A 57,671-nucleotide genomic window follows, 5' to 3' on the forward strand; every position below is an offset into this window, starting at 1 on the left:
CTCGTCGGGCTCATAACCCGAAGGTCGTAGGTTCAAATCCTGCTCCCGCAACCACATAAGAAACCAGAAAAGTCTTGCTTAGCAAGCTTACCGTACAGACGCGGGATGGAGCAGTCTGGTAGCTCGTCGGGCTCATAACCCGAAGGTCGTAGGTTCAAATCCTGCTCCCGCAACCACATAAGAAACCCAGCATTCGCTGGGTTTTTTTATTTCTACTGTTGACTGACTTTTGTCTACATTACAAACAGTAAATTAACGACTACACTACGACGGTGTATGATTATGATCTGAACACGCCAATTAAATAATTGCATATAAGGTAGTTTGGCCGCGTTATGATTTCCCGCTTTTTTACTTTTGACGAGCACGCTACCTTACTTGAAGGTGCGTATCACTTTCCCTTGGTTGTCTTATCACTCTTAGTTGCCATGTTTGCATCGTTTATGGCGTTTAACGTTGCTGAACAAGCGGCTATTACAAAAGACAATCTACGTCGGAATATTCTTTTAGGGACTGGAAGTGTCGCGCTAGGCGGCGGGATCTGGTCTATGCATTTTTTAGGTATGACAGCCTTTGAATTGTGCACACCTGTAAGTTACAGCGCTACGCTAACGGGGTTGTCGGCATTACCGGGCGTAGCCGCCGCGTGGGTAGCGCTTTACCTTTTAACTAAGTCGCGTATTAGCGCAGGTGAGATTTTACTAGGCGGTGTACTGGTTGGTTCAGGTATTGGGACAATGCATTACAGCGGCATGGCAGCAATGGAAATGGCGCCATTGTTGCGATATGACCTTCCTATGTTTGCCTTGTCTATCGTGGTGGCAGTGCTACTCGCTATGCTCGCACTTTGGATAAAATTCGGTATTAAAAAAGCAACAAGGTCGAATAACTTCCTTGGAAAGCACTTAGTATTGGCAAGTGTGGTTATGGGGGGCGCAATATCAGGTATGCACTATACCGGCATGGCTGCCGCTCGATTTGTTTTACCGCCAGGTATGGAAACATCTACCCAATCATCGGGTATTGCAGTGTTTCTTGCTGTCTCTATCGCCCTTGTTACCCTTACATTAATCACGATGGTATTAGGTATAAGTCTCCTGTTCAAATACCGCGATGTAATGGTCAGAGCCATTGAAAGCGAGCGGGTTCAAAGAGCAATAACGGATACAGCGGTCGATGCTATCCTCACTGTCGATGACAAGGGTATCATTAAAACAGCAAACCCAGCGGTTGAAGATATTTATGGTTTCACACCCGATGAATTAGTTGGACAGCATGCTTCAGTCGTTATTCCCCATGAAAAACGCTATCTATATGGTGACGATTTTTTCAGTCAACGCGTTGTGCCTACAGAACAAGTTATCGGTACCGGGCGAGAAGCAGAAATATTAAGGAAAAATGGTGAGAAGATACCTGTCCGCGTTGGAGTGGGGGCCACCAAATTAGATGGGAAAACAGTCTTCGTCTCTTTTGTTTCCGATTTGCGTAAAAGAAAAGAAATGGAAAATGCGCTTCGAGAAAGTGAAGCTAAATTTAGAAGTCTAATTTCCAATATTCCCGGTGTGGCTTACCGTTGTCTTGTTAATCCAGATTGGCCGATGGTTTTTATTAGTGATGCAGTAATAGAACTTACAGGCTATCCTCCCGAAGATTTTGTTTTGCCCAGTCCTAAACGTTCGTTTTCAGAGCTTTACCACCCCGATGATGTGGAAATGTTTTCAAATATTGATAGCGACGCTGGCGGGTTTTCATTTGAATACCGCATTATTGCAAAGTCTGGCGACGTGAAATGGGTAACAGAACATGGCGTCCACGTTAAAGACGATGATGGAAACGTACTATATATGGATGGCTTCATCTCGGATATAACGCATAGGCGCGTTATGGAAGAAGAGCTTAAAGCTGCAAAAGAAAAAGCAGAGTTAGCGGCAGCAACTCGCACCGCATTTCTTGCAAATATGAGTCACGAGATCCGCACGCCAATGAATGCCATTATTGGCTTTAGTGATCTCATGCTTGGTGAAGAATTATTAGACGAGCAAAAATCTCACCTTACCACCATAAATCGCTCAGCGCGGTCCCTTCTTCATCTACTAAACGACATTTTAGATAGCGCTAAATTAGACAAAGGGAAGCTCGAATTGGATTATCGGGATTTTCTTATTCGTGAAGAGCTCGATTTGGTCGTATCAACATTCTGGTTAGAAGCCAAACGGAAAAAAGTTGAATTAATCCTTCATGTGGATGAACACGTCGCTGCATGCTATCGAGGTGTGCCCGAGCGTATTCGACAAGTCCTCAATAACTTGATTGGAAATGCGGTCAAATTTACCCATCAAGGCAAAGTGGTCATTAATGTAAAAAGTGATGAAGATTTTGTTTGTTTTGATGTGGTAGATACCGGTATTGGTATGACTAAAGAGCAACTTGACAGGGTTTTTGACCCCTTTTCACAAGCCGACGCGTCGATGAGCAGGAAATACGGTGGCACAGGATTAGGAACGACAATTTCTAAACAGCTCGTGGAGTTAATGGGTGGTACTATTTGCGCAAAAAGCGAAGAAAACAAAGGGTCCACATTTTCCTTTAAGCTTCCGCTTGAAGCTACAGAATTTTCTGAAAATAGTGTGCCTGCAGGTAGTGAAAAAACAACGTATCTTGACGTTATCTTGAAGGTATTGGTCGTTGACGACGTTTTGCAAAATATAGAGTTGCTCACGCTGTTGCTTACACGCTCTGGTCATATGGTAGAAACTGCATCAAATGGCGTAGAAGCATTGGAAAAAATGCGCGAGCAAGCCTTTGATATCGTTTTGATGGATTTACAAATGCCGGAAATGGATGGTTTAGAGGCAGCAAAACAACGAAGGCTATTTGAAAAAGAACAGGGACTACCAGCTACCCCAATCATTGCTTTGACGGCCAGCGTACTCGTTCAAGATAAACACGCGGCCCAGCAAGCGGGCATGGAAGGCTTCGCGAATAAGCCTGTAGATTTTTCTTCATTAATGGATGAGATGGCACGAGTGCTGAACGTAAAAAGCCGCAAAACCTCAGTGCACAGTGAAGAGCCGTCACAAGGAAATTCTGTGTCTACTCTCGTGGCTGAAAAAAACATCATAGACATAAACAAAGCGATTGAGTTATGGGGCAGTGAAGAAGTGGTTCTTCGAGAATTAGACAAATTTACGTCTTCGTGTCGTGACCAAATAAACGAATTGATGAATACAGCCATAAGAGAAGATTACGCTAATGTAACGACACAGGCACACCGATTAAAAGGTACATCAGGTAACTTGGGTTTAACAACATTCTTTAAAATAGCAAGCGAGATTGAGTCTCAAGCCCTCAAATCGACGGTGAATATAGATGACATTACCGCTTTAAGAGAGGCGTTAGATAAAATTGAATTAATGTTGAGCGAGTCCCCACTTTATGCCGAAGATGTTATAAATGAAATCATCGACAACGAACTCATCCTCGAACACCTCAAGACGTTGCTGACAAGCGTTGAACAAAACATGGTCAACGAAGAGGAGTTGGTCGTTTTGCGTGAGGCCGCGCAAACAACGTATAACGATGAGGTTAGCCAAATACTCCTTGATATTGATGATTTTGAGTTTGAACTAGCGCAAAAGGGTATCAGAGCGCTCATCGAAAAGTTAAAGTAGTTTAGAGATACGGCATGTTAGACATTGAAATTGCACAACCAACATTACTTCTTGTTGACGACGAGCCCGTTAACCTTCGCGTTTTAAAGCGGCTTCTCGAGTCAGAATGTCAGCTGATATTCGCAAAAAATGGTGAAGAGGCGATTAAGCTCGCAGAGACTAGGCTACCTAATTTAATTCTCCTCGATGTGATGATGCCAGGGTTAACGGGTTTTGAAGTATGCCGTCATCTAAAGCAGCAAAACAAAACCAAGCATATTCCTATTATTTTTGTTACTGCTTTAAATGATGAGCATGATGAAGCCGAGGGCTTTGATGCTGGTGCAGTTGACTATATCACTAAGCCGATATCTCCAGCTATTGTAAGAGCACGGGTGAAAACACACCTTAGCCTTGTGCAAGCAGATGAGTTGCTTAACAGTCGTCTTCAGGTTGTGCAACGATTGGGTAAAGCGGCGGAGTATAAAGATAACGAAACCGGTATGCACGTCATGCGCATGAGTCATTTTGCTAAAGAGTTGGCACTCGCCTACGGGCTGACAGCACAGCAGGCAGAAATATTACTACATGCAGCCCCTATGCATGATATAGGAAAAATAGGCATTGCCGACAGTATCATGCTCAAGCCAGGTAAATTGACCGACGAAGAATTTGCGACCATGAAGCATCACCCTGAGATAGGGGCCGAAATTATTGGTGATTGTGGTGACTCTGTTTTGTTAAATGTCGCTAAGTCTGTATCGTTAACTCACCATGAAAAGTGGGATGGCACTGGCTATCCTAAAGGGTTAACAGGTGAGGATATTCCTATTGAAGGGCGTATTTGTGCCATTGCTGATGTGTTTGACGCACTGACCAGTAAGCGGCCGTATAAAGAAGCATGGAGTATCGAGGCAACTGTAGATTTTCTGAAGAGTCAAAAAGGTAAGCATTTTGAACCTAGATTGGTAGACCTAATGATAGAGATATTGCCCAAAATCTTGGAGATAAGAGCAACCTTCAAAGACGAAGAGTAAGTATTGGCTGTTGCTTAATGTGTCACCTGTACGTATAATACATCCATCGAGTGATGAAAGCGGGCTCCCTCAGAGTTCAGAAATGAGTGTTCAGGAAAGTAACGCCTTCATCCATAGCAAGCTATCACCTAACGGTGGTTTTACCCATAGGTTTGCAACTGCCCTCGCTGGCAGGTATGGGTTCAGAATTTTAATAAAAGCCCCGCTAGTCCGGGGCTTTTTGTTGTATTAAAACCTGGAGTCAGCCTCGCTGAGCCGGGTGATGACAGGTGGGCTTTAGGCCCTTTTTTCGTTTTTGGAGGTTTGCATTGGCAAAACTTGAAGAGAAACTAACCGAAATGTTAGAGCCAGGTGTGGAAGCGCTGGGTTTCGAGCTGGTTGGTATCGAGTTTGTTCGAGCGGGGAAACATTCGATTCTTCGTGTTTTTATTGATCATGAAAACGGTATTACCGTAGATGATTGTGCAGATGTAAGTCATCAGGTTAGCGCAATTTTGGATGTAGAAGATCCAATAAGTACTGAATATAACTTGGAAGTGTCATCACCAGGTATGGACAGACCGCTTTTCAAAGAAAAGCACTACATTGAGTCTGTGGGTGAAGTAGTTCAAGTTCGTTTGTCTATGCCGATGGGAGACAGACGTAATTTTAAAGGCAAAGTACTTGCTTGCGAAGACGGCATGATAAGTATTGAAGTGGACGGCCAGCAGTTCCAGTTAGCTGTGGCGAATATCGAAAAAGGTAACGTTGTTCCCACGTTCGATTAACGGAACAGCTCTGCTTTCATCGAAGAAGGCAAAAGTGAGGCGAAAATGAATAAAGAAATTTTGTTAGTGGCGGAAGCCGTTTCAAATGAAAAACAAGTGCCTAGAGAGAAAATTTTTGAAGCGCTAGAGTTTGCAATTGCCAGCGCAACGAAAAAGAAAAACGAAGGCGAAATTGAAGTTCGTGTAAGCATCGACAGATCGACAGGTGACTTTGACACATTCCGTCGCTGGTTAGTAATTCCAGATGATCAAGAACAGGAAAATCCATTTGCCGAAATTACGATTTCTGCGGCGCAAATCGACGAACCTGAGATACAACTTGGCGATTATGTAGAAGAACAGATTGAATCTATAAAATTCGACCGCATAACTACGCAAACCGCTAAGCAAGTTATTGTTCAAAAAGTACGTGAAGCTGAGCGTCAGCAGATGATTGCTGAGTATGAAGACAAAGTCGGTGAGCTGGTAACAGGTACGGTTAAGAAAGTTAACCGCGATAACATTATCATTGATTTAGGTAACAATGCTGAAGGTGTTATTTATCGCGATGATATGCTTCCTCGCGAAACCTTCCGTCCGGGTGACCGCGTACGCGGCCTGCTATACGTAATTCGTCCAGAAGCGCGCGGTGCACAGTTATTTATCAGTCGTACGCATCCAGATATGCTAGTTGAACTATTCCGCTTAGAAGTGCCAGAAATAGCGGAAGAAACACTAGAAATTAAATCTGCAGCTCGCGATCCTGGTTCTCGTGCAAAAATTGCCGTTAAAACTAACGACAAACGTTTAGATCCAGTGGGTGCGTGTGTGGGTATGCGTGGTTCACGTGTACAAGCCGTGTCGGGTGAACTTGGCGGTGAGCGTGTTGATATCGTGCTTTGGGATGAAAATCCAGCGCAATTCGTTATCAATGCAATGGCACCAGCTGAGGTAGCGTCTATTGTTGTGGACGAAGACAGCAACACGATGGACGTCGCCGTTGAAGCAGACAACTTAGCGCAAGCAATTGGCCGTAGTGGTCAAAACGTGCGCCTAGCTAGCCAACTGACTGGCTGGGAGCTTAACGTGATGACGGTTGACGATCTCAACAAGAAACACGAAGAAGAAAACGCGAAGGTACTTAATCTATTTACTGCTGGTTTGGACATCGATGAAGAGTTTGCGTCTGTCCTAGTAGATGAAGGCTTTACAACACTAGAAGAAGTGGCATATGTGCCGGCAAGTGAACTTCTAGCGGTTGAAGGGTTAGATGAAGAAATGGTTGAAGAGCTGCGCAACAGAGCGCGTGCTTTCTTAACCACGCGTGCACTAGCAAACGAAGAATCGCTTGAAGGTGCAGAACCTACCGAAGCCTTATTAAATCTTGAAGGTATGAGTAAACACGTGGCTTATGTGTTGGCCAGCCGCGGTGTTACTGACCTAGAAGAATTAGCAGAACAAGGTACCGATGATATCAGTGATATCGATGAACTAGACGATGAGAAAGCCGGTGCATTAATCATGGCGGCTCGTAATATCGTATGGTTCAGTGAAGAAGAGTAAGGTCAACAGGGGGAAAATTACGTAATGGCAGATGTATCTATTGAAAAGCTCGCCAGCGACATTGGTACGACCGTTGACCGATTGGTTGGCCAGTTTAAAGACGCGGGTATCTCTAAGAGTGCCGGCGATCAGGTAAACGAAGACGAGAAACAAAAACTATTGGATCATTTAAGTAAGCAACACGGCAGCGCAGCTGAACCAACGCGCATGACACTTAAGCGTAAGACAACAAGCACACTAAGTGTTGGTAAGTCTAAAGAAGTGAAAGTAGAAGTACGCAAAAAGCGCACTTACGTTAAGCGTAGCGACATTGAAGAACAGCAGCGCCAAGCGGAAGAAGAGGCGAAGCGTCTTGAAGAAGAAGCACGTCTGAAGCGTGAAGCAGAAGAGAAAGCTGCGGCGGAAGCGAAAAAAGCAGCTGAAGAAAAAGCGCGTAAAGCACAAGAAGCGAAAAAAGCGGCTGAGGAAGAGCGCGCTCGTCGTGCTGAGCAAGCGAAAAAAGAAGCAGAGGCACGTAAGAAAGACGAGCCTGAATTAAGCGAAGCTGAGAAAGCAGAAGCGGAAGCGGCTCGCCAAGAAGAAGAACGTTTACGCAAAGCGCAAGAAGAAGAAGCGCAGAAGAAGCTTGAGGAAGACGCAAAGAAAGCGGCTGAAGAAGCGCGTAAACTAGCGGAAGAAAACGAGCGTCGCTGGAAAGAAGAAGAAGAGCGTCGTAAGAAAGCAGAAGCAGAAGAAGTTCACTTGCACTCTAATCGTTATGCGCAAGAAGCAGAAGACGAAGAAGATATGCAGGTTGAGCGTTCATCTCGTCGTCGTCGTAAGTCGAAGAAAAACGCCGGTGAACATCTTAAGCAAGGCTTTAACAAGCCAGCAGCACCTGTCGAGCGTGTTGTTAAGCTTGGCGCAACCATCACCGTAGGCGAATTGGCAAGTAAGCTTGCTATTAAGTCTAACGAAGTTATCAAAACGATGATGAAGATGGGCGAAATGGCAACCATTAACCAAGTACTAGACCAAGATACTGCGGTACTAGTTATTGAAGAAATGGGCCATAAATACGAGCTTGTAAACGACAATGCGTTAGAAGACGAGTTGTTAGCAGAGGGCATGGATGGCATCAAAAGTAGTCGTGCACCTGTTGTAACTATTATGGGTCACGTTGACCATGGTAAAACATCATTACTTGACTACATTCGCCGCGCGAAGGTAGCAGATGGTGAAGCGGGTGGTATTACTCAGCACATCGGTGCCTATAAAGTAGAAACGGACAACGGTGAAATCACGTTCCTTGATACACCTGGACACGCTGCATTTACAGCGATGCGTGCTCGTGGTGCTACGGCAACAGATATCGTTATCTTGGTTGTTGCTGCTGATGACGGTGTAATGCCGCAAACGAAAGAAGCGGTACAGCACGCTCGTGCTGCTGGCGTACCTCTTATCGTTGCAGTGAACAAAATGGATAAAGAAACAGCCGATCCAGATCGCGTCAAAACTGAGCTATCTCAACTTGAAGTTATCTCAGAAGAGTGGGGCGGTGAGCACCAGTTCTGTAACGTATCGGCTAAAACCGGTATGGGCATTGATGGCCTCTTAGAAGCTATCGTTCTGCAAGCAGAGCTGCTTGATTTGCAAGCGGTCGCTGAAGGCCCTGGCCGAGGTATTGTTATCGAGTCTCGCCTTGACAAAGGTCGTGGTCCGGTAGCTTCAGTATTGGTTCAGGAAGGTCAATTACGTCCTGGCGATATCCTGCTGTGTGGTGAAGAGTACGGACGCGTTCGTGCTATGCGCGACGAAAATGGTCAAGACATGAAAGTTGCAGGCCCGTCTACACCAGTAGAAGTACTTGGCTTGTCAGGTGTCCCTGTCGCAGGTGAAGATGCCGCTGTTGTTAAAGATGAGCGTAAAGCTCGTGAAGTTGCCGCCAAGCGCCATCAGAAGAAGCGTGAGCTTAAACTCGCTCGTCAGCAAAAAGCGAAACTTGAAAACATGTTTGCAAACATGGAGTCAGGTGATGTGAGCGAACTTAACATCGTGCTTAAAGCCGATGTACAGGGCTCTGTTGAAGCGATTTCTGAATCACTTGTTAAGCTTTCTACTGCTGAAGTTAAAGTGAACATTGTAGGTAGCGGTGTAGGTGGTATTACTGAAACTGACGCAACCCTTGCGGCTGCATCAGGTGCTATCGTACTTGGCTTTAACGTTCGTGCCGATGCAACAGCACGTCGCGTATTAGAAGCAGAAGAAATCGATTTACGTTACTACAGCGTTATCTACAACCTAATTGATGAAGTTAAAGCGGCCATGAGTGGTATGCTTGCACCAGAATTCAAGCAGGAAATCATTGGTCTTGCAGAAGTACGTGATGTGTTCAAGTCACCGAAACTTGGTGCAATTGCCGGCTGTATGGTTACCGAAGGTAACGTTAAGCGTAGTAACCCAATCCGTGTACTTCGTGACAACGTAGTAATTTACGAAGGTGAGCTTGAGTCACTGCGTCGCTTTAAAGACGATGTTCAAGACGTTCGTAGCGGTATGGAATGTGGTATTGGCGTTAAAAACTACAATGACGTGAAAGTAGGTGACCAAATTGAGGTCTTCGAAATCATTGAGGTTAAACGCGAAATTTAATTGCCTTAGTTAATTCGGCATGTGAAAGACGGGGGCCGAGTGCTCCCGTTTTTGTCTGTATCTAAAAAGCAGGCCTGATGCATGTCTGAAAGTTAAATAAGGAAAGGAGAGTACAAATGGCCCGTGAATTTTCACGTACCGACAGAGTCGCTCAGCAAGTTCATAAAGAAGTGGCGAGCATTCTGCAAAATGAATATAAGCACCGTGTTGGAGACATGCCATTAATAACTGTCTCTGATGTTGACGTGTCGCGCGACTTAGCGCACGCAAAAATCTTTGTGACGATTTACAATAGCACTGAAGAAGAAGGCAAGTTGCAAATTAAGCAGCTTGTTGAATACAAGAAATTTATTCGCAGTATCCTAGCTAAACGTCTTCGCATGCGTTCAGTACCCGACCTTCATTTTTTCGAAGACAGGTCAATTATTGAAGGTATGCGCATTTCTAATCTTGTGTCACAGACCATTGCAAAAGATGAGTCAAAGCGCGAGCAAGACGATTCACAAGAGCAGGAGTAGATGGCAAGACGTCGTAAAGGCCGTGATATCAACGGCATTGTATTGCTTGATAAACCACTGGGCGGCTCTTCAAACCAGCTTCTACAGAAAGTAAGATGGTTGTATAAGGCTTCTAAGGCTGGGCATACGGGGGCTCTCGATCCCCTTGCTAGCGGAATGTTACCGCTGTGTTTAGGCGAGGCCACTAAGTTTTCTCAGTTTCTTCTGGATGCCGAAAAAACCTACGAGGTAACGGCTCAATTGGGCGTGCGCACAACCACGTCTGATGCAGACGGTGAAGTGGTTGAAGAAAAACCTGTTGAAGTGAATGAAGAACAAGTGCGTGATGCGTGCTTGGCATTTCTTGGTAAGAGCAAACAAATCCCGTCCATGTTTTCAGCGCTTAAACATCAAGGTAAACCCCTTTATCACTATGCCCGTCAAGGTATAGACATCGAGCGTGAGCCCCGAGATATTGAAGTGTATGAACTTGACGTGCTGCGAATTGAACTACCTTATGTCGATATGCGCATTAAGTGCAGTAAAGGTACCTATATTCGTTCTATCGTTGACGACTTAGGGCAGAACCTAGGCTGTGGCGCTTATGTGACCCGCTTACATCGTACGGAAGTCGCAGACTATCCTACGGATAAAATGGTATCGCTGGATAAGTTGATTGAAATTCAGGAATCGCTGGAAGAAGATGATTTTAAAGCGTTGGATGACTTATTGATTCCTATGGATACTGCTGTAAGTCGCTTGCCAATCGTGATTATCAACGACGCTGAAAGAAACCGCTTTGACAATGGACAATCGGTTAAAGGGAAGTGCAGCGAAGCACTTCGTGAAGGGATATCCTACCGGGTCTATCACGGGGTTGATACCAAAGGTATCTTTCTCGGCGTAGGGGAAGGAGTCCTTGACCCAAAAGATCAAGGCATACCTAAACAAGAAGTGTTTGTTAACCCAAAACGTCGAGTTGTTTACAGCTAACGTTACTGTCTGTGCAACCATTGCCATATTCTGGTAAAGCCCAGCTATCAAGCTGGGCTTTTTTATGGTTAGATATAAATCGTTTAGATTAGATGAGAGGTTGCCTCTACGCCTCACATCGCGTTGTTACCTCGTTAATGTTTTTCAAATAGGATTGCAGTTTAATGAAAAAAAGGATATTCACTTGGCTCTGCTCGGTATGCATCGCATTTATGCTAGGCTTTTGGCTAAATGCTTCACTAACAGCCACGGCAGATAGTATTGAAACTCACTCAGATAATGTAAGTGGAGTTGAAAACAAGACTGTTCATAAAGAATTATTTGATACCGACTTCACAAATCCTGAGCATATTTCTGTAAAAACAAGTGAGCCTGTTAAGGTTGATATTGATTTATGGTTGCGTGAGAAAACAAGGCTCAGTTTAAAAGAAACAGGGGCTTTCATTACGCTTATTAGTGAGATGGATGAAGCTTCCGTTATAAAAGCGTTATCTGACTGGGATGTTTCAGCTATATCAATCGAAAATGCGGTCTTACTTTTCTCAATGGTAACTCGCCTAGTCGAGCTTAATCCCAACCGGGCTATTGATTTTGCAAATAATTTAGTGGGAAACCCTGAGTTCAAAATGCAAATAAAGGTGTCGGTCATTGCAAACTGGGCAAATCAAGCTCCGGCCGAAGCCCTAGATTGGTTTATCAATCAAAATGCTGATGCCCAGACGCCATCGCTCCAAAATAGCATTTTTGCCATGTTAATATTTCAAGAGATGGCCAAAAAAGACGTGTTTAATGCTATTAACTCTATTTCTTTACTTAAATCAGACAACGAAAGACGGCTTGCATTTAATGGTGTCTTTAGCGCATTAGAAACGTCGAGTGAGTTTATTAATATTTTGCCGGTAGTTGAGGATCAAAATGATAAACAAATTGAACGCAGTCACCTTCAGCAATGGACTCGAAACGACGTAGAAGGCGTAAAAACCTGGGTTGCTTCACTGGAAGATAATGACGAAACGCGAGAAATCAAAAAGGAAATATTCAATAATTATTTTCACGTAGCTCCTGTAGAAGCAGCTTCTTGGTATGTTGCACAGAGTGTAGAAGAGAACTATAAAACAGATGTTGAGTATGCCGCTGATCTTATCGCTAATATAGAGCCACAAGAGGCGCTAGAGTGGGTGCAACGACAAACAGGTATTGATACACAGCGTGCCATTATGAACGTGTTATATAGTAGCGCGCGCAATCATCCAGAGTTCGTCGAAAATAAGCTTTCTTTAGTACATGACCAAAAATCTCAGATAGAAATAGCACTCTTTGTTTACCGCAGCTATAAAGAAAAAAGCAGTGAGCGTGCCGAACGCTTTTTAGACGGACTTACTTATAAAACTGAGATAAAGAAAAAGCTCGGCCCGCTGTACCGAGGATTAAATAGCACCAACTAATGAAAATACGCTTTAGAGTCCTTGCTAACTGAGCAAACGTCATTATAATACGGCGCTCATTCCGCTTTGCTGAATTAGTGATCGGCGAAGCATTAATATTAGGAGAATGATATGTCACTAACTAAAGAAGAAACCGCAAAAATTATTGCTGAGTACGGCGTTAAAGAAGGCGACACTGGTTCACCAGAAGTTCAAGTTGCTTTGCTAACTCACAACATCAACAAGCTTCAAGGTCACTTTGCTGATCACAAGAAAGATCACCATTCACGTCGTGGTCTTCTACGCATGGTTAGCCAGCGTCGTAAGCTTCTAGACTACCTTAAAGGCAAGAACGCTGAGCGTTACCTTGACCTTATCAAGCGTCTAGGTCTACGTCGATAAGACTAGGTTTCAAAGAAAAGCGCCCATTGGGCGCTTTTTTTGTATCTTAAGACGCTGCCGAAACCTATTCCGGCAGATCTTTCGCCACCTTCGAAGAGTCTTTTACCGCATTGTTGAGCGTTTTGAGTTCTCTTTCCGTTAAATTACGCCATTGACCCGGTCTCAGTGTGCCAAGTTCAAGGTGCATGATGCGGGTACGCTTTAATTTAGTCACCTCATACCCGAGAAATTCGCACATTCTGCGTATTTGGCGGTTAAGGCCTTGGGTAAGAATAATCGTAAACTGAGCCTTACCAGTAGGTTTTACAATACAGGGCTTTGTCACTGTACCTAATATAGGCACGCCACGGGCCATGCGTTTCACAAAGCGTTCGCTTATAGGTTGATTAACCGTAACTTCGTATTCTTTGTCGTGAGCGTTTTCGGCACGTAGAATCTTATTCACAATATCGCCATCGCTTGTCAGTATTATTAAGCCTTCAGATGGCTTATCAAGCCTACCAACAGGGAATATCCGGTCTTTGTGGCCAATGGCGTCTATGATATTTCCTTTAACATGGCGTTCGGTGGTACAAGTTATACCTATGGGTTTGTTGTAAACGATGTAGACCCGATCAGATTTGTCTTTTGCCACCACCCCAACAATCTTGCCATCAACTTTTACGATGTCATTTGGGCCTATCTTTGTACCTAACTCTGGGGGATGATTGTTTACACTAACGCGGTTCTGCTCAATGAGTTTGTCAGCTTCACGACGTGAACAGAGGCCTGTGTCGCTGATATATTTATTTAAACGTTTTAGCGCTTGGTCACTCATTGCGCGGTGTTTCCTGTAGATGTTTGAAAGAGGTCGATGTTATCACGCCTCAGTCTAATTTTTAAAAAACGAAAGGGGCGGTAAGCCCCTTTCATATTTTCTTTCACTTTTATGCGTGCTTCGGTTTGTACAAAGGCGTTAAAAGCGGTTGTATCTGCAGTGGTAGGTACATTGCAATCCTATTCGTCTGTTCCGGTTGATGGTGCAGAACCACCCCCACTTGATGCACCGCCACTAGACACTACCTTTGTCGCTATTTCTCGGATTTCATTTTCCATGCTAGTGATTCTACCTGAAAGGGTGGTGTTGCGTTGCTCAAGCACAGAAAGCTTATCACTTAGGTTGCGCACGCTTTGCTGAGCACTTTGCTTATCACTTGCTGCCTGTTCTAGTTGAACATTTACAGACAGTAATTCGTCGGCGAGAGAAGCTAATTGATTTTTAATGGAACCAATTGCGGCCGACTGAGATTTAACGTCTTCAGACACAGCGCTAATGTCTTTATTTACGGCCGTTTGCACATTACCCACACGGTCGCCTAAATCGGCAATTTCTTTTTGATTGCGACGCCAAGCTGAAGCCCAAAGCTTGTCCATCTGTTCCCACAGCTCGTTAGTTTTATTACTAAGCTCGGTAACCTTAACCTGCAGCGCAACGGTAGACTCACCAATTTCCTCTCCCGTCGCAGAAAGCTTGTTTTCAAGCTGCATAATGCGCTTTTCCGCCTGGTCAGCTACAGTTTTTTGCTGCTCCAACAAAGTATACAAGTAATAGCATCCACCGCACGCAGCTAGTGCAATAATTGCAACCAAAGTAACCCAAATACCATTCCCGCCACCATTGCTCGAAGGTGGTTGAGATGAGGGCGAGGAGCGAGGCGTAGACGATGACTTTGTTGGTGCCGCCTGTCTTTTAGTCTGGTAATCTCGACGGTCTTCCTCATCAAGCCTGATGGTAGGAAACTCGTCGTTTTTTGAATTGTTTGCCATAGTCAGTTATATGTCTCTTTATGAAGTACTTTCGAATTAAGGCATGATCGCTAACCCAGATAACACGAAAGCCCTTATTATATTTGCGCACGACACTATGTTATCGCTAAATTGATAGAAATTCCATGGCTTATGGAGCGCGTATTTTCCACGTAAGCCATGGTGATTTTTATTTTCTTTTATAAGCTAGGTGTTGTTGCGTCTACCCAGCTTTTTTAGTTTTTGTCGCCTATCCACTCGACACGATATAGATCACGTCGTCTATCCAAATAATTTCGGACAGAACCTTCGTTTTGAAGTTTGGTTAGCTTGTCTAAATCTAAGTCAACAATAAGCGTCATTTCCGTATTTGGTGTCGTTTCCGACACAATAGCATCATGGGGAAAAGCGAAATCACTCGGTGAAAATACCGCAGTTTGCCCATACTGGATGTCGACATTGTCCACCTTTGGCAGGTTACCAACACTTCCTGCAATAGCGACATAGCACTCATTTTCGATCGCTCGTGCCTGGGCACATCGGCGCACCCGCAGATATCCGTTTTTGGTATCTGTCCAAAATGGCACAAAGAGTATCTGCATTTCCTGCTCAGATAAAATACGCGCAAGCTCAGGAAATTCAACGTCATAACAGATTAATACGCCAATTTTGCCAAAATCTGTGTCGAAAGTCTTAAGGCTGTTGCCGCCCTTCATGATCCAATCTTTTTTCTCATGAGGAGTGGGGTGCAGCTTATATTGGCTTTCAATAGTGCCATCACGCTTGCAGATGTAGCTCACATTATAAAGCTCTTCTTCCTCAACCACAGGCATTGAACCTGCGATAATAGTGATATTGTAAGACACTGCTAAATGAGAGACGGCGGTTAAAATTTCGTTGGTGTAAGTAGCTAAGTGCCAGATGGCATCTATTGAAGACTCTGATGGGCTAAGGCCCATTAAAGGCGCATTAAAAAACTCGGGGAAGAGGGCAACATCGCATGAATAGTCCGATAGTGCATCAACAAAATATTCTACTTGCTGCAACAGCTCTTCAACGTTGTTGAAATATCGCATTTGCCATTGAATACAGCCTATACGTGCGCTCGATTTTCTACTTGCAATAAGAGATGGGGTGCCTGGCTCGTAGTAGATGTTGTGCCATTGAAGCAATGTTGCATATCCCTTCGAGGCTTCATCTTCAGGTAGGTAAGCCGACATCACCTGCTTTACCTCAAAACCGTTAGAGAGTTGGAAAGTAAGAATGGGATCGTAAATGTCTTTCAGTTTAACCTGCTCAATGTACTCATAAGGCGACAGTTCATGAGCATAGTTTTTGTAATTTGGAATACGCCCGCCTGCCATAATCGATTTCAAATTTAGGTTTCGACATAACTCTTTACGCGCCTCATAAAGTCGTCTTCCTAATCTCAATCCACGATATTCAGGACAAACGATGACTTCTACACCATACAGAACGTCGCCGTTAGGATCGTGTGTGGTTAAGTATGCATCGCCAGTTATTTCATCGTAGCTGTGTTTGTCGCCAAATTGGTCGTAGTCCACGATTACTGAAATCGCAAAAGCGACTACTTTGCCCTTGTCCTCAATACAAATCTGACCGTCAGGAAAGGTGGTTACCTGGGCTTTGTAATTAGAATAAGGCCATGCGCCTCCAACATTGGCGTACACTTTATCCATCAATGCTTTTACATCGTCGTAATCGTCTAGTCTCAAGTGTCTCAGATCTAGGTGGTGTTCAGTTTCTTCTATTTGTGTTTGGTCTTGACTCATGGGTTACTCATTTTACTGAAAATTTCTTGCGAAACTAAGGCTGTCTATTTCGATAAGTGATAGTGCGCTTAGATATGTCACTTTTCATCTTAATTTATCTTATTTAAGTGAAAGTGAAATGTTAATTATTTAAGTATAGCTAATGAAATGTAAGCAAGAAGCGTGCGACCTTGAAACGCTACCTTCTTCGATTAATATTTTTTCGATTATCGATTAAAAAATTGCGGCGCTAACGGGTAATTGATTATTGCTATAAGATGAACCTCAGCGTATAACGTCGCCTCCCCTCGGTCGCCTTTTGCTGACACTGCCAAATAAAGTAACTGGGATGATTTTCTAGGTAATGACAATTAGATGAACAGAGAACAACTCACTTCGTACCAACCGCTTCATATTTTTGACGAATTAATTTTTGAGAACATCGTTGATGACCTTGTCTCTAAAGGTTTTTCTATTCAAGAGAATGGTTTACCTGAATTCATAACTGACGCGCTTTTAACCCGTCAGCGTTGGCTCGCGGATGGCGAATATAAAACAGCAGGCATAGGCCGGGCGTTTAATTATCAGAAAGCGGAAGAGGTTAGGGGTGATGAGATTTGTTGGATAACAGGTTCGACACCAGAAGGAGCGCTTTGGCTTGATTGGTGCTCCGCGATGCAACAGTATATCAATCGTTCACTGTTTATGGGGCTATTTTCCTTCGAGAGTCATTTTGCTTGCTACGAACCCGGTAAATTTTACAAACGCCATGTAGATGCGTTCAAGGGGCAAGGCAATCGCGTTTTGTCACTGGTCGCGTATTTAAATGACGATTGGAAAAGTGAAGATGGGGGAGAGCTGGTGTTGTATGCTGACAGCGAAGATCTTACTGGCATACGTGTATTACCTAAAAAAGGGACCTTCGTTGTTTTTCTAAGCGAAGATTTTCCCCATGAGGTATTACCCGCAACGCGAACACGTCATTCTGTTGCCGGCTGGTTTAGAGTAAATGGCAGCGTAAATGATAATTTAGACCCACCTCGATAAGGATAGGTCAGCGCTCGTTAAGCGCACTTGGTATCAAAAGTCATAGACTTATGTATAATGACTTTTCGCTATATTACCCTACATAAAGCGCGTAGAAGTTTCACAGGTTGGTATATTTTAGATCCTGCCTTTGCCTGCTTGATTTTTTTAGTGAGTGCTACAATGATGTGTCAGAAGATTATGAGCACCTTTCATAGGTAATGTAGTGTAGTTCGCAATAGAGTTACCCAAAAGATCTATTGCGCCGCTTAGGGAAAAGACGTTAGAAGTGATCGCTTAATGCTGGAAAAAATACCTGCCCCCACGCCACGAGAAGAACTACATGTACTGGTTATTGATAACCAGGGGCTTGTTCATGATGTTATTGCATCCGCATTACATGAAATTGGAATTAAAAATGTAAGTAGTGCGTTCAACGCGTTTCATGCAAAGCGACTGTGTGAATCGCGCCAGTATGATTTTGTTTTGCTGGCATTTAATGTTAGTCACGATAAAGATGGCTTTCATCTTTTCGAAGAACTAAAACACTTGAACTACATCAACGATACAACAACGGTTGTGTTTCTCAGTGCAGAAACGTCTTCAGAGCTTGTCAATTGTATTGTTGAACTCCAGCCAGATGACTTTTGGGTCAAACCTTTACAGCGAAGTAAGATCGAAACGCGACTAGAGTATTTAATTCAAGTTCGTCTTAAACTGCATAAAATGTTGCATTGCATGCAAATGGGCGACTACTCGACAGCCATGTATTACGCTGAGCGACAGTTGAAAGACTCATCGCTTTCAGAATATCACACCCGAATAAAACGCTTAATTGGTGACTGTCTTTTACAGCTTCGCGATTATGGGACCGCCGAAGACTATTTTAGAGGTTTGTTACAAACCATGGATCATGCCTGGGTCCACATAGGTCTAACACGATCTCTGTTGCGACAAGATGAATTAGAAGAAGCCCAGCTTCTTGTAGATGATTTACTTTTGCGCCCAGACACTCGCTTCTTAACCTTTGATTTGCTAGCGCAGTATTTTATCGAGAAAGAGCAGTTTGACATTGCGTATGAACAGATGAAAGAAGCAAGTAGGCTTGCGCCTCGGAATATAGAACGAAATAAGCGACTGTGGGATCTAGCTCGACTCAATCACGATAAAGCGGGGCAACTCTCAGCGGTACAGAATATGGCTAAGTTTGCCAAAAACTCTATTCATGACTCTCCGCAACTTACACTAAACGTGATTCGTTCCACTATAGATCTGGCAACCAGCTTAGGAAGTGCTGATACAGAAAAGTATCTACAAAAAGCGGAAGCAGAGCTCGAAGAACTTAAAAATCAAAAAGGCATGCAAAATCAGCTTGGTGAGCAAATTGATGTGGTTAAAGCAAGGGTACTCTGCCTAAGAGATGATAAAAGAAGCGCCGAGAAGTTAATGAAAGACCGCTCTGCTTCTACGGATGGCCTGTCTATGGAAGATAGTCTGGATAAAATGAAAGCGTTTCATGAACTCGGTATGCGTGAACACTGCATCACTATTTTAGATAAGCTTAGAAAGCAGATTGAAGGTGATACGTTTACGTCGCAAGTGGTAAATGAATATTTAAATCAAGAGTCAATCGAAAGAACTGAAATTCAGTTTACAACGAAAGAGCTTAAGCAGATGGCAACGGTGAACTATAAAGAAAACCGCTTAATTCCTGCCTATAACAACCTGCGACAAGCGTTAACGCTATCGCCTAAAGACAAGCAAATCGCGTTAAGCTTGCTTAAAGTGATAGCGCAGATTCATTTAGATGACACCTTAACCGATGAACAAATGAAAACCGCCCAGCGAGCAGCCAAACTATTACAAGTTAGTGGTCTCTCTACAACACAAGCAGAAAAACGCGATCAGTACGTTAAGCTGATTGGCATTGAAGTCGACGACACCAAAGCATCTGATTTAGTGGGCATGGTCGTCTCTAAAGCGTAAAACACGATGCCCTATCTCAAATTCGAAAATCACACGCTATTAAAAAAGCTGCCAATTAAGGCAGCTTTTTAGCAACATATTCCGCTAAAAATGGCTAATAGCGGTGATAGTTAGTGATTATTGCTTCTGCGCTTTAAGGCTACTCTGACGACGGCGAAAGCCTATCATTGCGGCTAGCAATGCAAGAATTCCTCCCATAGCGCCGCCTGAGCTGTCATCGTTGACCACTTCTTCCTCAACAACGTCTGCCTGAAGGTCAAAGGTAGCTATAAAAGGGTCGTGATCTGAGCTTCTGAATGGACCTACATCAGTGAACGCGTAACCGTCTTCATCCGCATAATAACGAAGTGCTTGATCGTACTGTAGTTGATATGCTTCAACAGAGTTGATGTTCCAGTGTGTACCGTCAATTGCATCTGCAAGCATAGCTTCACTTGCTAGTACGTGGTCCAAACTACCTACTTGTTCAGTACCGTAGAACCAATATGAGAAGCCGTCTGCATCAAATTCTTCAGCTAGATTGTGATAGCCGAAGCCAGACTCAACTTCTACTGAAGCGCCTTCATCCATACCTGTGTTAACCGCGGTGGTAATGGTGTATCCACGAGATTCAGGTGTGTAATCGGTTAGCACTGCAACAGGGTCTTCAGCGCTATACGCGTTAAAGTCGCCTAAGATAACCTTGCGCTCTGGCAGGCTCTCATCACTTAATACGTTGCCTAGTGTAATAGCTGCCGATACGCGAAGTGCGTTACAGCTGCCTTGGATCATAGTTATTTCAGACGGAGCTTCTACTGCGTCTTCAGCGCATTGACCACCTTTTGACTTAAAGTGATTTACGGCAACAAGGAATGATTTGCCGCTTTCTGCATGAGTAAAAGATTGAAGAAGGCTTGGGCGCATACGTGCCAGGCTATCTTCATCAACCTGCTGCTCTGGCATAGCCACAACCATCGCGTCACCTTCTGGCGCTACTACAGCAGCTTTGTACAACAAGCCAACGGTTATCGCATCCGTACCGATTTCACTGCCATCACTGGTAGCGATGAATGAGTATTGTTCGGTTTCACCAAGTTCAGCGTTGATGGCATCAACAAGAGATTGAATGGCGCTATCTTCACCGAAGCCATCGTTTTCGATTTCCATTAAGCCGACAACGTCTGCGTTTAGATTTACGATAGCTTCAACAATACGACCTTGCTGCAATTCAAACGCCACTGCATCACTAGCGCCACGGTTTTGGTCATAATCAAACGTTACATCGCCGTTTTCGTCTACTTCGCCATTAAAGTAGTTGAGTACGTTAAAGGTGGCAATGGATAGATTACCTTCTGAAACAACAGGGTTAGCTTCACGGGTTGAGGTTACCTCAATAATGTCGCTAGGATTAATTCTGTAAGTGCCAAAGCTATAGTTTAGTGGACCCGCTGCAGAAACCGAATCACCAATACGAATGGCGTTAGCGTAGCTGAACGCAGGGAAGTAATTCAGTGCATCCGGGTACTGCGAGCTACTGTTATCTTCGATGGTAAGAAGACTGGTCTCGCCAGCTTCTTCTGCCGCTGTATAAGCGTCTGACAGGGGGGCCGCCACGTCGCTCGGTTGACGTTTAATTGCGTCGCTAACAACAATTTCACCGTATCGCCAAAGGTTGTTTGTGCTTGTTACTGTTGCATCAGTCACACTAACAACCATACCTTCAACAGTTTCAAGGTCAATCTCATACGGCATAGAAAGTTCTACCGCAGCTACAGCACCTACTGCACCACAATCAAGTGCGGCTACATCGCTGTCCATAGCAAGTGTTGTCATGCCGTAGTTTTCTTCTATCTCTCCGTACAGGCGAACTAGATTACCGGTTTCAACATCAACCGAACCTTCAACAAATAGGCCTTCAGACGTTGCATCGTCAGCGTCGTAATCTGATACTTCCTCTTGTACGAAGAAACCGCCAGCGCGCGTGCCTGTGACTATAGCTTCTATAATAACGCTATTGCCAACTTCAGCAGAGCTGCTCTCACTGCCTTGAATACCACTGATAAGTGTTGCGTCTGCACCACAAATACCAAGCTCAATAGCTGGCTCTTCTGGTACCACAACAACGTCACCACCACCTTCAGTGGTAAATGTGCCCGCTGGGAACGGGGTTGCAGCGTCGGTGTTAGTGGTTGAGCCGTCTAGGGCGTCAACACCACTGTAAGTCCAATTAGCTACTTCGAAGCTGCCGCCATTTGCGATTTGACCTGATGTACGGTACGCCCAGCCATCTAGGTATTCCCAGGCAGTGCCACTGCCGTCGGTGTTGATATCACCAAACGTGTCAATAACGCTGCCATCTTTGAATAGCTCTACAGCATCATCACCATTTATGGCCATTGATGAGCTGTCATAATCGGGTGCAGAGCCGAAAAAAGCAGTGAACCCTTCTACCTCTGAAGCGATATAGATGTAGCTTCCAGCACTTGCAGATGCGCCGGCTGGAAAAGTGAATTCTTCTCCATCAGTGCCATCACCATTATTGGCTGAGCCGATACCATAAACAGATAGATCGGTGATATCGTTTACAACAAAAAGTTCAACGGCTTTTGGAACGCCGCCACTGAGCGGTCCATCGATAACGCCACTGATAACTAAATCGCTAGCGTTAACCGAGGTGGTAGAAAGTGCAGATAAGATCCCTGCAGATAATAAAGTTAATGATGCTCTCACGGCATTTTCCCTTTGTAGTTTTCGTTATTTTTAAATCGCTTAGCGTTGCTCGTACCGCTTTTGAAGAAGACGCACGAAACCATTTGCGATGTGCAATTTTATATTGCGGTACTACATTACGGGCATTCCTAATGGGTAGGAATGACTCAACCTTATTCAAGCTGTTTTTAAAAATATCATTATAAAACAATGGTGTAATGGTTACAGGTAAGTTTACTTATGGTTATATTTCTTATCAAACGACGAAAATAAACGACAAATAAGCCTACATTTACTTTTTAAAGTGAAAAGCGCCTCAAAAAAAGCGCTAGTTGTTTTTCAACATACTTTCAAATAGCGCATGGTCTTCAACTACCTGTTCTGCATAAAGATTAGCTATTTTTATGAGTAAATCTTTAATCTGACCAAAGGTATTTGCTGCATGAGATGCAAAGCGTGTGCTTCGTCTATCGCCACGACAGTGTGCTAATGCAAGTGTATAGCCGCAAAGGTCGGCAAAATAGGTGAAGCCACCCTCTACCGCTTTGGTTCCCATGACAATATCATGGGGATCTACACCTACTTTGGCGTGGTGCCTTGAGCGCGTTAAGTAATGCGCGTTGTTAAACATGACTTCATCTAGTACCAAGTCTGGTTTTCTCTGCATTCTTCTTTGGCAGCGAGCAGTTAGGTGAGCCGCATTGAGACGATTTACAGGATTTATCGAAGGAAAGTAATGCAAGGGAGCAGCCTCGCGTTGCTGCTTGACTTCTACGATATGGCAATGTGCAAAACTTGTCGGATTGTGAGGTTTTGAAGGCCCGACTAAAAAGTAATAGCGGCTCATATCAACAGACCCTGTTCCTGCATTATGTCGTTTCACAATATCGACTACAGCATCATCCATGTAGGGGGCGAAGACGTTAAGAAGTGTTGAATATGTGTGCTCGTTCAACGAAGAAAATTTTTCTTCATCTGTTCTGAATGCCAGACCATCATCGACTAAATGTACGGCTTTGGCTAGCGCACTTTTTGTGAGGAAATCCTCGCCTCCTGCGCTTCGCGCCTTTGCTTTTTTATAAAGTTTCGTCAATTTACTTGGTACTGCATTAGGGCAATAGTCTACCGCTTCATTCAATACCGCTGCGTTTTCAACAACGCGCTCACATGTTTCAACGTAACTGGCGATAAATGCCAGTTGCGCATCACTGACTTGTTTAAAACTAACAACAGGCTTAGTTGGGTTAATATCGTCACTCGAATACCTGCCGTCAACAACACCGTCGCAGTGCACTTTAGCAAGGTGCAACGAAGTAAGGAAGCGAAGTACATCCCACTCTGCACGACCCACGCACGCATCATCAAAATCATTGGGTGAGAAAATCACCGTATCACCGTGTGAACCTTCTTCGGTTAAGAATCCAAAATTCGAAGTATGACAATCTCCCATAACACTGGTGAGCGGCACTGCTTCACATTCTTTTGGAATACTGATTATTCCGCCTTTTATATCGGCGTAAAAAAGTTGCGCACTTCCTCGATAAAAAACAAAAGGACTTGTCGCCATTTTTTGATGTTTTGAATGGCGAGGAGACGGTTTTTGCCCGTCAACCCGCGTAATGGTGTTAATTAAGTGTTGAAGTCTATGGTCAGACATTTATTCCTCGATATATTTTGAACGAGTCTTTAAATTCAGTATTAAGCCCATACCTACTGTTGTTAGTGTAATTTGTCAATTTTGAATACGCGGTTATTTTTTCAATTCAATAATCTGATTAAGCGATTCATATTTACCAATTAGTTTTTTTTGACAGAGCGCGCTATTCTTATCACCAGTTTCGAAGGGCAAGATTTTTAACCTTTGTGAGTAACTTCACAAAAGCATAAAACTTTGTTCTTACAATAAACGTAAAATTGTAATCGCATGCACTATGCTTGCGACTAATTTAAACCAAATGGAGAATTAAACATGGCATTGATCAATACTGCTATTAAACCTTTCAAAGCAACTGCATTTAAAGACGGCGAGTTCGTAGATGTAAGCAGTGAAGACATCAAAGGTAAATGGGCAGTTTTCGTATTTTATCCAGCTGACTTCACATTCGTTTGCCCAACAGAGCTAGGTGATATCGCTGACAAGTACGAAGAGCTTCAGTCTCGTGGCGTTGAAGTATTCTCAGTATCAACTGACACTCACTTCACTCACAAAGCGTGGCACGATTCTTCAGACACAATCAACAAGATTAAGTTTGCAATGATTGGCGACCCAACCGGTGAAATCACTCGCAACTTTGATTGTATGCGTGAAACTATGGGCCTTGCTGATCGTGCAACGTTTGTTGTTGACCCAGAAGGTATCATTCAAGCGATGGAAATCACTGCTGAAGGTATCGGTCGTGACGCAGACGACCTAGTACGCAAGGTTAAAGCAGCGCAGTACGTTGCAAACAATCCAGGCGAAGTGTGCCCAGCTAAATGGAAAGAAGGTGAAGCAACACTTGCTCCTTCACTAGACCTAGTAGGCAAAATCTAAGTAACGTGCTTAAAGCCTAGTATGTCAGCACTATCTGGCAGTTAAGATACTAGGTTATCCGTTAGTAGGGAGTGGGCCTCCACTCCCTGTTGTTAAATTCCAATTTCCGCTTAAGAGTTGACCTTCTCAAAGGTTAGCGGGGATCGGCGTGTCGAAAATAAGGCAGATTAACCGTGTTAACTAAAGAAATTTTACAAGCATTGAAGTCGTATGCAGAATCAATGCAGAAAAACGTAACCTTTGTCGTGCAGACCGGTGAACATAGCAAGCGTGAAGAACTTGTTACGTTTCTGTCCGACATTGCTTCCGTAAGCGAGAAACTAAGCGTTGAAGAACGTGAAACCAACGGCGAATTACGTAGCTCTATCAGCTTTTTACTTGAGGCTGATGGCGAAGATACAGGGATACGCTTCTCGGGCATCCCTGGAGGCCATGAATTTAATTCTCTCGTACTTGCTATGCTTCACGCAGCGGGTACTGAACTTAAACTAGATGACAGCGTAAAATCAATGGTTAAGGCGGTCAGCGAACCCCTTAATTTCGAAGTGTTCATCAGCTTAAGCTGTCACAATTGTCCGGAAGTGGTTCAGGCGCTAAACCAGTTTGCGTTGATAAATCCAAACATTAAAACTGAGATGATTGATGGCGGCCTTTACCAAAACGTAATTCAAGAGCGTGACATTCAAGGTGTACCTAGCGTATATCTTAATGGCGAACTATTTGCGAACGGTAAAGTTGATGCTTCAGTACTTATCAATAAACTGATTGAGCGCGACCCTAGCCTTAAAGAGGCGAACAAGGGTGAAGTACTGCCGCTACAGGATGTAACCGTAATAGGTGGTGGTCCTGCTGGCGTAGCATCTGCCATATATAGCGCCCGTAAAGGTTTAAAGGTTGCTGTAGTTGCAGAGACTTTCGGTGGTCAGGTTAAAGATACTATGGGCATCGAAAACTTAATTTCAGTGCCTAAAACCACAGGCCCAGAGCTTGTTGGTAATTTGATGGAACACGTTCGTGATTATGACATTACGCTTAAAGAGCACGTTCGCGTAGACAGTATTGAGCAGGGTAATATTAAGACTATTACACTATCATCTGGGGAGCAGATCCGAACGCGTAGTATTATTGTTGCTACGGGAGCTCGTTGGAGAGAGCTGGGGGTACCTGGCGAAAAAGAGAATATCGGTAATGGCGTAGCTTACTGCCCGCACTGTGATGGTCCGTTTTTCAAAGGGAAAGACGTTGCCGTGATTGGTGGTGGTAACTCGGGTATTGAAGCTGCACTTGATTTAGCAGGTATTGTTAAATCGGTAACCGTGTTTGAGTTTATGCCAGAACTTAAAGCAGACCAAGTGCTTATCGACCAAGCCGAAAAACGAGATAATATTACCATTATCAAAAATGCGGCAACGCGACAGATTACAGCCGAAAATGGCAAAGTGAATGCCATTGAGTATCAAGACCGCTCAACCAACGAAGTGCACACACGTGAACTTGCAGGTGTGTTTGTTCAAATTGGACTGGTGCCAAACAGCCAGTTTATGAAAGGCACGGTAGACATGACGCAGTATGGCGAAATTATCGTGGATGCTAAATGCCATACATCTGAACCCGGCATATTCGCGGCTGGTGACGTTACAACAGTGCCTTATAAGCAAATTGTTATTTCAATGGGTGAGGGTGCTAAAGCTTCACTTGCAGCTTTTGAATACTTGTTGAGCCATGAAGTGGTCGAAACCGAAAGCGAAAGCGCAGCAGCATAACTTAAAGAAGCAGCACTTAGCACAAAAGAGAAGCCGAACTTACACAGTAAGTTCGGCTTTTTTATTACTCAAAATACCATTAGTCCAAATCATAATTGAAAATGTAAATGATATCTGTTCTCATTAGGCTTAAAGTTTGTTAACGTAGGCGTAAGTATTAAGCACTTGGTTTTAAGAATAATAAAAACAGTGCTCTCTCGCTAAAACTATAAGACAGACAACGCGCATGAACAGAACAGTTTTACATTTGCCTCTATCTACGCTCTTGAATTCACCGCTTTTTGCACAAGAACTCAGCGTTAATACTGATGATCTCGCAGACGAAATCACTATCGAAAACGTCGAAGTTGTCGCCAAACGAAGCCCGTTTAGCGCAACGAAGACCAATACGCCTATTGTGGAGCTTGCACGCACAATTTCCATCAAGACAGCGTTAGATTTAAAGCAAAAAAGAGCATTGAACCTGTTGCAGTCAGCGACTTACATGGAGGGGAAAATTCTTCCTTGGTTCTATAAAAAACTGAACGCGTCGCTTACCTATTCGTTTTAAGGAATACTCATGCTTTCAATAACAGCAGGTGGCTTATCACTTGCAGCCTTGGTGGCCGTATATAAAAGTTGGCGTGCTCAATTACCAAGCTATCTCTATGTGGGCATAGCTTTCTGGTTGGTTTCCACAGTGTGCTGGTCTTATGCACAAGGATGGGAGTTTGGTTTGTTGTACGCACTGTGTATTCCAGCGTTACTAGTGTGGTCATTCATTGCATTTAACCAAGTACAACTTCCTCAACCTAAAAACGTACCTCAGCCCCGAAGTTTAGATTTTTCCCGTGGTGCGGTTATAGCAAATGTTACCAATTACCTTGTTGTAATGGTCATTTTGCTGGTAATTAGCGTGCTAATTACCCTTGGGGTTTGTGCGTTACTTCCATTTACTATTGCTGGAAAGTTGGCAACTGGAACCATTCTTTTACCTGTCTTGTGGGGGCTTATTGTTTATCACTACCTCGCTTCTAGTCACAAATTCAAAGTTGTTGGTATATACGCCGTTTTAGCTGCGCTTTGTCTACCAATACTTGTTTTCTTGCCCATGTAGGTGGATATCGATGGATAAAGTTACAAAACAAAATGCATTAAACGCACACACTTGGGCTGGTGTTTTTTTAAGTGTACTCCTTTTTTTAGTATGCCTTTCAGGCACTATTGCGGTTTTTCATCTAGAGTTCGAGCGTTGGGAGCAACCTCATATTGAAGAGATGGAAAATGTCTCACCAGAGGCGGTTGAAAAAGCTATGGATAGCTTTTTAGCAAAACATACAGAAGAATCTCACCATCTCTTTGTTGTGTTTCCTACATCCGATATACCCCGGTTGGTCGTTGAAAATGACCACGTAGCGTATTTCGCTGATGGCGAAGGTAATTTGCTGGAAGAGGAAAGCGTGTCCTTTACTCAGATGCTGGTTGATCTTCATCTATATCTGAACCTGCCGCATAGTTGGGGAATGATTTTAGTTAGTGCCTTAGGTGCCATAATCTGTACTCTGGTGATCACAGGCATTATTGCACATAAACGAATTGCAAAAGATGCATTCAAATTGCGAAGAGGTGGCAACGGACAGCAGGCGCAAATCGATTTACACAATCGTTTTGGTTTATGGGCCGCGCCGTTTCATTTGATCATCGGCATTAGCGGTACTTACTTTGGTTTGGCCGGTATCATTTTAACGTTAGTTGCTGCGATAAATTACGGTGGCGACAGAGATGCAGTCGTCGACCAAATTTTCACACCAGATCCGGTGCTTTCGCCGCAAAGCGGTGAGCCAGCTATAGCCAAAGCGTTTGGCCAAATGAAAACTTTGGCACCAGAAAAGTCGCCCATTTTTCTAACCGTCCACGAAGTCGGTGAGCCAGAGCAATTTATTGAAATTTACGCGAAAGCGCCGAACAGAATGATTTACGCTGAAGGCTATCGCTTTGACACTGCCGGAAACTTTATCGGTGTTGCGGGCTACGAACACGGAGAGTGGGGGAAGCAGTTGTTATGGTCAATGTATCGACTCCACTTTGGCGACTTTGCTGGCCTGCTTAGTAAATGGCTTTACTTTATTTTAGGCGTAATGCTGACCATGCTTTGTGTCTCGGGTATGGAAATTTGGTTGTCCAAAAAAGCCCATCCGCCATTAGCGAGTCGTCTATGGTATAGCATTGTATGGGGTAGCGTTAGCGCGTTGGCGTTAACGGCGGTGGCAGATATGTTATTTGCTGGCTCATTGATTGCGGTATTTTGGGGTGTAATGTTACTGAATATTGCACTCACCGTTGGCATCAAATCACTCACAAAGCCGGTATGGCTATTTATATCAGGTTTAAGTGTTTTGGCGCTGCTTGTTGTCTACACATTGGTTCATGGGAACGCAACACTCACGGTTTCTTCACTGCAATTAAATCTCCCTATGACAATTTATGTACTGTGGAGTATTTGGCGTGCACTGACTTTGATAAAGCAAGAAAAAACGAGTCAGGCCACGAACAAAAGTGAAGCGAAACCTAACCTTTACGAGGCGAGTCACAGCTAAAGTGTAAACCTTTGACAAGGGGCCTTTATTGTTAGACCACCACGTGGTGCTTTCTAATAAAAATGTAAAGAGCATAACTAGAAACTTTAACTGTGTTGCACCACGGTCTCGGCGACTAGTTACGCTTTTTTCTTTTCCATGTCCCACCGTAGATATAGCCTGTCAGTGTTTTAGCTTTTTCTTGGCATGCTTTACAAACTATTTGCCAGCTCTCGCTATTATTGCTTCTAATTCTGTATTGTACATCAGCCTCAGCCCCGCAGTTGTCGCAGGGTTTCAAAGGCCTCAACCTTTCCTTTTTACCCAAATTGTTTAACCCTGAAACTAAAATATTTAAAAATTAGTACTTAGCGCTTTTTACTTTATCTGAGCCTAAATCAGCTTGGCTATTGCAACCGCAAGTGATGAGCCTGAACCTACCAGCTTCCCCCACAATGTCATAAACAACGTGGGCTGTTGGGTCATAAGTGACAGTGCCTCGTCTCTGTGATGTTGCTCGTCAATTTGACACTGTTTAAAGCGGTTTAAAACGTTAGAAGGAGGGTTTGGTAACATTGTCATATTGCTACATTGTTTCTCGTAGTGTTTGTCTACGAACTGCTCCACACAGTAAATGGTGTAGAAAAACCAATTGTGACCCAATAATCTCGGCAATAAACCGGTAAAAAAACCAGCGGCTACCCATGCTGGTAATAGAAAACTACCTCTAAAGAGCGGCATCTCGTGCTCGAAAATAGCGAGGTGACTTTTTTCTGTCCTAAGATGCTCATGAATAAACGGCTTTGTTTTGCTCGGTCTATTTCTGATAACAAAAAGGCTTAATAAAAACTCCGCACAGATTGCGCCGCGATATATCCATACTGCGCCGGTTTCTCCTGCATGGCTTGCACGCAACTCTTTGTCTATGTGCTTTGCGCAGGAGGTTTCCAATACTTTTGAATAAAATGGCATGGTGTACCCCAACAACGTTTTATTTTAAAACGCATAACAGCCATTTAAAGATGCCACTTTACGAAATTGTAATGCACGGATAGGTTATGGCGCTACATGCGAAACTCAACAACTTGATTAATAGTTCACTATTAAAAAACGAAAGCAGTAAGTTGTATGATTGCTTGTTACTTTGGCTTTAATGCAACTTAAATACTCATGAGATAAAACAAATGAAAGCAGTGTGGTGTGTCCTTTCACTATTCACCGTTTACTTGCTGCTATGGCCTGTGCCTATAGAGCCAGTTGCATGGCAAGCACCAGAAAATAAGGGCTTTGAGGGTAAATTCGCGCAAAACACACGGCTATCCGAGTTGACACTAGTCGACATGGGCAACGACTATGGGCCAGAAGATTTCGCGTTGAATCAAAATGGCACCTTAGCAACATCAAGCCACTCAGGCGCTATTCTTTTGAAGAAAAAAGGCGAACGCGCGTTTAACCCTTGGGTAAATACGAGCGGTCGTCCCTTAGGCATAGAATACGACAGTAAAGGAAATCTTCTTGTCGCTGACGCCCACCTTGGTTTACTTAAGATAAATTCAGCAGGCGAAGTCTCTGTGCTGGTTGACAACGTGAACGATAGCCCCGTTGTTTACGCAGACGATGTAGATATTGCCCGAAGCGGTAAAATATATTTTACCGACGCGACCACAAAATTTCCGGCTATGGATTACGGCGGTACCCTAAAGGCTAGCTTGCTTGAAATATTCGAACACAAAGGTAATGGCAGGTTAATTGAGTACAACCCCGATACTGGCAATAGCGCAATACTCATGGATAAGTTGGTGTTTGCGAACGGTGTTGCTGTTAGTCACGATGAGCAATCGATACTGGTTAACGAAACCGGGAAATACAGGGTACTGCGTTATTGGCTGGAGGGACCAAATAAAGGGCAAGTAGACGTGCTTATCGATAACTTGCCTGGCTTTCCAGATAACATCAGCCGTGCGGAAAGTGGCAGCTACTACATTGGCCTTGCGTCGCCGCGCTCAGCCCCCGTCGATATACTTTCTGATAAACCATTTATTCGAAAAATAGTACAGCGCCTTCCAGGCTTTATGCGTCCTCAAGGACAGCCTTATGGCCATCTCGTTAAAATAAGCGAAAACGGTGAGATAGAAGAAAGTTGGCAAGACCCAACGGGCGCTTTCCCCTTCGTAACAGGTGCGATCAAAACCAAGGAGGGGCTTTATATTAGCAGTCTTACGGCGCACAACGTGGGGCTTTTGCGGTAAAAACCGTATCAATGCAAGTCTATTTTGAAGCCATTTAAAAGGAGCGTTAGGGAAAGCTTGATAAATTGCTATATATAAAGGTGACTTAGCCAGTTGACCGAAGACCCTGGAAATATTCTTCCGCTAATGCTCGTTCATTTTACAATTAGAAATATTTTAAAATTTTGTTATATAGTTAGGTTTATAAGGATATGTCATTATCGGCTATGCTATTGTTTAAGTATTGAGCTGTTGGCCTTGTTTAGCCATTTAAAATAAGGGCTGTTAAACCAATGAAAGCGTATGTGTATTCTTCAGTTGCATTAGCGGTGACGATTTCTTTCCTAGCGGGATGCGGGGGAGGAGGTGGCTCGTCTAACACGTCCCCCGTAGGCACGACACCAACTACGCCTGTCACAAGTGAACCGGAGTGGGAAGCTGGCGTGTACGAGCCACAATCTCAATTTATCGCGAAATGTGAAAACCCCAGAAGCGGTATAGATCCTTTCACTGGAAGTGCTTATCCAGATACCCAAGGTACCGCAATGGATGAAAAGCTGTGGCTGCGTTCTTGGACCAACGATACCTACCTTTGGTACGATGAAGTCGATGATAACGATCCTGAAAATTTCTCCGTATTGGCGTACTTCGATCAACTTAAAACAAACGAATTAACGCCAAGCGGCACGGCAAAAGATAATTTTCATTTTTCACAAGACACGGCTGAATACAACGAGCTATCCCAATCAGGGATATCATCGGGCTTTGGATTTAGTTGGGAATTCGGTTCTACCACGGTGCCAAGAGAGCTAACCGTTCGATTCACCGAGCCAAACTCGCCTGCTGCATCAGCAAACGTACCTCGAGGCGCCAAGGTTGTGAGTATAAACGGCGTTGATTTTGTAAACGATAATACTCAACAAGGCGTGGATGCTATCAACGATGGATTATTTCCTGATGATGCTGGGACAACCACAAGCTTTGAGTTTGAACTGGTTGACGGCACCACGCTAGCCGCAGATATTACGTCTGATAATATCAGTATAACGCCAGTGCAAAATGTTAAAGTACTGGATACTGATAACGGTAAAGTAGGTTATTTTCAATTCAATAGCTTTATTGTTACTGCGCAAGAAGGGCTGGTTGATGCCTTCAATACGTTTGTTGCGCAGAATGTGACTGAACTCGTCATGGACTTACGTTACAACGGAGGCGGACGTTTGGCGTTAGCTTCACAGCTTTCTTATATGGTAGCGGGCCCAAGTCAAACCAATAACGCCACGTTTGAAACCTTGAGATTTAACGACAAGAACCCAACGACCAATCCGGTAACAGGGCAGACTATTAGTCCAACGCCATTCTACAGCACCGTTATCGATTATAACGAAGGCATACTTACTAATACACTGCTTCCAAGCCTATCACTGACGCGAGTTTACGTTATCTCAACGGACGCCACTTGCTCAGCCAGCGAAGCAGTAATGAATGCCCTTCGCGGTATAGACGTAGAGGTAGTGCAGATTGGTTCTACAACCTGTGGTAAGCCATACGGCTTTTATCCTACGGATAACTGCGGTGAGACCTATTTCACTATTCAGTTCCAAGGGGTAAATAATAAAGGGTTTGGCGACTATGCAGATGGCTTTATGCCAACCGCCACGCCTAATTTTGACTTTGAACTGCCTGGGTGTGAAGTTGAGGATGACTTTACCACAAGCTTAGGCAACCCAGAGGAAGGTATGTTAGCTGCAACGTTATCTTATGCTGTTACTGGCTCGTGCCCTGAAGTGGTGTCGGGTAGCGGAATAGCCGACATAAAAGCGTTGCGTAGTGACCAAAGTACATTGGCAGGTGAAACGCTTATTCCTATCGATACACCGGAAACGCGCAGGAATAACTTTGTTCTACAAAATAAGATTAATCAGCCAATTATTCAGGAACGAAAATAATGGGTTTGAATAATAGAGGAGCAGGGCAGCTAACGTCATTTGTTGCTCTGGTTCTGCTGTCAGCGTCTCTTTTGTCGGTAGCGAGTTGTGCTACTACCAAGGATATTAGGTTGCAAAAGGCACTGGCTACATCTATTAGCGATAGCGAAAAGCAAACCATTGAGGACACGATCAGCAATTGGTTTGGCGGTACTCGCATTACTATTGCAACTAATGCTTTTAATGAAACTTCAAGTGTTACGATTGAACGAAAAGCAAAACTAGATAGCAGGGGGCTACCCATTGAAGGAAGGCACGATAACCCTGTGTTTAGCTTTACATTGCTTAGCGATGGTGAACAGTGTCTGCTTCGAAATGATCAAACTGAAGCGTTAGCCGAGCTTGAAAACGTGAAGTGTTACGTCAATGAAAAAGCGTAATGCATAACTTATTGTGTGCCATAACACACAGGTTTATTGCAAAACGTTTAGTGCTAAAAAGCGAAAGGCAGTGAGAAGCAGTAAGTAGACAAAAAGAAAAACGCCCGATGTTTTAAAACATCGGGCGTTTTTTTTACTTTATCGTTTGTGCATGCTCGGCTGCTTTTGGGAGCGGCTACGGTTGTTATCACTGCCGTTTTTCGCCTTCGACGAATTGGTCCCATTTCGATGGCCGGCCTTGCCTCCGCTTCTTTTAGCGGAATTGCCATTGGATTGTTCTTGCGTGTTGTCTTGACCCTGTGTGTTCGCATTTGAATTTCGGCGACTTTTGTTCAAAGTGTTGCCGTCCCGGCCTTTACCTTTACCGTTTTTACCCTGAAAGGTAGGAGGAAGTCCAGTATGTTTGGTGAGCGCGCGTTCACCACGGCGGCCTTTTTGCGCTTTTTGGCGCTTTTCATCCGCCGTTTCTGGTGGAACAAGGTGTTGAGGGCCGCGGCCAATTAAATCTTCACGCCCCATACGCTTAAGCGCTTCACGAATTTGCGCAAAGTTCTTAGGGTCATGGTATCGCAACATCGCCTTGTGCAATCGACGGTGAATTTCGCCTTTAGCAGAAGGCACCTCTTCACTATCTTTATTAACTTTGCGAAGTGAATTTACCTCGGTATGGTACATGGTTGTAGCCGTCGCCATGGGTGACGGATAGAAGTTTTGTACCTGATCGAGTTTAAACTTGTTTTCTTTAAGCCAAATAGCAAGGCTTAACATATCTTCGTCTGTAGTGCCCGGATGCGATGCAATGAAGTAAGGGATGAGGTATTGCTTTTTGCCCGCCTCTTGCGAGTATTTATCAAACAATTCTTTAAAGCGGTAGTAGCTGCCCATGCCCGGCTTCATCATTTTTGAAAGCGGGCCGTCTTCAGTGTGCTCTGGCGCTATTTTCAAATAGCCGCCCACGTGGTGAAGAGCTAGTTCCTTCACATATTCTGGGTCTTCTACCGCTAAGTCATAACGCACGCCTGATGCAATCAAAATCTTTTTGATACCCGGCAATTCGCGAGCGCGACGGTATAAGTCGATAGTCGGCTTGTGATCGGTATCCATATGCGCGCAAATACTTGGGTACACGCAAGAGGGTCGGCGGCAGGTGGCCTCGGCTTTCGGGCTCTTACAACGTAGACGATACATATTCGCTGTTGGTCCGCCTAAATCTGAAATTACGCCAGTAAAGCCAGGTACGGTGTCGCGTATTTGCTCAATTTCACGAATAATAGAGTCTTCAGAGCGGCTTTGAATAATACGGCCTTCGTGTTCGGTAATGGAGCAGAAGGTACAGCCACCGTAGCACCCGCGCATAATGTTAATGCTGAAACGAATCATATCGTATGCAGGTATTTTGGCGTCGCCATATACAGGGTGGGGCACGCGCTGATAGGGCAAATCAAACACAGCGTCCATCTCTTCCGTTTCAAGCGGCATGGCAGGTGGATTAATCCAAATGTGTCTGTCGCCATGGCGCTGCATGAGCGCGCGAGCACAACCCGGGTTAGTTTCCTGATGCAAGATACGCGACGTATGGGCGTACAACACCTTGTTGTCTTTTACCGTTTCATACGCAGGCAGCTTAACGTACACGTTCTCCCAAGGCTTGCGCTTTTCTTTTTCTTTCTGCGCAGGCTGAATAACAATAGGAGAGGCTTCTGGGGCTTCGCTACTTTTGTTGTCTTTCTCCTGCGAGTCGCACTCAGGCTCCATCTGGTAGGGGCTTGAGATTGGGTCTATTTTGCCGGGTCTATCGAGTGATGTAGAGTCAACGCCTTGCCACTCAGGTAAGGCTTCTTTAACAATAATGGCGGTACCGCGAATGTCGCGCAAATCGGCAATGTTTTCACCTGCCGCTAAACGGTGGGTAACTTCAACCAGAGGTCGTTCTGCGTTACCGAAAAAGAGCATATCGGCTTTAGAATCGAATAACACAGAGCGGCGTACTTTTTCGCTCCAATAGTCGTAATGAGCAATGCGACGCAAGCTGGCTTCAATGCCGCCAACAATAACAGGTACGCCTTTAAACGCTTCACGGCAGCGCTGTGAATACACAGTGACCGCGCGATCAGGGCGCTTACCACCCACATTGCCTGGCGTGTAGGCATCGTCGTGACGAAGCTTTTTGTCTGACGTATAGCGGTTGATCATGGAATCCATATTGCCGGCTGTTACACCGAAATACAGGTTGGGCTTGCCCAGCTTCATAAAATCGTCTTTGCTGGTCCAGTCTGGCTGAGCAATAATGCCAACGCGAAACCCATGGGCTTCTAGTACACGACCGATAACCGCCATCCCGAAACTTGGGTGATCCACATACGCATCGCCCGTTACCAAAATAACGTCACAGCTGTCCCAGCCAAGCGCATCCATCTCCTCTTTTGACATGGGTAGAAACGGTGCTGTACCCAAACAGTGTGGCCAATATTTAGGGTAGGAAAATAGACCGCGATCGGCCTTAATGGTGGCTTGCATAGTAATCACATCTTGATAAATCAGGGAGTTGCTGAACTAAAAGTAGGCAGAAGCTCAGAATTAGTACGCAATTATAGCAGTCTTGGCCGCGCTAAGGTATAGCGCTGTCATTAAATAAAATAGCTTTGTATACTCACATTAACTGAAAGACTGTAATGACGATGTCTGTGCAAGATGTCCCAGATAAGTACACATTAGTGCACGTACACAAAATTAAGAGTAACAATATCACTATGGCGTATTGGCTATTTAAAACAGAACCCGATGCATTTTCTATCGACGACTTAGCAAGTCGACCTGATCAGACGGAACCGTGGGATGGGGTAAGAAATTACCAAGCCCGTAACTTTCTTAGAGACGGTGTAAAACGGGGTGATAAAGTATTTATTTATCATTCCAGTTGTAAAGAGGTAGGTATTGCAGGCGTTGCCGAAGTGGTAAAAGACGGCTATCCAGACATCACACAGTTTAACCCTGAATCAAAATATTACGACCCTAAGTCCAGCGAAGAAAACCCTCGTTGGTATCGCGTTGATGTGAAATTTGCAGAGAAGTTTTCCAGCGTACTTCCGCTTTCAGTGATTAAAAGTATGGAAGGTATTACTGAACTGCCTTTAGTAAAGAAAGGCGGAAGACTGTCGATTATGCCTGTAGAAGAGGCTGAGTGGCAGCAACTTTATGCTGCTGCCAAAGGCTAGATCAAATGCGCATGAGCGTGGCTGCCTTGTTATAAAAAATGCAAAAGCATTGAGGTAATTCCAATAAGTTAATCTCGCATGTTAACAACATGCAGTTCGCTTCGACAAAAAATCATTATTTGCCAAAGGCAAATTTTGTATCGGCATCGCGCAGCAAGAAAAGCGCAAAGCACGCGCCCCACATTGGCCATGCGGCAAAGAACAGTAAGTGATTAAAGGCGTCTAGATACTGCGGAAATGAAGAAAGGGTTGACCCACCGTGCAGAATAAAAATAAGTCCGTAGGTGTATTTTTTCGCAAGGCCCGCTAGAAAGGACAACACCAAGGCAAGCTGTAATGCGCCCATAATGTAAACAGCGACTTCAGGTACGCCGCCGATGCCATAGAATTTTTCGAAAATGGCCATGCCGTGTGCGGGGTTAACAAATTTATCCACGGTCCAAACAAACATAACAATAAAAATCGTGATGCGAAGAGAAAGTAACGACCACTGGAGTCGTTTTTGAATATCGGTGTTTTTTTGCATACATGCTTCAAAGGTATAATAGTGCAAGCATACTAGAACGACCGTTCAAACTAAAAATTTCAATTAATACTGTGTTTTTTAATATTTTTTTGAAAATTAAATGTGCTGAAATTTTTTGTGATGCGTATCGGTCTTGTCGAATAAGAAATATAAATACGGAACTGTTAATGAAAAAAGTAATCGGCCTTGCGCTTAGCACACTCGCACTTGCCATCAGTCAATCGCTCTATGCTCAAGACGTATCAGATATTGAGGTGGTTGAAGTCACGGGCAACCAGCAAACTTCAAACACGCTCAACCCCGGCGACAACACACTAAAAGGCATTTTTGGTAGTGGTTTAAGTGCAGCGGAGACCCCGCGTGCGGTAACTTCGCTGTCGGCAGAGGCCATCGAAGCACTTAATATTAACGATTTACACGACATAGTAAAAGCCGCGCCCAATGCATACGCCTCTAGCGGCTTTGGTACGCCGAGCTTGCCCAGTATACGGGGCCAACTCGGCGAGCTTTTTCAAGATGGCGTACGTCGACAAGCTGGCAATAACGGCTTTGGTTTGCCGTTGTCGTTTAACAGCGTTGAGCAAATAGACGTGGTAAAAGGGCCATCGCCAGTGCTATTTGGCAGTACCCAACGCAATGGTGGCTTTGTAAACCTTCAAACTAAGGTTGCGCCTACCACAGAAAGCAACGGTAAAGCTACCCTTCGCGCGGGGCGCTGGGATCAGTATTCAGCGCAAGTCGATTACGCTACAGCATTAGAAGAAGGTAAAAGTGGGGTTCGCTTTAGTGCAGAGTACTTAGATCACGGCAGTTTTTATGACTTTGCGGAGCGGGAAAGTACTAACTTATTTGTGGCCTATCGCTATAAGCCGAGCGATGCACTGACCTGGGATATCAGCGCTGAATATTACGATACAGATTACCCAGATAACGCAGGTATAAACCGCCCAACCCAAGACCTTATCGATAACGGCGTTTATATTACCGGTCAAGGCACTCAGCCAAATGGTAGTTCCGTGCCTGGTGCTGGTGCTATTATTTCTCCTACCGGTGAAGTTGTTATTCCTCGTAACCGTGTATTTACAAATCCTGATGACATCAACGGTGCTGAAACTACGGTTATTCGAAGTAACGTAGAATACAAATTGGCCGATAACGCTACCCTTCGCAACATTACGTATTATCAGTACTTAGAGCGCGAAGAAATTGCGCAAAACAGCTTTGTAGAGATCATTGATGGTGCTGACACGTTTGAAAACCGCACTGAGCTTGATTATACGTGGAGCGATAGTCAGACCACGACGGTTGGGCTAGCGCTTCGCTACAACGACGTATTGGGCTACAGTCAATTTACTACTGAGGCCGACAATCCGATTGATTTGACCGGGCCTATCTCCAATCGCGTTATTCCGCTTACCGACGCTCAAAAAGCGCGCTTAGTCGAGCTTCGACCAGGTGTATTCGTGTCACCGGGTGCGCAATATGATATCGATGGTGATGGGAGCGGCGATTTTAATCTGTCAGACACCACCGACTCTACCGCATGGCAAACAGGCTTAGCACTTCAACAGCGTTCTGCATGGACTGACAAGTTTTCTACTATTGCTGGCGTGCGTGTCGATTACTACGACGTTGACGCACGTGACCCATTAGCGCCTGTTGGTGTTGAAGCGGCTTCAGATTCGTACAGTGATACATTAACCAGCTATCAGTTAAGTGCAGTTTATAAGCTGACGGGAGATGTGAATATATATGCCGCGTTTTCAGAGAACGACGCGACATCCAACAGTATGGCGGGGGGCACGGTGTTAGGCGGTAATAACGAGATTAACCCGCTTAACTTTGCCACTGAAAATACTTTGTACGAAGTGGGCGTAAAATATGCGCCAAACAGTAGCTGGTACGCAGAGGCTGCTGTGTTCGACCAAACGCGAAGTCTACGCAACCGCGATGGCAGTAACAGCGGTGTCAAAACCCAAGGTTTCGAGCTACAGGTTTTCTATCAAGCTGATGACGTTTGGGTAAATGCGGCCTACAGTTACTTAGACGCACGATTTGATGACTCAGTCGCGTTCCAAGGTACAGCACAGGTTATTGACGCCTTTGACAACAGCCGCCCCGACATTATTGAAGGTACTGGAGTAGGTTCGCCTTCTTTTGCAGCTTTCCCTGCATCAGATAGCCGAATACAGGGTATTCCGCCGCAAATAGCGTCAATTAATGCGGGCTGGCAGATTACTGATGATTTCCAAGTGGGTGCAAGCGCACTGTACACCAAGTCATTCCCGTTAGACTTTTTACAAACTGTGCATATTCGCGACCAATACACGGTTGATGTCAATGCAGATTATCAAGTGACGGATAACCTTCGCCTGCGTTTAGATGTCATCAATGTCACCGATGAAGAAAATTGGCAACCGCTGTTTGAAGGTGGGTATTTCGGCGCAACGCTGGTGATGCCAAACGTACCTCGTCATGCCCAAGTTACCATGCAGTATGCGTTCTAAGCGCTAAGGATTTTTATGTTTAAGAAAATAGCGCTATTAGGGGTTATTGTTGCCGCCATATTCAGCTTTTTTTATTTTGATTTAAATAGCTACTTAACCCTTCAAGGCATTAAGGACTCTCTTGGTACGTTTCAAGCGCAGATAGCACAAAACCCGGTGTTAAGCATTGGTGTGTTCTTTGCCATTTATGTTGCAGTAACCGCTCTGTCATTACCGGGAGCGGCTATTTTAACCTTGGCAGCAGGGGCCTTGTTTGGCCTAGTTCAAGGCCTAGTTATCGTATCGTTTGCCTCAAGCGTAGGGGCAACGCTGGCGTTTTTGGTGTCGCGCTTTATCCTGCGCGATACCGTACGAAACAAATTTAAAGAAAAGCTTAAAAAGATTGATGAAGGCGTAGAAAAGCAAGGGGCGTTTTATTTGTTTACGCTTCGCCTAGTGCCAGTGTTTCCCTTTTTTTTAATAAACCTGTTAATGGGGCTAACCTCACTTAAAACATGGACATTCTATTGGGTGAGCCAGGTGGGCATGCTCGCAGGCACTGCTGTGTATGTAAACGCAGGTACCCAGCTTGCACAAATAGACAGTTTATCTGGCATTGTTTCACCAGGGCTTATCTTCTCATTTGTACTTTTAGGCATATTCCCTTGGATTGCGAAAGCTATCGTGGCGGTTGTCAATCGTCGTCGCGTTTATAAAGGATACAATAAACCGAAGACGTTCGATCGCAACCTAGTGGTGATTGGTGCGGGTGCGGGTGGTTTGGTTACCAGCTACATTGCTGCGGCGGTGAAAGCAAAAGTAACGCTAGTAGAAGCTGGCGAAATGGGGGGCGACTGCCTTAACTACGGCTGCGTACCCAGTAAAGCCATAATTAAAACGGCTAAAGTGGCCAACCAAATGCGCAATGCCGAGAGCTATGGTTTAGAGCCAGTAGTCCCTGCCATGTCGTTTAAAAAAGTGATGGCACGTGTGCATGACGTCATAGCGGCAATTGCGCCTAACGACAGCGTGGAGCGTTACACTAACTTGGGAGTTGATGTCGTAAAAGGCTATGCGAAGATCATCGACCCGTGGACATTGGAAATCAAAAAGACCGACGGCGGCATGCAAACGCTAACCACGAAGAACATTGTGGTTGCTACAGGCGCAGCGCCCCTTATACCTGACTTACCTGGTATCGAACAAAGCGGCTATGTCACCTCTGACACCTTGTGGACCAAATTTGCTGAGCTTGAAGACGCGCCAAAACGCTTAGTGGTACTAGGTGGAGGACCTATCGGTTGTGAACTAGCTCAAGCCTTTTCACGTCTTGGCAGCGAAGTGACACAAGTTGAACGGGCCCCGCGCTTAATGGGCCGCGAAGATGCAGACGTGGCTGAATACGCAGAATCTGTACTGCGTGAGAGTGGCGTTAACGTATTAACCTCTCATGATGCACTTAGCTTTGGGCAACAGAATGGCGAAAAAGTGCTTGTGGTAGCAAAAGAAGGTGTTGAATCTACCATTGCTTATGACGAAGTCATTGTGGCTGTCGGGCGAAAAGCACGTTTACATGGTTTTGGTCTTGAAGATTTAGGTATTCAATTTGATAGAACCATTGAAACCGATGAATACTTGCAAACCCTTATGCCGAATATTTTTGCCGCTGGCGATGTAGTAGGGCCTTATCAATTTACCCACGTTGCCGCACATCAGGCATGGTATGCGGCCGTTAATGCGCTTTTCGGCACGTTTAAGAAGTTTAAAGTGGATTATCGCGTTATTCCTTGGACGACGTTTATCGACCCAGAAGTGGCCAGGGTTGGTTTAAGTGAGCGAGATGCCGCAGAACAAGATATCGATGTAGAAGTAACGCGCTACGAATTTGCTGAGCTTGACCGCGCGGTTGCCGAAAGTGCGCGTAAAGGGTTTATAAAGGTGCTTACTCCGCCAGGTAAAGACAAGATACTGGGCGTGACTGTGGTCTCTGAACATGCAGGTGATTTAATTGCCGAATTTGTTATCGCAATGAAGCATGATCTAGGGCTTAACAAAATTCTTGGCACTATTCACGCTTACCCAACGTGGGCTGAAGGCGCAAAGTACGCTGCGGGCAATTGGAAGCGGGCCAATGCACCTGAAAAACTACTTCACTACGTAGAGAAATTCCATACGTGGCGCAGAGGATAGTAGAGGTGACAAAAGGACTAGCGATGACAAACGCACCTGCCTTTTTAAAAATAGTGGCTATTAAAAAATTAGGTCGATTAGCCGCAAGCAGCGTTATGCTGCTTGCGGCGAGCGCGAGCTTTTCAGTTCTGTCAGATGAAGCTGTACTTGAAGAAAACAACAATCTACACGAACCGTTTAGTGCGTTACTAAGCGAGCATGTGAAAACCATCGATAATGGTGCCAGTACGCAGGTTAATTACGACGGGTTTAAACAAAATAGGGCCCGTTTAACCCAGTATTTAAATAGCTTAGCTAAGGTAGAAAAAAGTACCTTTGACAGCTGGAGCAAGGCCGACCAACTGGCGTTTCTTATCAATGCCTACAATGCGTACACCATTGATCTTATTCTTACCCAATACCCAGACTTAGACTCTATTCGCGATTTAGGCGGCTTTTTCTCATCGCCATGGAAAAAAGAAGTTGCGCCACTGTTGGGTAAAACGCTGACGTTAGACGAAATAGAGCACGAATTTATTCGCGGTCAAAGTCAAAACACGAAAGGATACAATGAGCCACGCATTCACTTTGCCGTTAACTGCGCCAGCATTGGTTGCCCCGCGCTGCGTGAAGAAGCTTATGTTGGCGAAAAGCTGGACAGCCAGCTTGACGCACAAACCCAACGTTTTTTGGCTGATACGTCTCGCAACAGAATGGACGGCAATACCTTGAAGCTATCTAAAATTTTCGATTGGTACGGCGAGGATTTTGAAAATAATGCAGGGCGTGAAAGCGAAAGTTGGCAAGGTGCTAAAAACGTAAACACAGAAAATCTAAGCCAATTTTTATTGTTATATAAAGATGCACTGAATCTATCGGAGCCGCAGGTTTTAACCCTTGAGCAGGAAAAAGCAGAAATTGAATTCTTAGATTATGACTGGGCGCTTAATGATACCCAGTAGCGCTTTGGTCAACTTTAAACGTTCCGATAAAAACGGTTGTAGCCCGTATTCATTCTTTTATATAGGGCTGCCCTATTCAAGGGAAATAGCACAACATGATAAACCTAGGTTTTATCGGTTTTTCCAGAAGGTTTTTTGTCACTACGGTCTTAGCGCGCTTCCTCATTTTCAAACGCTGCTAAAGGTGTTGTTAATTACCAGCATGTCGTTTAGCGCGTCTTCTATTGCTAAGAGCGATGCCGACTATGAATCACCTCAACGCATCGCGGATCAAAACGTTGAATTAAACTCCTCCTCCAAAAAGCCTCAAGTGCGTTTTCATGCATGGGGTGGAAGTGCACAAGTAAATGGTTATTTGCAATGGATTGCCGAGCAAGTTAATCAGCGTTTTAATATTGAAATGCAGCACGTTAAGTTAGCTGATACCAGCGACGCCGTGTCCCGTGTATTGGCAGAAAAAGCGGCTGGTAATCACGACAACGGTAGTGTGGATCTGATATGGATAAATGGCGAAAACTTTGCCGCAATGAAAAAACACGGCTTGCTTGCCCGAAGTTGGGTTGACGAATTGAATAATTTTGCGCTAACCAACCCTAAAAAGAACCCAGCTATGGTAACCGACTTTGGTGAAGCCACACTTGGTATGGAAGCGCCATGGGGTAAAGCGTCAATGGTGTTTTACTATCGCAGCGCGCACATGAAGGCGTTAAATGTTACGCCTCCGCAAACCATTGGTGAATTACTCCGGTTTGCACAAAAAGCGCCAGGGCGATTCACTTACCCTGTGCCCAACGATTATTTAGGCATTAGCTTTATTAAATACGCAGCCATTGCTCTTAACGGCGACAAACAACCTCTCTTCTATCAACCCGTCACTGAACAATCATTGCAGGCTGTATTGCCCGCGCTTTGGACTTATTTGGACAAAATACACCCAAATATGTGGCGGCAAGGGGAATATATGCTTCGTCAAGCGTCGCAGCTGCAGCGCCTGGTTGGCACTGGAGAGTTAACGCTTGCGTTTTCATTTACTGCCGCTGAAATTCCATCGGCCGTTAACCGTTTTGATTTGTCTGACGATGTGCGCACCTATGCCATGCAAGACGGCAGCCTTGCCAACGTACATTTTGTGGGGTTGACCTATAACTCGAATAACAAAGCAGCAGCAAAAACGGTGGTGAATTTTTTGCTTTCGCCAGAAGCACAAGCCGAAAAGCAAAAGTTGGCGGTGTGGGGCGACGATACGGTGCTGGATATGGCAGCCCTTTCAAAAGCACAAGCTATGCTTTTTAAAAATGATACCGTGCACAAATCTGCCCTCGACAAATCACAGTCAACGGTACTGTTAGCTGAACCACACGCTAGCTGGACCGACGCGCTGCGTGAAGCCTGGTTTGAACGCTATGGAGCACGCTACTAATGTTTACTCACGTTACACTTGTTGCGCGCTGGTGTTTACTGTTAGTACTGTGCGTGCCTGTATTGGCAGGGCTGGTAGGGGTGTTATTTCCTGCGTTGGGTTATTTTCCGGCTATCGGCGCTAATGCTTTCTCCACCGACGTATTTGCTACGTTATTCGCACTCCCTGATGTTTGGAAAATGATGGCGTTATCGCTTTTTACAGGCTTGGGCTCAACGCTTTTAGCCGTGCTAGCCGCGTTCTGCATTCTAGCTGCGTTTTATCAATCTTCCCTGCTTGGAAAAATTCAGGGTGTGCTTAGCCCGTTTCTCGTATTTCCCCATGCAGCCGCCGCCATTGCTTTATTATTTGTTCTAAGTCCATCTGGTATATTTACTGCAATTGGCACGCGCTTGAGTGGGTATTTTAGTTATGCTTTCACAAATCTCTTTGTCAGCGAGACACCGCTGATTAATGAAACAGCACTGCCGGCGTCTACTGGAGCAGCGATACTCTATGACAGTATTGGGTTTGGTGTGCTTCTCGCGCTCAGCTTGAAAGAGCTGCCGTTTATTATTTTAATGACGCTGAGCGTCATGTCTCAGCCGCTGGTGAAAAAGAAACTGAAAGGTTATGTAAACGTGGGTGCGGCGTTAGGTTACTCGCCCATAGCGAGCTTTTTCAAGCTGGTGCTGCCGACGATTTACTCGCAAATCAAATTGCCCATATTAGCGGTATTAGTCTTCGCTACCTCAAATGTTGAAATTCCGCTCATTTTAGGGCCGAACAGCCCAAGCACCTTGGCTGTCGCCATTATGCATTGGTTCAATCACATTGATTTGTCTATGCGACTGCTGGCAAGCAGCGCTGCGGTAGTGCAAGTGGCGGTATCAGCGGTGGCTGTGCTGTTATTTTTGAGCATTGAACGCATCGTTAATTACATGGGTAAGCGCAGCCTTTCAAAAGGTAATCGCTATTTTGCCGATAAAGCCTTCCGACTATGTGGCTTTGCCGTCATAGCGCTTTACATCATCTTAATCTGCGCGGTGATTTACACGATGGTTGCGTACTCCGTTGCGAAGCAGTGGAACTTTCCTTTATTAGTGCCGGACGGCGCTACATTATTGCATTGGAAAACGGCAATAAGCGCACTGGCATCACCGCTTATTAATACCTTACTTCTTGGTCTGCTGGTTAGCACAACCGCGTTGGTGCTGGTTATATTTACCCTTGAAAGCGAGCAGTTAAAGCCAGCGCATGCTTATGCTTCGAATATATTTTCCCTATCTCTTTTCTTGCCCTTATTAGTACCTGGCGTTGCGTTTTTATATGGCTTGGTGTGGTTCCAGCAGCTTGTCTTTCAAAATGCCGTATGGTTTCACACCTATATAGCGCACATGGTTTATGTGGTCCCTTACGTGTTTTTATCGATGGCAGTGGCGTATAGGAAGTTCGACAATCGATACGCCATGGTAGCGCAGAGCTTGGGCAAAACACCGTGGCAGGTATTTTACCATGTTAAGCTGCCATCGTTGTTTAACGCTATTATGGTGGCGTGGGCGTTAGGTCTAGCGATTAGCTTTAGCCAATATTTACCTACTTTACTGGCGTCAGGCGGTACGCTCCCTACCATCACCACAGAAGCGGTTGCCTCGGTAGCGGGTAGCAGCACGCGTCTCACCGCGGTATATGTGATCATGCAAGCAATATTGCCGCTTATTGGCTTTATGATTGCCTGGTACATACCTGTATTTGCTATGAGAAAGCGAGGCGGACAAACTCCCATGTCAGATAGTCTCAGTAATGTTTCAGCAGATCCAGTGCGGAAAAAGCCCAAGGCTAGTATTAAGACGAGAACAAAAAGGGTTTAATTCACAGTGCTTAGTTTAGAAAATATTGTTATTTATCACGATGAAAGGCCGCTGCTGCAGTTAAGCGCTGAGGTCGCAGGGGGGGAGGTGCTAACCGTTATGGGGCCAAGTGGGGCAGGTAAGTCTACGTTACTTCAAGCCATCGCTGGTCAGCTTAAGGCGCCTTTTAGCATAGCGGGACAAATTAAAATAAACGGTGTGGTGATTAATAATATAGATGCGCACCTTCGCAAAGTAGGCATTATGTTTCAAGATGCGCTGCTATTTGAACACATGACTGTGGGCGAAAACATCGCGTTCGCCATGCCTGCCGACAGGCATAAGAACAAACAAGTGAAACGTGACGCAATTAACGAATTATTAGCGGCGGTCGACCTTGATGGAATAGCTGACCGAGCGGTAAACACGCTCTCTGGTGGGCAGCAGGCAAGAGTAAGCTTGATCAGAACACTGGCATCTCAGCCAGAAGCGGTGTTGCTTGACGAGCCGTTTAGTCAATTAGATGTGGCGCTTCGCGGCCAAATTCGCAGCTGGACGTTTTCTCAGTTAAAAGCACGCAAAATTCCAGCTGTAGTGGTCACTCACGATAAAGATGATGCGCTAGCCGCAGGCGGCAACATCATAGAACTACTGTAGCGGTAATATAGAAGAGAGCGAAGCGATATATTATGTTAGATGCCAAAGTTACCCCACTTATAAAGCCTCTTTTAAAGCCGTTGATAAAAGTGCTAGACAGCAAGAGCGTTACACCAAATCAGGTTACGCTCGTCGGGTTCGTCATCGGTATTCTCGCGCTTCCCTTTATTATTCTTAACTGGTGGAATATGGCGCTAGGCTGCATCATAGTGAATCGCGTATTCGACGGTATTGACGGCGAGTTAGCGCGGTATCAGCATAGTAGTAGCAGTGCTGGTGGTTTTTTGGATATTTGCTTGGACTTTTTGTTCTACGCGTCTATTCCGTTAGCCTTTGGAATTGCTAACCCAGCAGAGTGGGGCATACCTGCCATGGTGTTATTAGCCACCTTTATTGGCACTGGCAGCAGTTTTTTGGCATTTGCTATTGCAGCAGAGAAGTTTAATATAGACAGGCCTCAGTTTGCTAATAAAAGCTTCTACTATATGCAGGGGTTAACTGAGGGTACGGAAACCATTTTAGTGTTTTTGGCCTTCTGCATCTGGCCGCAGTATTTTGCAACGCTTGCTTATCTGTTCGCTGCCGCCTGTGCCGTCACCGTGGTTACTCGCATAGCGGGGGGCTTTTCTACATTAGATAAGGTCGAACGCTTCGATAATAAGGCGCGGCGCACAGCGCCTTCCACAGAACATGAATTGTGATGAAAGCTCGCTTCGCATTTAACGCAATTAATATATTGAAAGTGATAAATGTGACAAAGGTCTGATACGTGATAAAGGTAATTTGCATTGGATAATACCTCGCTCATACGATTAAGCGTATTTCTTGGTATTTTTGTGCTTATGGCGGTACTTGAAGCCTTAATGCCTGCGCGCAAAGCCGTGCTCGGCAGAAAAACGCGCTGGGTCGGTAACTTGTCCATGGTGGTGATGGGAGCGTTGGTATCGCGAATTTTACTACCGGCTACCCTTGTTGGCGTGTCTGTTTGGGCAAAGCAGGAGGGCATAGGCGTGTTCAACGTTTTGCTGGATGCCATGCCGACTGATGCTGCAAGCTTTGATCAAAGGCTTAACGGCGAAGCCCAACAGGGCGACTCGTTAACTGATAATTCCTCGCAACCTCTAGCGTATATGTTCGTAGTAGCGTTAAGCGTTTTAATACTTGATATGCTTATCTATTGGCAGCATAGGCTCTTCCATACCGTGCCGATGTTATGGCGATTTCACAAAATGCATCATGCCGACAGCCATGTCGACACCACCACTGGCCTTCGTTTTCATCCAGTGGAAATTGGCATAAGCTTGGGTATCAAAGCCGCAGCGGTAGTGATATTGGGTGTGCCTGCAATTGCCATTGTTATTTTTGAAGTAGCGCTAAATGGCTTTGCCCTTTTTAATCACGCCAATATTCGGCTGCCACAAAAATGGGATGATAGAGTGGGACTGGTATTAATTACCCAGCGTTTGCATCGTATTCACCATAGCCAAGCTAAAAGCGAGTCAAATTCTAATTACGGGTTTAGCGTATCGTGGTGGGATAGATTATTTAACAGCTTTACGCCCAGAGCTGCATTTAGCGATGAAACTTTGCCGATAGGTCAGAAAGACGTACCGGCTGTAAAAGAAAATGCGTCTATAAAAGCGCTTTTGTTACAGCCGTTTAAATCTAAATAGTAGATTAAGCCGCAGTTTTTTCAGTGATCCATGAGGCGCTGCGGCATAGCTACTTTCCTTCAAATTCCTATAATGCGTTGCTGTATTGACTTGTTGAAAATATATTGAGCTTGCAAAGCTCTTCAGGGTGCACATTTAGTTTTCAGTGTTTATCTACCAGTGTTTATTTGTTAGCGCCTAGCCACAGCCAAGCTGAAATGCCAAGGTACCCAACTTACTTTCAACAGAAACTTCAGTATCTTCCGGAAGTATCGGCATGATATCTAGTCCTGTTCTTGCCTCAACCTCATCAATAGTGACTTGGGTAGTGCAATAGTCATCTTTTCGCGTCGCGTTTTGCTGCATAATAAAAGCAGACGCGTCAACGATTCCATCAATTTCAGTAACGATGACTTTGAAGTAGCCGCTAGGAATATTATGAACTTCATCGGCATCGGGAAGCGCCGCGAAAAACCATTCATACAAAGGACCTGATACCACATAGACATCTTGACCTGTTCTAACAAAACTGCGCACTGCGTTCTCTAATTTTACCCAAGGACCTTGGTTCAAATCAGAGTCTTGAGGCGTGATGTTCGATAGGTAGTTAAGCGCTTGCCAATCCGGTGAGTTACTGAAAGATGCAAGAGGAACTTGGTGGCCTCTGTCGATGCCTATACCGCGCCACGCACCTTTATAGTCGTCTGGTTCAAGTGTGCTTTCATCATCCAAGTCAGGATCCGCCTTCCAGTTTCGACTCCTGGACGGGCCATCAATCGTTTCAGGCGTTACGTGATACGCCACCCAGTTAGCAAATTTCGTTTGGGGATTATTATGCAGCGTGTATATGGAGCGGGTAATAGTTTGGCCGTTCAAACCAATAGGACAGCTGAAGACGCAGTTCTCAGCAAAAACGCTAAATGCAGTTAAAGCATAGGATACGGCAAGAGATACAACAACACGTCTCTTCATTTTTTGACTCTATTTTAGTGAAAGCAGTTTCCTGTACTGGCGGTTGCTCACCTTAACTGAGGGGTAACGGTCAACTGGCCCAAAGTACAGTTTTCTAATTTCACGAATAGTACGTAAGACGTATCAAAAAACAAGAGATTGTTTGCTAAAGTGGAAATGTTCTTTCTCAGTTGCGCAGCTCTACATCATGGACATTGCTTTAAAAACTAAGTAACCGGTACCAAGCTGAAGCGTCATACCTATCGTAAGAAACACACCATCGCGATTGGTCATGCCAAGGGCTGTTACACAAAGCGCGAATGCGGGTAGGGCGACAGCGAAGGGAATGGCCTCTAGCGGGATCATGCAAAGTGCAGCAATGGCGCAGTAAGCGGCAATTATGTTTTTAGCAGGCGTGTCAGACAAAAAGGTCATGCGAGGTTTAAGTAACTTTTCAGTCTTTTTTACATAGGGTTTAGCTTTATCAATTGCGCTTTCTAACTTGTCGGAGTCGACCTCTTTTTCTTTTAATGCGCTGGGCAGCCATGGGCTTTTCTGGCCGATTGCAACTTGTATGCAAATAAAAAACAACGTTACACCGCATATGGTAGGCACACCAGGAATAGCGCCAGTAGGGAGCAAAGCAACTAAGGCTGGAACCAGCAGTAAGGGTCCAAACCCTCTGTCTTCAAAGCGCCCTATAATTTCTCCTAGAGACGTCTTCTCAGACTGTTCATCATACATCTCATCTAACAAATCAGCGATAGAGTTGCTCATAATATGCAGTTAAATCCTTTCTAAACGGCCACGTACTGTAATAAATACGCTAATTTATTAAATAAGTTTAATAAAATGCGAAGTGTACTTTTTACTATCGGTCTTGCTTTGCTACATTTAAAGAATGTTCGTGTATGGGGATGCGCTTGAGTAGCGAAGACATTGTTGCTGTTTTAAAACAAATGCCATCAAGTATTTTGTTTAAACGCATTGATAGCGGGGAGCTACATTGCAGCAAAGGGTTTGAAAAAACGTTTGGGATCACAAAATTGAACGGTCTCGATGAGAGTGCAATAACATTTTTTGATAGCCACTCTAAACAAAAAACTGCCGCAAATGAACTTCCTTTTAACCTTGCTGCGACGGAGGGGGCCCTATCTCGGCAGTATAGAGTGCAAACTCAATGCCGAGCCATGAATTGCCGCGTTGAAAGTGGAGTTATCACTACGTCAGTAGGGCAGTGGCTGGTTCTTTATCTGACGCCAGACGGTAATGATTTTATTGACGACAATCGAGAAAACTCTGCAGCGGGTAAACACATTGCTTTTAATCAATTGCTCTCCAACTTTTCCTCAAAGCTTATTAATGCAAATGTTAACGAGCTAGACAGTATTATTGGTCAGGCGCTTGCTGCATTTGGAGAGTTCAGCAATGTAGATAGATGCTACTTGTTCGAGTTTAGCGAAGATATTGAGTTAATGTCGAACACCCATGAATGGGTTGCGGCAGGTGTTACGCCTTTTATCGATGAACTGCAAAATATGCCAACTAGCTCGCTGCCCTTTTTCATTAGTCATATTTCAAATGGCATATTTAAAGTGGACGACGTGTCGTCTCTCCCTGATTGTGCTGCGGCAGAAAAAGCGGTTTTTGAAGAGGAGCGCATCTTCTCGTTATTGTGTGTCCGCATCATGGTAAACGATACCATATATGGTTTCATTGGCTGTGACATCATAGGCAGTCCTTATTCATGGAGTACATTTGATATTCAATATTTGCGCCGAATAGGGGAGATGCTAGGTAACACGCTACAAAGCTTGCACAATCGAAAAATTTTACAAAAAATGCAGGTCGAACTTCTCGAGGCCAATAAGCAGCTTGAACAGCTAGCAAACATTGATGGCCTTACCGGTATTGCAAATAGGCGCCTCTTCGACACCACATTAAAACGTGATATTCAACGATGCCAAGAGCAGGGGCTTTCGCTTAGCTTACTTCTTATCGATGTGGATTTCTTTAAGCAGTATAACGATGACTACGGGCACGTTGCTGGCGATAGAGTACTGATAAAAATTGCGCAGACCCTATCTAACAGTTGTTTAGGCAATGATGATTTGGTCGCCCGTTATGGTGGAGAAGAGTTCGCCATTATCCTGCCCGGAACAAACAACAGTGAGGCAAAAGCTATTGCTTCTCGCATATTGCGTAATATAACGCTTTTAAACATACCGCATGAGGCTTCGGCTTATGATAAAACGCTCACGGTAAGCATTGGCTTAATTAGTCAAACAAATGATGATTTACAGTCGTTATACGATCTGAGCGGTGACCACAGCGCAGGTTGGCTGGTAAGTCAAGCCGACGAAGCGCTGTATCGCGCTAAAGATGAAGGAAGAAACTGCAGTAGAACATAAATGTGACCCGAGAAAGACGTCTTGTCTCGAGCGCCAAATTTTGCCGTATCAATACCATATTACTACTTATTTCAATCGCACCTTAATTTGTGATTGAAATTAATCACATTCTTCTTTGTGATTGTTTTTTGTTTTTTTGAGTATAAGGTGTATAGTAGCTAAATTATGAGCATCAAATTGAAAATGGTGCAATGAGAGCTGCGATGTCGAACTCAAACAGTGCAAGTACAATTCAACCTAATTATGCGAACGGTTCAACTCAAGCGCCCGATTCATACGGCGTGCTAGGTGTGTTGACTGGCGACATCTCGAATTCTCAAACGTTTTCCAATGACGACCTCGCCCGTATACTCGATGCGTTAAAAATACAACTTTCAAAATACGCGTCACAGTTTGGCGGTAATTTCGATATATATCGAGGCGATGCGTTTCAGCTTGCTGTAACGCAGCCACAGCACTGTATGCAAATTGCAATTGGTCTACGGTTAGCCTTAAAAGCCCACCCTTTGGGTGTGGATGTGAGAGTAAGTGCTGCAATAGGAGAAGCCCAATTTCGACAGCAAGAGGTGAAAATTGGTACAGGAGAAGCCTTTGTGTTGTCGGGACGGGGTCTTGATACAATAAAACCTCAATATATCGCGTTTTCTTGTCACCATGAACTACTAGAGAATAAAACGAAACTTCTCACACGATTTGCCGATGCGCATGTATCCGGTCTAACCCAAATACAGTCACAAACTGTGCTTGCTTACCTTGATGCTTCAGACAAAAGTCATGACAATATTGCAAGCATACTCAATAAAAATAGAAGTAATGTAAGTCGTATTCTGAATGCTAGTAACTATAAGTTGATTGCAGAATATCTTAGCTACATGGAACAAGAAATTGCGAGTTGGAAGCAAAGTAGCGACGCGTAAAAATGACGATAGCGATATTACGCAAGAGAGCGGCGCAGGTTGAGAAAATGACTCTCAATTTGACATCAAAAATTCACGCTTATAAAGGGAAGTAACATGTTGGCTCAAAACGTAAATATCACGGGTGACTTCTCATTGGACCAACCTGAAGTTTTAGTCGGGTTATTGCTGGCTCATATACTTGCAGACTTTTATTTTCAGCCTTATGCATGGGTTCAAGAAAGAAATGAACGCCATGCGCTGGCAATGCCTCTTTATCTGCATACGCTTATACATGGGCTACTTGCAGCAGGGGTAATGCTGTTGCTTGCGCAAAACGTGAGTGGATGGACCCTAGGTATCAGCGCTATAGTTATAGCGGTTTCTCATTTTAAAATTGATGTAATTAAGTCGTATTGTGCCCAAAGCACTAGGGCGTTTATTGCTGATCAATTTGCGCATATTCTGGTTCTTGTTGCCGTGTTCCTATATGCAACGAATCAATGGGCAGCTGCCATTCAACTCTTCGAGAAACTCAGCGTAGAGCACTTAGCAGTCATACTTGCTTATTTAGCAGTACTAAAACCTAGCTCTATTGTTATCAAACAGTTGTTATCGCCTTGGAGCAGTGAAGTACTGTCTACTAGCCCTTCACCTAAACATCCTAACGACCCGCCCACCATTAGCACCGAAGCGCAGCAAACCCTGTCTTTAGCTGGGCAGCGCATAGGGTATCTAGAAAGGGTATTAATGCTGACTTTTGTGTTATTAAACCAGTTTTCCGCAATTGGATTCCTTATTGCTGCGAAATCTATTTTCCGCTTTGGCGATCTCACTAAACACCAAGACAGAAAGCTAACTGAATATGTACTTTTGGGCACCTTTACTAGTGTAGCAATGACCCTTGTTATAGGTTTACTATGCGCTGCCGCATTAGGGCGATTACCCATTAAACCCTAAAAAGCATTAATTCGTTTATAAAAGCTAAGTTATGAACCATGCTGTTTGATGAATCGAACAATGGGTATTTCAATCGCTATTATCTACTCACTAAGTCGTTAATCTGGTACTTAGACGACGCTCTAACGTAAACAATAGTCTCATCGTCGCTTATATTGCGAAGGCGGTGCTTAGCCGGTGTATAAGACGCAACATAGCTGCCTGCGTTAAGCGTTCGCGCATTGGATTTATTCTCGTCTATGTAACTCAAACTACCTTGGATAACTACGGCTTTAAACTCATCACCGCTGGATGTTATCGAACCTTCAAAGCCTTTTGGAAGCTTAACCAGTGTGCCGTAAACACTATAGGTATCGCCCCAAAGGTAAGTGGCAGAAACATCGTTGGCGGCGATATTAACCAGGTCGCTTTCTTGAAGCCACACCATGTTATCCACGTGCAGATTTACCGGTCGCTCACCATTGTCGAAATGTTCTTTTGACGGTTGAACTAAATACGGTCCCTCATCAATTTCAAGGTAAATGAGGTTGGTTTTATCATTCGCTGCTGTGGTGTGAGCTTCTCCTGCAGGCTGTGTCCAAAATGAACCTGTTGGCATCCACATTTTAGCGGCATTTGGGTCGTCGTTATGCATTTCGCCTTTAATAACAATGCCGCGATAGGTAATGTTATGAATGTGCGGCGGAGACTCAAAGCCTTTGTTAAAGCGCACCAGCATACCGGTGGCGGTGTCTTTTGTTCTATCTCCCCACAAATCAGCTGCGCCAGGGCTTTTATCGCCTCGAGCAGGGTTTAAATAACCCCAGTTAATATCTTCTGCCGTAGTTACTTTTGTTTCAGCCTGCACGCTGGGCGCAATGTAAACACTTACGCTAACCAGTAGCGAAGCTATCGTTAATTTAGCGAGTTTCAGGTGTTTCATACAATCTCCAATTCGTTGGTTGTCGGCGTCGCTTATTTGATAGTTTCAGTTTATTCGTTAGAAAAAGGATAATAAACGACCAAACGCGCGAAAGACTTTCCTGAAAACAAGGATAATAAAAATGATCCACACTAATTCAGAGCGCTCGCGTAAAGTATGAAAACAGAAGACTTACAGGTTTTTATAAAAGTAGCAGAAGTAAATTCTATTACCCTTACAGCTAAGAAGCTTGATTTAAGTTCATCTGCAACAAGCATGGCTATTAAGCGAATTGAAGAGCAACTTGGTGTAGAGCTATTGGTGCGCAGCACCAGAAAAATAAGGCTGTCACCGGAGGGCGAGCGTTATTTGCCTATGGCAAAACAGGCGCTAGATGCGTTGCAACAGGGCTTGGCATTGGTTACCGAAAATAAACAGTGCATTCATGGTGAGCTTCGCATGGCCATGTCATCAGAGATGGGGCGAAACTTAATGCGCGAGCTACTCAATAAGGTGCAAAACGAAAACCCCGCACTGTCATTGCGCCTACACGTTAGCGATAGTCGTGTGGATTTTTACCGTGACGGCGTAGATGTTGCGCTTCGCGCTATGACAAAGGAAGCGGTAAAAGAGTCGCAGATGTATGGGTTTAAAGTGTGTAACATTCCCCATGTTATTTGTGCGTCACCGCACTATTTAAGCGAAAACAAAGCGCCTGAGGAATTAAGTGACCTTGCCCATCATAATGCGCTGCTTTATAAGCTATATGACCAAACGCACAATGCATGGGAGCTGACTAAAAACGGCGAAAAATTTCGAGTAAAAGTGCAAAGTAATCGCGCAGTAAACGATGGGGATATCGTAAGAAGGTGGTGTGTTGACGGAGCGGGTATTGCAAAAAAATCTGCTATTGATGTGGCCGAAGATTTGTTAAGCGGAAAACTTAAGCGCGTGTTAACGCAGTATACGGTTCCGCTAACAGAAATGTGGCTAATGCTTCCCAGCCGCCATTTAATTACTCCTGTCGTCAGATTAGTTAGAGATGAATTGAAATTAGTTATAGAAGAGCGTCGTCAAAAACTAATTGAGAAAGGGTTACTTACTGAAAATGAATGGCCTGGTTTGGATAGCTTTTGATACCAGCTTAACTACAACCAAAACACTAAAATAGTGCTAAGTGGCTAAAAATTGGACTTTTTGTGCTATTTCTAGATTGAATTTGAAGGCCGAATATTTTCTAATAGTGTCTGCAAAGGAATGCGACACATAAGTCTTATAATGCACAGTGTGGGATAGCGCTGCCACAATATCACTTCGTCTACCTTCCTTTGTTTTCATAAAAAAGCTTCAGCACGAAATATTCTGCCCGAAGCGCAATAAGAGAAAAAACATGAAGGCAAAACTATTAGTTCCATCGTTAATTGCCGCCGCCCTTATCAGTGCTTGTGGAAGCACACCTCCGACACCGGAAGAGCGAGCGATGGTAAATCAAATGTAAAAAGCGTTTCTCGCTAAGCTACAAGGCATGACAGTTCCATCTGCTGCGCAGCAACAAGCCGCACCCGCCGCTGAGCCGGAAATATTGCTTAGTGCAGCCGAACTCGCTGAACAAAAGCAAAAAGTTGATGCAACAGGCGGCCCTGCTATTTTCTATCGCAAGAAAGATGGAATTATGATCGATGGTCAGATGTTTAACGATTTCGAAGGGCAAGTAGCGAACTTTGGTGGCAACCGATTTACTGGTGAATTTACCTACGCGGTTGAGAACTTCGACGGGTCTTTTACCCTTAAGTATCACAAAGCCCACTCTGCGGAAGCGCCTATAAAAATTGGTACGGTGTGGAAGCGTGGTGGTCACTTTGAAGTAAGAACAGTAACTGGCAAAAAAGCGACGGGGAATAGCGTTATACCTACGTCAGACGGCTTTATTGTAGGGCGTTCAGGTTCGGCCTTTCGTTACTTTATTGATGGAGATAGCGTTAAAAACATCACTTTGTTAGATAACTACCACATTGCCGAGCATCAAAAAGGTGACGCAGCATCTACCGGTTTTATTCTACTAGAAAAAGACCCTCGTGATGAAAACGACAAAGTAGGAGGGTTGTTAAACTCGTTTAAAGAGTTAGGCAATACCTTTGGACTTAATAAGTTCGATGACTATGTACTTGTAAGCATCGATGGCTATACCACAGTACCTATGGACGTGGGCTTAGGCGGCAAAGAGATCGCAGAGCATTCTAACTGCAAACGTCAAAACGCAGTGATGAATAAGTGTGAAAACGTTGAATTTAAAGAGTCACTTTATACTAAGTTAGGTTTGCCAAACTACAGCCACTATTATTGGTCAATCAACTGGGTTCAAACTCAATCTGGTCCAATGGCAATTTACAGAACCTCGACCAAAGTTAAAATCGTAGATATCAACAACAAGCAAGTTCACACCGTGTTTTCACGTACACTAGGCGTTAACGACTTTGTTGTGATTGAAAATGCTGACGGGACCACCGGTATCAGAGCTCGCCTAGGCTTTAGTAAGGAAGAAGTAAAAGATATTGAGTCGTTCATCAGAAACAATACCACTGATATAGAGCCTATGCAGACCCTTCAATCGTCGTAGTATTAGCTTGATTTAGCTTTAACGCGAGAGAGGCTTACTGTTAGTAAGCCTCTTTTTTTGCCAGTTTATACAGCCTAGTTCTTCATTAGTTTTCCTTATTGCTTTCGCCTGACGTTCTTATGTTTGGTGTAAATTGTGGCAGTGCTTCAAAGCTCTCCTGAGAAAATTCAGGGTCTTTGAAAAGGTGGTAATAATAAAACTTTCGTAGCGCCTTATGAAAAGCACGTACGTCATTCTCATAAGCCAGCATAGCGCTTACGTTAGTTCCTTCAGCGCTTGATAATAAACGCTGCGTGAGCAAAGACGGGGAAAGCAGTGCTACGTAGCTTGCAATGGTGTCCTTTTGAAGCGTGGCAGCCTGATAACCTTTAG

The 57,671-nt window shown here is 44.5% G+C and carries 45 protein-coding genes and 1 tRNA gene (1 of these 46 cut by a window edge); 34 read left to right on the forward strand and 12 right to left on the reverse strand.

All coding sequences use genetic code 11. The features are described 5' to 3' along the window. Window positions 1-99 precede the first annotated feature (99 nt). The 10 genes from JC525_RS14845 (at window position 100) to rpsO (ending at window position 12,943) form a co-directional block, all read left to right on the forward strand. A tRNA-Met gene (locus JC525_RS14845) sits at window positions 100-176 on the forward strand. Between the two features lie 159 nt (window positions 177-335). Further along, window positions 336-3,671 carry an MHYT domain-containing protein gene (locus tag JC525_RS14850; RefSeq protein WP_198816516.1) on the forward strand — a complete coding sequence of 1,112 codons (3,336 nt, stop codon included), beginning with the start codon at window positions 336-338 and terminating at the stop codon, window positions 3,669-3,671. A gap of 14 nt (window positions 3,672-3,685) precedes the next feature. Continuing rightward, window positions 3,686-4,687: a response regulator gene (locus JC525_RS14855; protein WP_198816517.1), complete on the forward strand. Its 1,002-nt coding sequence runs from the start codon at window positions 3,686-3,688 to the stop codon at window positions 4,685-4,687. A gap of 308 nt (window positions 4,688-4,995) precedes the next feature. Beyond that, window positions 4,996-5,454, forward strand: coding sequence for a ribosome maturation factor RimP (rimP, locus tag JC525_RS14860; RefSeq protein WP_198816518.1), 459 nt, complete (start codon window positions 4,996-4,998; stop codon window positions 5,452-5,454). 45 nt (window positions 5,455-5,499) lie between these two features. Next, window positions 5,500-6,996 carry a transcription termination factor NusA gene (nusA, locus tag JC525_RS14865; RefSeq protein WP_198816519.1) on the forward strand — a complete coding sequence of 499 codons (1,497 nt, stop codon included), beginning with the start codon at window positions 5,500-5,502 and terminating at the stop codon, window positions 6,994-6,996. Between the two features lie 24 nt (window positions 6,997-7,020). Further along, window positions 7,021-9,627, forward strand: coding sequence for a translation initiation factor IF-2 (infB, locus tag JC525_RS14870; RefSeq protein WP_198816520.1), 2,607 nt, complete (start codon window positions 7,021-7,023; stop codon window positions 9,625-9,627). Between the two features lie 116 nt (window positions 9,628-9,743). Further along, window positions 9,744-10,145, forward strand: coding sequence for a 30S ribosome-binding factor RbfA (rbfA, locus tag JC525_RS14875; RefSeq protein WP_198816521.1), 402 nt, complete (start codon window positions 9,744-9,746; stop codon window positions 10,143-10,145). Beyond that, complete coding sequence (truB, locus tag JC525_RS14880; protein ID WP_198816522.1) at window positions 10,146-11,117, forward strand: tRNA pseudouridine(55) synthase TruB; 972 nt, start codon at window positions 10,146-10,148, stop codon at window positions 11,115-11,117. A 164-nt stretch (window positions 11,118-11,281) separates the two neighbouring features. Then, a complete protein-coding gene (locus JC525_RS14885; protein WP_198816523.1) occupies window positions 11,282-12,562 on the forward strand; it encodes a hypothetical protein in 1,281 nt (426 codons plus the stop codon). A gap of 111 nt (window positions 12,563-12,673) precedes the next feature. Further along, window positions 12,674-12,943: a 30S ribosomal protein S15 gene (gene rpsO, locus JC525_RS14890; protein ID WP_025255019.1), complete on the forward strand. Its 270-nt coding sequence runs from the start codon at window positions 12,674-12,676 to the stop codon at window positions 12,941-12,943. Between the two features lie 64 nt (window positions 12,944-13,007). Here rpsO and rluF read toward each other — a convergent pair whose 3' ends face one another. The 3 genes from rluF to JC525_RS14905 form a co-directional block, all read right to left on the reverse strand. Further along, the gene (gene rluF, locus JC525_RS14895; protein ID WP_198816524.1) at window positions 13,008-13,760 is read right to left on the reverse strand and encodes a 23S rRNA pseudouridine(2604) synthase RluF; all 753 of its coding nucleotides are present in this window, start codon (window positions 13,758-13,760) and stop codon (window positions 13,008-13,010) included. 179 nt (window positions 13,761-13,939) lie between these two features. Beyond that, on the reverse strand, window positions 13,940-14,749 hold the full coding sequence (locus JC525_RS14900) for a hypothetical protein (RefSeq protein ID WP_198816525.1): 810 nt from the start codon (window positions 14,747-14,749) through the stop codon (window positions 13,940-13,942). A gap of 215 nt (window positions 14,750-14,964) precedes the next feature. After that, complete coding sequence (locus JC525_RS14905) at window positions 14,965-16,521, reverse strand: GNAT family N-acetyltransferase (RefSeq protein WP_198816526.1); 1,557 nt, start codon at window positions 16,519-16,521, stop codon at window positions 14,965-14,967. 354 nt (window positions 16,522-16,875) lie between these two features. Between JC525_RS14905 and JC525_RS14910 the strand changes: the two genes are divergently transcribed. Both JC525_RS14910 and JC525_RS14915 read left to right on the forward strand, forming a co-directional pair. Then, on the forward strand, window positions 16,876-17,547 hold the full coding sequence (locus tag JC525_RS14910) for a 2OG-Fe(II) oxygenase (protein ID WP_198816527.1): 672 nt from the start codon (window positions 16,876-16,878) through the stop codon (window positions 17,545-17,547). Between the two features lie 279 nt (window positions 17,548-17,826). Further along, window positions 17,827-19,512, forward strand: coding sequence for a response regulator (locus tag JC525_RS14915; RefSeq protein WP_198816528.1), 1,686 nt, complete (start codon window positions 17,827-17,829; stop codon window positions 19,510-19,512). A 117-nt stretch (window positions 19,513-19,629) separates the two neighbouring features. Here JC525_RS14915 and JC525_RS14920 read toward each other — a convergent pair whose 3' ends face one another. Then, complete coding sequence (locus JC525_RS14920; protein ID WP_198816529.1) at window positions 19,630-22,221, reverse strand: ExeM/NucH family extracellular endonuclease; 2,592 nt, start codon at window positions 22,219-22,221, stop codon at window positions 19,630-19,632. 307 nt (window positions 22,222-22,528) lie between these two features. After that, on the reverse strand, window positions 22,529-23,857 hold the full coding sequence (locus JC525_RS14925; protein WP_198816530.1) for a DUF2252 family protein: 1,329 nt from the start codon (window positions 23,855-23,857) through the stop codon (window positions 22,529-22,531). A 318-nt stretch (window positions 23,858-24,175) separates the two neighbouring features. Between JC525_RS14925 and ahpC the strand changes: the two genes are divergently transcribed. The 5 genes from ahpC (at window position 24,176) to JC525_RS14950 (ending at window position 29,072) form a co-directional block, all read left to right on the forward strand. Next, window positions 24,176-24,733, forward strand: a complete 558-nt coding sequence (gene ahpC, locus JC525_RS14930; RefSeq protein ID WP_442859559.1) for an alkyl hydroperoxide reductase subunit C — start codon at window positions 24,176-24,178, stop codon at window positions 24,731-24,733. 173 nt (window positions 24,734-24,906) lie between these two features. Next, window positions 24,907-26,496, forward strand: coding sequence for an alkyl hydroperoxide reductase subunit F (ahpF, locus tag JC525_RS14935; RefSeq protein ID WP_198816532.1), 1,590 nt, complete (start codon window positions 24,907-24,909; stop codon window positions 26,494-26,496). Between the two features lie 226 nt (window positions 26,497-26,722). Beyond that, window positions 26,723-27,046 carry a hypothetical protein gene (locus tag JC525_RS14940; protein ID WP_198816533.1) on the forward strand — a complete coding sequence of 108 codons (324 nt, stop codon included), beginning with the start codon at window positions 26,723-26,725 and terminating at the stop codon, window positions 27,044-27,046. Window positions 27,047-27,055: 9 nt separating this feature from the next. Beyond that, window positions 27,056-27,592: a hypothetical protein gene (locus tag JC525_RS14945; RefSeq protein WP_198816534.1), complete on the forward strand. Its 537-nt coding sequence runs from the start codon at window positions 27,056-27,058 to the stop codon at window positions 27,590-27,592. 10 nt (window positions 27,593-27,602) lie between these two features. Further along, the gene (locus tag JC525_RS14950; protein WP_198816535.1) at window positions 27,603-29,072 is read left to right on the forward strand and encodes a PepSY-associated TM helix domain-containing protein; all 1,470 of its coding nucleotides are present in this window, start codon (window positions 27,603-27,605) and stop codon (window positions 29,070-29,072) included. Between the two features lie 372 nt (window positions 29,073-29,444). Here JC525_RS14950 and JC525_RS14955 read toward each other — a convergent pair whose 3' ends face one another. After that, entirely contained in the window at window positions 29,445-30,023 is a 579-nt protein-coding gene (locus JC525_RS14955; RefSeq protein ID WP_198816536.1) for a demethoxyubiquinone hydroxylase family protein, read from the reverse strand. 212 nt (window positions 30,024-30,235) lie between these two features. Here JC525_RS14955 and JC525_RS14960 point away from each other — a divergent pair, with 212 nt between their 5' ends. From JC525_RS14960 to JC525_RS14970, 3 genes are all read left to right on the forward strand, one after another. Beyond that, window positions 30,236-31,300 (forward strand): SMP-30/gluconolactonase/LRE family protein, encoded by a 1,065-nt coding sequence (locus JC525_RS14960; RefSeq protein WP_198816537.1) that lies wholly within the window; start codon window positions 30,236-30,238, stop codon window positions 31,298-31,300. Window positions 31,301-31,572: 272 nt separating this feature from the next. Continuing rightward, window positions 31,573-33,228, forward strand: a complete 1,656-nt coding sequence (locus JC525_RS14965; RefSeq protein ID WP_198816538.1) for a S41 family peptidase — start codon at window positions 31,573-31,575, stop codon at window positions 33,226-33,228. After that, a complete protein-coding gene (locus tag JC525_RS14970; RefSeq protein ID WP_198816539.1) occupies window positions 33,228-33,647 on the forward strand; it encodes a hypothetical protein in 420 nt (139 codons plus the stop codon). The genes JC525_RS14965 and JC525_RS14970 overlap by 1 nt, the downstream gene beginning before the upstream one ends. Window positions 33,648-33,785: 138 nt before the next feature. Here the strand turns inward: JC525_RS14970 and JC525_RS14975 are convergent, their stop codons facing one another. Further along, on the reverse strand, window positions 33,786-36,164 hold the full coding sequence (locus JC525_RS14975) for a YgiQ family radical SAM protein (RefSeq protein WP_198816540.1): 2,379 nt from the start codon (window positions 36,162-36,164) through the stop codon (window positions 33,786-33,788). Between the two features lie 233 nt (window positions 36,165-36,397). Here JC525_RS14975 and JC525_RS14980 point away from each other — a divergent pair, with 233 nt between their 5' ends. Continuing rightward, window positions 36,398-36,862, forward strand: coding sequence for an EVE domain-containing protein (locus tag JC525_RS14980; RefSeq protein WP_198816565.1), 465 nt, complete (start codon window positions 36,398-36,400; stop codon window positions 36,860-36,862). Between the two features lie 115 nt (window positions 36,863-36,977). Here the strand turns inward: JC525_RS14980 and JC525_RS14985 are convergent, their stop codons facing one another. Continuing rightward, complete coding sequence (locus JC525_RS14985; RefSeq protein ID WP_198816541.1) at window positions 36,978-37,388, reverse strand: hypothetical protein; 411 nt, start codon at window positions 37,386-37,388, stop codon at window positions 36,978-36,980. A gap of 167 nt (window positions 37,389-37,555) precedes the next feature. On the opposite strand from JC525_RS14985, the gene JC525_RS14990 reads away from it, so the two are divergent. The 8 genes from JC525_RS14990 to JC525_RS15025 all read left to right on the forward strand — a co-directional run bounded on the left by JC525_RS14990 (window position 37,556) and on the right by JC525_RS15025 (window position 48,584). After that, on the forward strand, window positions 37,556-39,895 hold the full coding sequence (locus tag JC525_RS14990) for a TonB-dependent receptor (protein WP_198816542.1): 2,340 nt from the start codon (window positions 37,556-37,558) through the stop codon (window positions 39,893-39,895). 15 nt (window positions 39,896-39,910) lie between these two features. Further along, window positions 39,911-42,064, forward strand: coding sequence for an FAD-dependent oxidoreductase (locus tag JC525_RS14995; RefSeq protein WP_198816543.1), 2,154 nt, complete (start codon window positions 39,911-39,913; stop codon window positions 42,062-42,064). 23 nt (window positions 42,065-42,087) lie between these two features. Continuing rightward, on the forward strand, window positions 42,088-43,005 hold the full coding sequence (locus tag JC525_RS15000; protein WP_198816544.1) for a DUF547 domain-containing protein: 918 nt from the start codon (window positions 42,088-42,090) through the stop codon (window positions 43,003-43,005). Window positions 43,006-43,189: 184 nt separating this feature from the next. Further along, window positions 43,190-44,425 (forward strand): ABC transporter substrate-binding protein, encoded by a 1,236-nt coding sequence (locus JC525_RS15005; protein WP_332874121.1) that lies wholly within the window; start codon window positions 43,190-43,192, stop codon window positions 44,423-44,425. Continuing rightward, entirely contained in the window at window positions 44,425-46,275 is a 1,851-nt protein-coding gene (locus JC525_RS15010) for an ABC transporter permease (protein ID WP_198816545.1), read from the forward strand. The genes JC525_RS15005 and JC525_RS15010 overlap by 1 nt, the downstream gene beginning before the upstream one ends. Window positions 46,276-46,281: 6 nt before the next feature. Beyond that, window positions 46,282-46,911, forward strand: coding sequence for an ATP-binding cassette domain-containing protein (locus JC525_RS15015; protein WP_198816546.1), 630 nt, complete (start codon window positions 46,282-46,284; stop codon window positions 46,909-46,911). A 32-nt stretch (window positions 46,912-46,943) separates the two neighbouring features. Next, window positions 46,944-47,612 (forward strand): CDP-alcohol phosphatidyltransferase family protein, encoded by a 669-nt coding sequence (locus JC525_RS15020; RefSeq protein ID WP_198816547.1) that lies wholly within the window; start codon window positions 46,944-46,946, stop codon window positions 47,610-47,612. An 87-nt stretch (window positions 47,613-47,699) separates the two neighbouring features. After that, window positions 47,700-48,584, forward strand: a complete 885-nt coding sequence (locus JC525_RS15025; protein WP_198816548.1) for a sterol desaturase family protein — start codon at window positions 47,700-47,702, stop codon at window positions 48,582-48,584. A 177-nt stretch (window positions 48,585-48,761) separates the two neighbouring features. Here JC525_RS15025 and JC525_RS15030 read toward each other — a convergent pair whose 3' ends face one another. Next, window positions 48,762-49,535, reverse strand: a complete 774-nt coding sequence (locus tag JC525_RS15030) for a DNA/RNA non-specific endonuclease (protein WP_198816549.1) — start codon at window positions 49,533-49,535, stop codon at window positions 48,762-48,764. A 180-nt stretch (window positions 49,536-49,715) separates the two neighbouring features. Beyond that, window positions 49,716-50,291: an exopolysaccharide biosynthesis protein gene (locus tag JC525_RS15035; RefSeq protein ID WP_198816550.1), complete on the reverse strand. Its 576-nt coding sequence runs from the start codon at window positions 50,289-50,291 to the stop codon at window positions 49,716-49,718. Window positions 50,292-50,437: 146 nt separating this feature from the next. Between JC525_RS15035 and JC525_RS15040 the strand changes: the two genes are divergently transcribed. From JC525_RS15040 to JC525_RS15050, 3 genes are all read left to right on the forward strand, one after another. After that, window positions 50,438-51,925, forward strand: a complete 1,488-nt coding sequence (locus tag JC525_RS15040; RefSeq protein WP_198816551.1) for a diguanylate cyclase domain-containing protein — start codon at window positions 50,438-50,440, stop codon at window positions 51,923-51,925. Window positions 51,926-52,128: 203 nt separating this feature from the next. Next, window positions 52,129-52,842: a hypothetical protein gene (locus tag JC525_RS15045; protein WP_233095225.1), complete on the forward strand. Its 714-nt coding sequence runs from the start codon at window positions 52,129-52,131 to the stop codon at window positions 52,840-52,842. A 96-nt stretch (window positions 52,843-52,938) separates the two neighbouring features. Next, window positions 52,939-53,781, forward strand: a complete 843-nt coding sequence (locus JC525_RS15050) for a DUF3307 domain-containing protein (RefSeq protein ID WP_198816552.1) — start codon at window positions 52,939-52,941, stop codon at window positions 53,779-53,781. Window positions 53,782-53,860: 79 nt separating this feature from the next. Here the strand turns inward: JC525_RS15050 and JC525_RS15055 are convergent, their stop codons facing one another. After that, the gene (locus JC525_RS15055; protein ID WP_198816553.1) at window positions 53,861-54,703 is read right to left on the reverse strand and encodes a DUF4437 domain-containing protein; all 843 of its coding nucleotides are present in this window, start codon (window positions 54,701-54,703) and stop codon (window positions 53,861-53,863) included. Between the two features lie 156 nt (window positions 54,704-54,859). On the opposite strand from JC525_RS15055, the gene JC525_RS15060 reads away from it, so the two are divergent. Then, the gene (locus JC525_RS15060; protein ID WP_198816554.1) at window positions 54,860-55,819 is read left to right on the forward strand and encodes a LysR family transcriptional regulator; all 960 of its coding nucleotides are present in this window, start codon (window positions 54,860-54,862) and stop codon (window positions 55,817-55,819) included. A 388-nt stretch (window positions 55,820-56,207) separates the two neighbouring features. Next, window positions 56,208-57,299, forward strand: a complete 1,092-nt coding sequence (locus tag JC525_RS15065; protein WP_233095226.1) for a hypothetical protein — start codon at window positions 56,208-56,210, stop codon at window positions 57,297-57,299. An 85-nt stretch (window positions 57,300-57,384) separates the two neighbouring features. On the opposite strand, the gene JC525_RS15070 is transcribed toward JC525_RS15065, so the two are convergent. Next, on the reverse strand, window positions 57,385-57,671 hold the final stretch of the coding sequence (locus JC525_RS15070) for a DUF3526 domain-containing protein (protein WP_198816555.1). 1,024 nt of this gene lie beyond the right edge of the window; 287 of the gene's 1,311 nt are visible here — the last part of the coding sequence; its start codon lies off the right edge, out of view — the gene reads right to left on this strand; its stop codon occupies window positions 57,385-57,387.

Source organism: Alteromonas sp. IB21 (assembly GCF_016405965.1).
Classification (GTDB): domain Bacteria; phylum Pseudomonadota; class Gammaproteobacteria; order Enterobacterales; family Alteromonadaceae; genus Alteromonas.

What these genes read in the sequence shown, in the direction of transcription:
- JC525_RS14855 (WP_198816517.1), top strand. Translation starts at nt 3,686, where the DNA reads ATGTTAGACATTGAAATTGCACAACCAACATTACTTCTTGTTGACGAC.
- JC525_RS15060 (WP_198816554.1), top strand. Translation starts at nt 54,860, where the DNA reads ATGAAAACAGAAGACTTACAGGTTTTTATAAAAGTAGCAGAAGTAAAT.
- rluF (WP_198816524.1), bottom strand. Translation starts at nt 13,760, where the DNA reads ATGAGTGACCAAGCGCTAAAACGTTTAAATAAATATATCAGCGACACA.
- JC525_RS14925 (WP_198816530.1), bottom strand. Translation starts at nt 23,857, where the DNA reads ATGTCTGACCATAGACTTCAACACTTAATTAACACCATTACGCGGGTT.
- nusA (WP_198816519.1), top strand. Translation starts at nt 5,500, where the DNA reads ATGAATAAAGAAATTTTGTTAGTGGCGGAAGCCGTTTCAAATGAAAAA.
- JC525_RS14990 (WP_198816542.1), top strand. Translation starts at nt 37,556, where the DNA reads ATGAAAAAAGTAATCGGCCTTGCGCTTAGCACACTCGCACTTGCCATC.
- JC525_RS15010 (WP_198816545.1), top strand. Translation starts at nt 44,425, where the DNA reads ATGTTTACTCACGTTACACTTGTTGCGCGCTGGTGTTTACTGTTAGTA.
- JC525_RS15065 (WP_233095226.1), top strand. Translation starts at nt 56,208, where the DNA reads ATGACAGTTCCATCTGCTGCGCAGCAACAAGCCGCACCCGCCGCTGAG.
- JC525_RS15050 (WP_198816552.1), top strand. Translation starts at nt 52,939, where the DNA reads ATGTTGGCTCAAAACGTAAATATCACGGGTGACTTCTCATTGGACCAA.
- JC525_RS15020 (WP_198816547.1), top strand. Translation starts at nt 46,944, where the DNA reads ATGTTAGATGCCAAAGTTACCCCACTTATAAAGCCTCTTTTAAAGCCG.
- JC525_RS15000 (WP_198816544.1), top strand. Translation starts at nt 42,088, where the DNA reads ATGACAAACGCACCTGCCTTTTTAAAAATAGTGGCTATTAAAAAATTA.
- JC525_RS14885 (WP_198816523.1), top strand. Translation starts at nt 11,282, where the DNA reads ATGAAAAAAAGGATATTCACTTGGCTCTGCTCGGTATGCATCGCATTT.
- JC525_RS14965 (WP_198816538.1), top strand. Translation starts at nt 31,573, where the DNA reads ATGAAAGCGTATGTGTATTCTTCAGTTGCATTAGCGGTGACGATTTCT.
- infB (WP_198816520.1), top strand. Translation starts at nt 7,021, where the DNA reads ATGGCAGATGTATCTATTGAAAAGCTCGCCAGCGACATTGGTACGACC.
- truB (WP_198816522.1), top strand. Translation starts at nt 10,146, where the DNA reads ATGGCAAGACGTCGTAAAGGCCGTGATATCAACGGCATTGTATTGCTT.
- JC525_RS15035 (WP_198816550.1), bottom strand. Translation starts at nt 50,291, where the DNA reads ATGAGCAACTCTATCGCTGATTTGTTAGATGAGATGTATGATGAACAG.
- JC525_RS14850 (WP_198816516.1), top strand. Translation starts at nt 336, where the DNA reads ATGATTTCCCGCTTTTTTACTTTTGACGAGCACGCTACCTTACTTGAA.
- JC525_RS14995 (WP_198816543.1), top strand. Translation starts at nt 39,911, where the DNA reads ATGTTTAAGAAAATAGCGCTATTAGGGGTTATTGTTGCCGCCATATTC.
- JC525_RS14970 (WP_198816539.1), top strand. Translation starts at nt 33,228, where the DNA reads ATGGGTTTGAATAATAGAGGAGCAGGGCAGCTAACGTCATTTGTTGCT.
- JC525_RS14980 (WP_198816565.1), top strand. Translation starts at nt 36,398, where the DNA reads ATGGCGTATTGGCTATTTAAAACAGAACCCGATGCATTTTCTATCGAC.
- JC525_RS15045 (WP_233095225.1), top strand. Translation starts at nt 52,129, where the DNA reads ATGTCGAACTCAAACAGTGCAAGTACAATTCAACCTAATTATGCGAAC.
- JC525_RS14975 (WP_198816540.1), bottom strand. Translation starts at nt 36,164, where the DNA reads ATGCAAGCCACCATTAAGGCCGATCGCGGTCTATTTTCCTACCCTAAA.
- JC525_RS14915 (WP_198816528.1), top strand. Translation starts at nt 17,827, where the DNA reads ATGCTGGAAAAAATACCTGCCCCCACGCCACGAGAAGAACTACATGTA.
- JC525_RS14910 (WP_198816527.1), top strand. Translation starts at nt 16,876, where the DNA reads ATGAACAGAGAACAACTCACTTCGTACCAACCGCTTCATATTTTTGAC.
- JC525_RS15030 (WP_198816549.1), bottom strand. Translation starts at nt 49,535, where the DNA reads ATGAAGAGACGTGTTGTTGTATCTCTTGCCGTATCCTATGCTTTAACT.
- JC525_RS14940 (WP_198816533.1), top strand. Translation starts at nt 26,723, where the DNA reads ATGAACAGAACAGTTTTACATTTGCCTCTATCTACGCTCTTGAATTCA.
- JC525_RS14950 (WP_198816535.1), top strand. Translation starts at nt 27,603, where the DNA reads ATGGATAAAGTTACAAAACAAAATGCATTAAACGCACACACTTGGGCT.
- JC525_RS14905 (WP_198816526.1), bottom strand. Translation starts at nt 16,521, where the DNA reads ATGAGTCAAGACCAAACACAAATAGAAGAAACTGAACACCACCTAGAT.
- JC525_RS14955 (WP_198816536.1), bottom strand. Translation starts at nt 30,023, where the DNA reads ATGCCATTTTATTCAAAAGTATTGGAAACCTCCTGCGCAAAGCACATA.
- rpsO (WP_025255019.1), top strand. Translation starts at nt 12,674, where the DNA reads ATGTCACTAACTAAAGAAGAAACCGCAAAAATTATTGCTGAGTACGGC.
- JC525_RS14945 (WP_198816534.1), top strand. Translation starts at nt 27,056, where the DNA reads ATGCTTTCAATAACAGCAGGTGGCTTATCACTTGCAGCCTTGGTGGCC.
- JC525_RS15055 (WP_198816553.1), bottom strand. Translation starts at nt 54,703, where the DNA reads ATGAAACACCTGAAACTCGCTAAATTAACGATAGCTTCGCTACTGGTT.
- JC525_RS14900 (WP_198816525.1), bottom strand. Translation starts at nt 14,749, where the DNA reads ATGGCAAACAATTCAAAAAACGACGAGTTTCCTACCATCAGGCTTGAT.
- JC525_RS14960 (WP_198816537.1), top strand. Translation starts at nt 30,236, where the DNA reads ATGAAAGCAGTGTGGTGTGTCCTTTCACTATTCACCGTTTACTTGCTG.
- JC525_RS14985 (WP_198816541.1), bottom strand. Translation starts at nt 37,388, where the DNA reads ATGCAAAAAAACACCGATATTCAAAAACGACTCCAGTGGTCGTTACTT.
- rbfA (WP_198816521.1), top strand. Translation starts at nt 9,744, where the DNA reads ATGGCCCGTGAATTTTCACGTACCGACAGAGTCGCTCAGCAAGTTCAT.